40 protein-coding genes, 1 pseudogene and 1 riboswitch are annotated in these 47944 nt (G+C 36.1%); of the genes and pseudogenes, 8 read left to right on the top strand and 33 right to left on the bottom strand.

What is annotated here, in order from left to right; genetic code table 11:
• A partial coding sequence (locus H8R24_RS18085) for a hypothetical protein (protein ID WP_222621509.1) occupies window positions 1–251 on the top strand: 251 nt, incomplete at its 5' end.
• A 1114-nt stretch (window positions 252–1365) separates the two neighbouring features.
• Here the strand turns inward: H8R24_RS18085 and H8R24_RS11720 are convergent.
• The gene (locus H8R24_RS11720) at window positions 1366–2601 is read right to left on the bottom strand and encodes an ABC transporter permease (protein ID WP_187019265.1); all 1236 of its coding nucleotides are present in this window, start codon (window positions 2599–2601) and stop codon (window positions 1366–1368) included.
• A gap of 86 nt (window positions 2602–2687) precedes the next feature.
• Here H8R24_RS11720 and H8R24_RS11715 point away from each other — a divergent pair, with 86 nt between their 5' ends.
• Window positions 2688–3938, top strand: coding sequence for an exo-beta-N-acetylmuramidase NamZ family protein (locus H8R24_RS11715; RefSeq protein ID WP_187019263.1), 1251 nt, complete (start codon window positions 2688–2690; stop codon window positions 3936–3938).
• A 2-nt stretch (window positions 3939–3940) separates the two neighbouring features.
• On the opposite strand, the gene H8R24_RS11710 is transcribed toward H8R24_RS11715, so the two are convergent.
• Window positions 3941–4435 (bottom strand): YkgJ family cysteine cluster protein, encoded by a 495-nt coding sequence (locus H8R24_RS11710; RefSeq protein ID WP_187019261.1) that lies wholly within the window; start codon window positions 4433–4435, stop codon window positions 3941–3943.
• 80 nt (window positions 4436–4515) lie between these two features.
• Here H8R24_RS11710 and H8R24_RS11705 point away from each other — a divergent pair, with 80 nt between their 5' ends.
• Together H8R24_RS11705 and H8R24_RS11700 are read left to right on the top strand one after the other, a co-directional pair.
• A complete protein-coding gene (locus tag H8R24_RS11705) occupies window positions 4516–5223 on the top strand; it encodes a class I SAM-dependent methyltransferase (protein ID WP_187019259.1) in 708 nt (235 codons plus the stop codon).
• An 8-nt stretch (window positions 5224–5231) separates the two neighbouring features.
• Complete coding sequence (locus H8R24_RS11700) at window positions 5232–5774, top strand: YfiT family bacillithiol transferase (RefSeq protein WP_187019257.1); 543 nt, start codon at window positions 5232–5234, stop codon at window positions 5772–5774.
• Between the two features lie 63 nt (window positions 5775–5837).
• Here H8R24_RS11700 and H8R24_RS11695 read toward each other — a convergent pair whose 3' ends face one another.
• The 8 genes from H8R24_RS11695 to H8R24_RS11660 all read right to left on the bottom strand — a co-directional run bounded on the left by H8R24_RS11695 (window position 5838) and on the right by H8R24_RS11660 (window position 12850).
• Window positions 5838–6245: a DUF2059 domain-containing protein gene (locus tag H8R24_RS11695; protein WP_187019256.1), complete on the bottom strand. Its 408-nt coding sequence runs from the start codon at window positions 6243–6245 to the stop codon at window positions 5838–5840.
• A 64-nt stretch (window positions 6246–6309) separates the two neighbouring features.
• A complete protein-coding gene (locus tag H8R24_RS11690) occupies window positions 6310–6942 on the bottom strand; it encodes a 7-carboxy-7-deazaguanine synthase QueE (RefSeq protein WP_187019254.1) in 633 nt (210 codons plus the stop codon).
• Window positions 6943–7072: 130 nt separating this feature from the next.
• Complete coding sequence (locus H8R24_RS11685; protein WP_187019252.1) at window positions 7073–8743, bottom strand: tetratricopeptide repeat protein; 1671 nt, start codon at window positions 8741–8743, stop codon at window positions 7073–7075.
• A gap of 39 nt (window positions 8744–8782) precedes the next feature.
• Window positions 8783–9703 carry a PstS family phosphate ABC transporter substrate-binding protein gene (locus tag H8R24_RS11680; RefSeq protein WP_187019250.1) on the bottom strand — a complete coding sequence of 307 codons (921 nt, stop codon included), beginning with the start codon at window positions 9701–9703 and terminating at the stop codon, window positions 8783–8785.
• Between the two features lie 233 nt (window positions 9704–9936).
• Window positions 9937–10740: an energy transducer TonB gene (locus tag H8R24_RS11675; RefSeq protein WP_187019248.1), complete on the bottom strand. Its 804-nt coding sequence runs from the start codon at window positions 10738–10740 to the stop codon at window positions 9937–9939.
• Between the two features lie 40 nt (window positions 10741–10780).
• Window positions 10781–11353: an ExbD/TolR family protein gene (locus H8R24_RS11670; RefSeq protein WP_187019246.1), complete on the bottom strand. Its 573-nt coding sequence runs from the start codon at window positions 11351–11353 to the stop codon at window positions 10781–10783.
• Window positions 11354–11372: 19 nt separating this feature from the next.
• Window positions 11373–11984, bottom strand: a complete 612-nt coding sequence (locus H8R24_RS11665; RefSeq protein WP_187019244.1) for an ExbD/TolR family protein — start codon at window positions 11982–11984, stop codon at window positions 11373–11375.
• Between the two features lie 47 nt (window positions 11985–12031).
• Window positions 12032–12850: a MotA/TolQ/ExbB proton channel family protein gene (locus H8R24_RS11660; protein WP_187019242.1), complete on the bottom strand. Its 819-nt coding sequence runs from the start codon at window positions 12848–12850 to the stop codon at window positions 12032–12034.
• Window positions 12851–13225: 375 nt separating this feature from the next.
• Here H8R24_RS11660 and H8R24_RS11655 point away from each other — a divergent pair, with 375 nt between their 5' ends.
• Window positions 13226–14770: a helicase HerA-like domain-containing protein gene (locus tag H8R24_RS11655; RefSeq protein ID WP_187019240.1), complete on the top strand. Its 1545-nt coding sequence runs from the start codon at window positions 13226–13228 to the stop codon at window positions 14768–14770.
• 77 nt (window positions 14771–14847) lie between these two features.
• Here the strand turns inward: H8R24_RS11655 and H8R24_RS11650 are convergent, their stop codons facing one another.
• On the bottom strand, window positions 14848–16185 hold the full coding sequence (locus H8R24_RS11650; RefSeq protein ID WP_187019238.1) for an FAD-dependent oxidoreductase: 1338 nt from the start codon (window positions 16183–16185) through the stop codon (window positions 14848–14850).
• Between the two features lie 62 nt (window positions 16186–16247).
• On the bottom strand, window positions 16248–18638 hold the full coding sequence (locus tag H8R24_RS11645) for a penicillin acylase family protein (RefSeq protein WP_187019237.1): 2391 nt from the start codon (window positions 18636–18638) through the stop codon (window positions 16248–16250).
• A 156-nt stretch (window positions 18639–18794) separates the two neighbouring features.
• Here H8R24_RS11645 and H8R24_RS11640 point away from each other — a divergent pair, with 156 nt between their 5' ends.
• On the top strand, window positions 18795–19433 hold the full coding sequence (locus H8R24_RS11640; RefSeq protein ID WP_187019235.1) for a flavin reductase family protein: 639 nt from the start codon (window positions 18795–18797) through the stop codon (window positions 19431–19433).
• A 76-nt stretch (window positions 19434–19509) separates the two neighbouring features.
• Here H8R24_RS11640 and H8R24_RS11635 read toward each other — a convergent pair whose 3' ends face one another.
• The 12 genes from H8R24_RS11635 to H8R24_RS11580 all read right to left on the bottom strand — a co-directional run bounded on the left by H8R24_RS11635 (window position 19510) and on the right by H8R24_RS11580 (window position 31915).
• A complete protein-coding gene (locus H8R24_RS11635) occupies window positions 19510–19920 on the bottom strand; it encodes a YMGG-like glycine zipper-containing protein (RefSeq protein WP_187019234.1) in 411 nt (136 codons plus the stop codon).
• A 105-nt stretch (window positions 19921–20025) separates the two neighbouring features.
• Window positions 20026–21300 carry a kynureninase gene (kynU, locus tag H8R24_RS11630; protein ID WP_187019232.1) on the bottom strand — a complete coding sequence of 425 codons (1275 nt, stop codon included), beginning with the start codon at window positions 21298–21300 and terminating at the stop codon, window positions 20026–20028.
• A 298-nt stretch (window positions 21301–21598) separates the two neighbouring features.
• On the bottom strand, window positions 21599–22648 hold the full coding sequence (gene queA / locus H8R24_RS11625) for a tRNA preQ1(34) S-adenosylmethionine ribosyltransferase-isomerase QueA (RefSeq protein WP_187019230.1): 1050 nt from the start codon (window positions 22646–22648) through the stop codon (window positions 21599–21601).
• Between the two features lie 194 nt (window positions 22649–22842).
• A complete protein-coding gene (aroA, locus tag H8R24_RS11620) occupies window positions 22843–24060 on the bottom strand; it encodes a 3-phosphoshikimate 1-carboxyvinyltransferase (protein ID WP_187019228.1) in 1218 nt (405 codons plus the stop codon).
• Window positions 24061–24173: 113 nt separating this feature from the next.
• On the bottom strand, window positions 24174–24500 hold the full coding sequence (locus H8R24_RS11615; protein ID WP_187019226.1) for a nucleotide pyrophosphohydrolase: 327 nt from the start codon (window positions 24498–24500) through the stop codon (window positions 24174–24176).
• Between the two features lies 1 nt (window position 24501).
• Complete coding sequence (dtd, locus tag H8R24_RS11610; RefSeq protein ID WP_187019224.1) at window positions 24502–24954, bottom strand: D-aminoacyl-tRNA deacylase; 453 nt, start codon at window positions 24952–24954, stop codon at window positions 24502–24504.
• A gap of 183 nt (window positions 24955–25137) precedes the next feature.
• Window positions 25138–26115, bottom strand: coding sequence for a ribosome small subunit-dependent GTPase A (rsgA, locus tag H8R24_RS11605; RefSeq protein ID WP_187019222.1), 978 nt, complete (start codon window positions 26113–26115; stop codon window positions 25138–25140).
• A gap of 135 nt (window positions 26116–26250) precedes the next feature.
• Complete coding sequence (locus tag H8R24_RS11600; RefSeq protein WP_187019220.1) at window positions 26251–27333, bottom strand: bifunctional 3-deoxy-7-phosphoheptulonate synthase/chorismate mutase type II; 1083 nt, start codon at window positions 27331–27333, stop codon at window positions 26251–26253.
• A 68-nt stretch (window positions 27334–27401) separates the two neighbouring features.
• Complete coding sequence (locus tag H8R24_RS11595) at window positions 27402–28259, bottom strand: prephenate dehydrogenase (RefSeq protein ID WP_187019218.1); 858 nt, start codon at window positions 28257–28259, stop codon at window positions 27402–27404.
• Window positions 28260–29408 carry a pyridoxal phosphate-dependent aminotransferase gene (locus H8R24_RS11590; RefSeq protein ID WP_187019216.1) on the bottom strand — a complete coding sequence of 383 codons (1149 nt, stop codon included), beginning with the start codon at window positions 29406–29408 and terminating at the stop codon, window positions 28260–28262.
• 82 nt (window positions 29409–29490) lie between these two features.
• The gene (locus H8R24_RS11585; RefSeq protein ID WP_187019215.1) at window positions 29491–30318 is read right to left on the bottom strand and encodes a prephenate dehydratase; all 828 of its coding nucleotides are present in this window, start codon (window positions 30316–30318) and stop codon (window positions 29491–29493) included.
• 355 nt (window positions 30319–30673) lie between these two features.
• Window positions 30674–31915, bottom strand: a complete 1242-nt coding sequence (locus tag H8R24_RS11580; RefSeq protein WP_187019213.1) for a dicarboxylate/amino acid:cation symporter — start codon at window positions 31913–31915, stop codon at window positions 30674–30676.
• 162 nt (window positions 31916–32077) lie between these two features.
• Here H8R24_RS11580 and gldA point away from each other — a divergent pair, with 162 nt between their 5' ends.
• Both gldA and H8R24_RS11570 read left to right on the top strand, forming a co-directional pair.
• A complete protein-coding gene (gene gldA / locus H8R24_RS11575) occupies window positions 32078–32974 on the top strand; it encodes a gliding motility-associated ABC transporter ATP-binding subunit GldA (protein WP_187019211.1) in 897 nt (298 codons plus the stop codon).
• 182 nt (window positions 32975–33156) lie between these two features.
• The gene (locus H8R24_RS11570) at window positions 33157–33759 is read left to right on the top strand and encodes a hypothetical protein (RefSeq protein WP_187019209.1); all 603 of its coding nucleotides are present in this window, start codon (window positions 33157–33159) and stop codon (window positions 33757–33759) included.
• Window positions 33760–33841: 82 nt separating this feature from the next.
• Here the strand turns inward: H8R24_RS11570 and H8R24_RS11565 are convergent, their stop codons facing one another.
• The 9 genes and pseudogenes from H8R24_RS11565 to H8R24_RS11525 all read right to left on the bottom strand — a co-directional run.
• Window positions 33842–34483, bottom strand: a complete 642-nt coding sequence (locus tag H8R24_RS11565; protein ID WP_187019207.1) for a hypothetical protein — start codon at window positions 34481–34483, stop codon at window positions 33842–33844.
• 93 nt (window positions 34484–34576) lie between these two features.
• Window positions 34577–35965, bottom strand: a complete 1389-nt coding sequence (locus H8R24_RS11560; protein WP_187019206.1) for a pyridoxal phosphate-dependent decarboxylase family protein — start codon at window positions 35963–35965, stop codon at window positions 34577–34579.
• An 84-nt stretch (window positions 35966–36049) separates the two neighbouring features.
• Window positions 36050–39127, bottom strand: coding sequence for a T9SS type B sorting domain-containing protein (locus H8R24_RS11555; RefSeq protein ID WP_187019204.1), 3078 nt, complete (start codon window positions 39125–39127; stop codon window positions 36050–36052).
• 205 nt (window positions 39128–39332) lie between these two features.
• Window positions 39333–40289: a methylenetetrahydrofolate reductase [NAD(P)H] gene (gene metF / locus H8R24_RS11550; protein WP_187019202.1), complete on the bottom strand. Its 957-nt coding sequence runs from the start codon at window positions 40287–40289 to the stop codon at window positions 39333–39335.
• An 80-nt stretch (window positions 40290–40369) separates the two neighbouring features.
• Complete coding sequence (locus H8R24_RS11545; protein ID WP_187019200.1) at window positions 40370–43456, bottom strand: vitamin B12 dependent-methionine synthase activation domain-containing protein; 3087 nt, start codon at window positions 43454–43456, stop codon at window positions 40370–40372.
• Between the two features lie 639 nt (window positions 43457–44095).
• Window positions 44096–45097 carry a homocysteine S-methyltransferase family protein gene (locus H8R24_RS11540; RefSeq protein ID WP_187019198.1) on the bottom strand — a complete coding sequence of 334 codons (1002 nt, stop codon included), beginning with the start codon at window positions 45095–45097 and terminating at the stop codon, window positions 44096–44098.
• 251 nt (window positions 45098–45348) lie between these two features.
• A riboswitch (SAM riboswitch) is annotated at window positions 45349–45463 on the bottom strand.
• A 92-nt stretch (window positions 45464–45555) separates the two neighbouring features.
• Window positions 45556–46608, bottom strand: coding sequence for an NAD(P)/FAD-dependent oxidoreductase (locus H8R24_RS11535; RefSeq protein ID WP_187019196.1), 1053 nt, complete (start codon window positions 46606–46608; stop codon window positions 45556–45558).
• A 189-nt stretch (window positions 46609–46797) separates the two neighbouring features.
• Window positions 46798–47379: a precorrin-2 dehydrogenase/sirohydrochlorin ferrochelatase family protein gene (locus H8R24_RS11530; RefSeq protein WP_187019194.1), complete on the bottom strand. Its 582-nt coding sequence runs from the start codon at window positions 47377–47379 to the stop codon at window positions 46798–46800.
• Window positions 47366–47875: pseudogene (locus H8R24_RS11525) on the bottom strand (uroporphyrinogen-III C-methyltransferase); the annotation flags it as partial. The gene H8R24_RS11530 and the pseudogene H8R24_RS11525, both read right to left, overlap by 14 nt.
• Window positions 47876–47944 lie beyond the last annotated feature (69 nt).

Genomic DNA, 47944 nt, shown 5'->3' with positions numbered 1-47944 from the left:
TTCTTTTGTTCTTAAAATCTCTTTTAAAAACGGCTGTCAATTCAATATGTCTAGGAACGTGTCTTATCTTGTTTTCCACTTACCATGACTCACATTGTGTGTCTCTGGAAGCGGGTGCAAAACTACAACTTCTTTTTCAATGTGACAAGAAAAATTTGAAGTTTTTTTTAAAGAAAATTTTCATCTCTTTTACTTCTTTCTCTTATCAATATGGCAATGAACTTGGCTTGTTTAGCGGAGTGCAAAACTAAAGAACTTCTTTGTTTCTCACAAGCTTTTTTTAAAGTTTTTTTTTCAAGACCTAAATCCCTCTTTTACTCTAATAAAACGCTCATGATGTAAAGAACCTCGGCGTTGTTGCGGGTGCAAAAGTAGTGAGTCTTTACCGTTAAACAATACTTAAAACACCCTTTTTATTGGATTTATTTGCACTTTGTTTTTAATACGCTCTAAATGTAGCCTTTGAAAACAAGCCTTTCTTATCGTTTATTTGAATTGTAAGAATAATTTACTGAAAATTGTAGGGTTTAGGAGGGGTTTGCAGGTTTTTAAACATCTAACTTTTGTTTTAACCCTCTTTAGTGAAGATCGACTCCTATTTTGGAATCAATAATCCTCTCCCCGGCCCTCTCCAAAGCAAAGGGTGACTGTGCGGATGTTTATTGTGGATTTTTATTGAGGAATACTTAGTGGTTGTTCTGACACATAACTTATCTAAGTTGGAATCAACAATCCTCTCCCCGGCCCTCTCCAAAGGAAAGGGTGACTGCACGGATGTTTATTGCGGATTTTTATTAAGGAATGCTTAGTAGGTATTATAGGATATATGTCATATAAGTTGGAATCATAAATCCTCTCCCCGGCCCTCTCCAAAGGAAAGGGTGACTGCGCGGATGCTTATTGCGGATTTTTATTGAGGAATGCTTAGTGGTTCTTCTGACACATAAGTTATCTAAGTTGGAATCAACAGTCCTCTCCTCGGCCCTCTCCAAAGGAAAGGGTGACTGCACGGATGTTTATTGTGGATTTGTATTGAGGAATGCTGGATGCTTACACTAGTATGTACGTATTATTTTTTTTTATAACCAGCTTATATGACTTATATATCACAATAGCTTCCAATATACTATTCAAGCACTACATGACGCAACTTTATAAATAGTCGATATGAACCATTTTATATTATCAACTAGCAGTCCTTATATATAGGAGTAAAAACGAACTATGAAATAGAAACGCAATCGAGAGCAGTTTGCCCTAGCCCTGATAGCAGTGGAAATCCTACCGAGCCTTTTTGGCGAGGTAGATTGTAGCGAATAGCAGGAAATAGCTCCTGAAAAAAACCTGATGGATTAGCGTCCTAGATTAATCGTAACGAATTGCCTTTACGGGTGAGATCTTGGTTATGATATAAGAAGGAATAAGTAACACCAGAAAACAAACTGTAATTGTAAGTAGGTTTAGTAATGCTATATAGGCAAAATTGAGATCGACTGGGGCTTGATCTACATAATAACTCTCTGGATTAAGCTTGATCACTCCAAAATATTTTTGAATCAACAAGATCGCAATACCTATTAAATTTCCCCAAAAGAGTCCGCGAAAAATGAGATACGATGCATTGTACAGAAATATTTTACGAACAACCCAATTATTAGCTCCCAATGCTTTTAAGATACCGATCATTTGGGTACGTTCTAGAATTAGCACTAACAAAGCTACTACCATATTGATTGTAGCCACGATGATCATGACTACTAATATAACGATGATATTAAAGTCGAACAATTGCAACCACTCAAATATATAAGCATACTTCTCTATAATAGTCTTAGTATCTAATGTAGAACCAATTTCTTGATAGACTTGATCTCCTACTTCTTTGATCTTATCGAAATCTTTTACAAAAACCTCAAAAGCACCTACTTGATCTGGATTCCATTTATTAATGCGTTGCATGTGGCGAATATCACCTATTATATATGTAGCATCAAATTCTTGAAAACCTGAATTAAAAATTCCTGTGATATTAAACCTGCGGATATTGGGCAACTTGTTCTGCCCTTCTTTCATGAAAAAAGTATTAAACGCATCACCTACCTTTAAATGAAGTCTGTCGGCTAGAAACTGCGAAATCACGACATCTTCATTTAAGTTTTTAGAAAAATCCGGCAATTTACCCGCAACCAGATACTCCTTTATGTTTTCCCACTTATAATCGCTGCCAACTCCTTTAAAAACAATTCCTTCAAAAGCAGTCTCTGTTCTAATAATCCCAGCTTTACTTGCAATTGCCTGAATATGACTCACCCCTTCGACCGAATTGAATTTGGGATAAAAAGTTTGATTTTTAGATATCGGAACCAAAGTAACATCAGAAGCATTACTATCAAAATTAGAAATAATGATTTGGCCATTAAAAGCCGAGATTTTTTCCCTGATTTTTTGTTGTAAACCAATACCTGTTGCCACGGAAATAATCATCATAACCATCCCAATCGCAATCGCCGATATAGCAATTTTTATAATTGGGGCAGATATACTACTTTTATAATCTTTAGCAGTTATAAGTCTTTTGGCAATAAAGTATTCTAAATTCAATTTGATGAGTTTCTGATTTGGATTCAAAAATACAGCTAAAACACGAATTACGCTAATAGACATTAATTTATTCTAGTTCCATAATTATGATTTTATTTCTAAAAAAATTATCAGTTGCCACCATAGCCCTTATTTTTCCAGTTGCTTGCTCTAGCGCTATCAACAATGGCGCAGCAATAACAAAACCCAACGTCACTAGTACACCACACCTTGATATAATAAAAACAACCCCAAAACCAGCTGCAACTTTACCCCTTAAAACCGGTGCTGATAATTACGAGAGCTACCTCCCTCTTCTAGAAGGAAAAAAAACAGGAGTAGTCACCAATCAATCTGGACTATTGTCGAATAACGTACACTTAGTCGATTTTTTACTTTCGAAAAACATATCACTTCAAAAAATATTTGCACCCGAACATGGCTTTCGGGGAACGGCGGATGCGGGCGAACATATCGTAGACGGAAAAGATTCAAAAACCGGACTTTCGATAATTTCCCTTTATGGCGACAATAAAAAACCAAAAGCATCCCAACTAACTGGTATTGACATCATGGTCTTTGATTTACAAGATGTAGGCGCACGCTTTTACACCTACATTTCGTCACTACATTATATTATGGAAGCCTGCGCCGAAAACAACATTCCGCTATTGATTCTAGACAGACCAAATCCAAATGGAAATATTATTGACGGACCAATATTGGATAAAACTTATACCAGCTTTGTAGGCATGCATCCTATACCGCTACTTCACGGCATGACTATAGGCGAATATGCCAAAATGATAAATGGGGAAAGATGGTTAAAAAACGGAACACAATGCAATCTCACTGTTATTTCATGCACAAATTACAGCCACAGCCTACCTTATGATTTACCAGTAAAGCCATCACCAAACTTACCTAATGCTCAAGCTGTGAATCTGTACGCCAGTTTATGTCTATTTGAAGGCACAAATGTGAGTGTCGGTAGAGGCACTGAACAACAATTCCAAATTTACGGATCTCCTTACTTGCCTAAAGAAGGCTATAGCTTTACGCCAAAACCAAACTTGGGAGCGCAAAACCCTCTATATAATGGAACTGTTTGTTACGGAGAAGATTTAACGGCTTTCGCCAAAGTAACACAATTGGAATTAAAATGGCTTATTCAAGCCTACAAACACACAACAGACAAAGCAAAATTCTTTAACTCCTTTTTTACAAAACTTGCTGGAACAGAAAAACTGCAAGAACAAATTGAAAACAACATTCCCGAATCAACCATACGAGCTAGCTGGAAAGCAGGATTAAACGAATTCAAACAAACAAGAGCCAAATACCTCCTTTACAACTAAGACTATAGTGGTAATTTCTTTTTCATTTCCTCAACAATATTAAAAGCAGCTGGACAAATAGAGAGATTCTTTAATGTCAGATCCGTAATTTGTTGAAACTTCTTCCTATCCGTATGCGGAAACTCACGGCAGGCTTTAGGACGCACATCATAGATCATGCATTCATTTTCATGATCCAAAAAAGTACAAGGAACAGATTGTAAAACATAATCTTTATCCTCATCAATACGCAAATGTTGTTCTATAAATTGTTGTGGTTTTTGCCTTAAATACTTAGAAACGCGTTCAATGTCAGCTAACGTAAATAATGGACCCGTTGTTTTACAACAATTAGCACATTTCAAACAATCGGTTTTTTTAAACTCGGCATCATGAATATCCTGCATGACATAGTCTAAGTTTTTAGGCGTTTTCTTTTTAAGCTTATCAAAATACTTTTTGTTTTCAATATGCTTATCTTTGGCTAGTTTTTCGAGTTCGTTTAAAGAAGGTGTCAAAATAGATTTTTTTTTTACAAAACTACACTTTTTAAACAATGAAGTACGATTAATGAATGTTGAATTTCGAACTACCACATATGAAAGACCTTTTTGGCAAAGCCATCCTAGATTACCAAACGAATAATCAACCCGAAGACCTTCTTACAGAAACCAGTATATCAGAAGAAGACGAAATGAGTGTTTCTTACCTCTTTCGTACACATCAAGAAATGCCTCTTATTGAACAAAAGGCCTTGGCTTTGGCCAAAGGAAAAATTCTAGACATAGGTTGTGGAGCAGGTAGTCACAGTTTGCACTTACAAAATAACCAACAATTAGAAGTAACTTCTATTGATATTTCGCCCGCAGCTATTGAAGCTTGCCAACTAAGAGGATTGAAAGATGCCAGAGTTCAAAATTTCATGACCTTAGATACTGAAAAATTTGACACCATACTACTTTTGATGAATGGAACCGGTATTTGCGGAAAATTGCAAAAACTGCCTGAGTTTTTATCAAAATTAAAATCATTATTAAATCCTGGTGGTCAAATACTGATAGACAGTTCAGACATCATCTACATGTTTGACGAAGATGAAGATGGTGGTAAATGGATTCCAACAGAAAATGAATACTATGGCGAAATTATTTTCAATATATCCTATAAAGGACAAAAAGAGGAGCCACTAGATTGGTTGTACTTAGATTATAATACGTTGCAAAATGCGGCTTTCGCCAATGGTCTAAAACCAGAGCTTATAATTGAAGGAGAACATTACGATTATTTGGCTCGACTCACTTTATAAAAAACAAAATGGAAAACCTAACACTTGAACAACTGCAGTATCCTATTGGGAAATTTAGCGCCCCTGATTCCTATTCGAAAGCATATTTACATGCTAACATAGAACAAATTGAAACTTTTCCTGAACGTCTAAAAAAAGAAGTGCAAAATTTAACAGACGAACAACTGGACAGCCCGTACCGTCAAGATGGCTGGACCATCAGACAAGTAGTACACCACTGCGCCGAAAGTCATATGAATTGCTACATTCGAATAAAATGGGCACTAACCGAAGACAATCCGGTGATCAAATATTATCATGAAGATCGATGGTCAGCATTAGAAGACAGCACCACAATGCCAATAGCTCCAACATTGTCATTATTAGAAGGACTTCACTACCGTCTGGCATACATCATGAAAAGCTTATCACCAACTGACTTAGAAAAATCATTTATCCACCCTGAACACGGAGCAAGTTTTAAGCTAAAAGAAATAATAGCAACCTATGCTTGGCATGGTAATCATCACTTAGCACATATTACCAATTTAAAAAAGAAGAAAAACTGGTAAAATCAATAAAAAAAAAGCCAAACAAATAAATGTTTGCCCTTTTGATTTCAATTATTAAACAGCTTACTGCTGCACATATTTCATCATTATTCCTTGTAAACCGATTCCCCATTCTTGAGAAGCAGCCATCGTTTTTTGTGTAAACGCCCCCATACTACTGTTTATTTTCTTTCCAACCGGGCTTTCATAAAAAGCAATCATATCCTTAACATCTTGTGCCGTGTACGTTTGCGTGTATACATCTGCTAGTTTATCGTATAAAGCAGGTAGTGTAGCGTCAAACTCCTTTAGAAAATCAGCTTGCTTATCAGCTGGTACCATTTTTAAAATTTGATCTTTTGCTACTTTCATAGAAGCATCACTACCACTTAAAGTTATCAATTTCATCACTTCAGCTTTTGAAGCTGCTTGCTGCGCAAAACCCAACTGCAAGAAAGAACAAGCTAAAAGGGTGAAGAATAATTTTTTCATAATTAATTTATTTTATTTAAAGCGATATAAATTTATAACATTTTTTATGATTTCAAAAACATCCTTAGGGAATATTTAAATATTTATGAGTTTGCAATGACACTCTCCATTTTGGATTATTCATCACATAATCTACAATAAGCGGCGTCATCTCCTCTTTTTTACTCCATTCCGGTTGTAAAAAAAGAATTGCATTACCATTAACCAATTCAGCTTGCTCTTCGGCAAAAATAAAGTCATGCTTATTATGAATAATTACTTTTAACTCGTGTGCATTATCATAAACCGTTTCCGTAGGCAACTTATTCTTTTTAGGAGACAAGCAAATCCAATCCCAAGTTCCAGACAGCGGATAAGCTCCTGATGTTTCAATATGCACTTTTCTACCTTTATCCTTTAACTTTTGGGTCAATAAAGTCATATCCCACATCAATGGTTCTCCTCCAGTTACTACAACTGTTTCGGCATATTGACTAGCGTGTTCTACAATCTGATCAACAGCTGTTGGCGGATGCAGCTCTGCATTCCAACTTTCCTTCACATCACACCAATGACAACCCACATCGCAACCCCCTATTCTAACAAAATACGCGGCGGTTCCAGTATGAAATCCTTCGCCTTGAATAGTATAAAATTCTTCCATTAGAGGAAGCATTGCACCTTTATTAACTTCTAATTGTATTTCTTTTGATAACATTTATGTAATTTAAAGTGCAAAGATAACTAATTATAAAAGGAGTCAATTAAAAACTAATAAGGAGTTCAGTAGAAAGCAAAAAAAACCCGATAGTCTAGACGACTATCGGGTTTGTATCAAGTAGGAAATCTTATTTATTAAGAATCCCTAGAGATTGAGTTGCATAACCATTAGCTGGATCAAGAGCTAACGTTTTTTGGAAATACTCTTTCGCTTTTGGTTTGTCAAAGTTAGCATAACCAGCAGCCATAGTATTGTAACATTCAATCAATTTTGCTTTTACAGATGGTTTCGCTAACTCAGCTTCACCTTTCTTAGTTACAATATCAATATATTGTTGGTAGTACATGATCATTGCTTTATCATCTTCTAACAAACTGTTAGTTCTAGCACGAGAAAGGTAAACATCTTGTGTGTCAGGAGAAGCAGTAATTACGTTACCAAATGCGATATCAGCTTTTTTCAACGCTACAGTATCTTTTACAATTCCAGGTTTTGTGTTATCAAAATAGATTGCATTACCTAAATAGTAATTGTCATATAAATACCCATTACTTTTTGGATTTGTAGTAGCAATTTCTAATAAAGCAGCAGCTTGCTTGTACAATTTTTGCTCGTATAAAAATACTCCAACTGGACCTATATCACTAGTAACAGACTCTTCCATTTCTACTGCTTTCTTCACATCAGCAATACCTTTGTCAAAAAGTGTAGCATTAACAGTTACACCATCTGCACCAATTGATTTTTTGATATTAGATAACCCTAAGTAAAAATGATCTAAAGAGATCACTTTATTCGTTCCTCCACCAATAAAGTCTTGCAAAGAAGAAATTGCTACGTCAAAATTTCCATTTTGATATGCCGAGTACCCTAAATAACGAAGGATTCTTGGATTAACTTTATCTAATTCCTTCATTTTGTTAGCTTCAACTTCTAACGCTTTGTAATCTTTCGTTAAGATCAAGAAATCTGCATGACGCATACGAGAAGCCAAAGAGTAATCTGTGTTTTGTAAGTATTTTTCATAATAACCTAAAGCTTCTTTAAAATACTGCTCTTGTCTTCCAGGTACATTTAATCCCCAGTAGTAATATGTTTCAGCTAATTCTCTGTATACTGGTCCGTAAGTAGGATTCGTATCAACAACACCTTGATAAGCAGCAACTGCTTCTGTATATGCTTTAGCTCCTTTTAACAAAACTCCTAACTGCATTTTAGCTCTAATCAAACTATTATCAGCTTGAAAAGCATTACGATATGCAGAATAAGCAGCATTTTGATTCTTATCACCATAGTAAGCATCTCCGTAAGCCAAAAGAACTTGTGGTTCTTGACCATTTTTTTCTTTAGCAAAATCTAAAGTAGTAAGAGCAGCTTTGTAGTCTGGTTTATCAGCATTCATGTAAGCTCTAGCTACATAAATATACTCAGCAAAATCTTTTCTTCTTTTTTCATTAATTGCAGCAGCAAATTTAGTTTTAGCAGCAACTACATTACCTTCATTAAGATCTATTTGACCAAGACCAATGTTATTATAATGTGCATAATCTTTAGCAGACAAACCACTTTGATAAGTCATTTTAGCTGAATCGGCTACATTTTGATACAGATATACATTCCCTAAAAGGAAGAAAGCTTCACCTTCAGAAGGATTTGCCTTAATTATTGATTTTAACGTATTTTTTGCGTTTTGATATTTCTCAGCATCAATCTCTTTCTTTGCTTGATTAAGATCTTGCGCCTGAGTTACAGTAACTGAAGCCAAAAGGGCAACACTTAAAAATTTGAATTTGTTCATTTTAAATTTATTTGATTTATTCATATACATTTTCATTTTTTACTTTTTTTGAGAGTTTGTTGTAATAATAATTTTTCTTCCTGGCATACGCACGGGCAATAAACCTGACTTTAAAACTATCCTTTGTCCTATATCTCCCGCTACGAAGGAAGAGAATCCCATTCCTAGCCCAGAGCCTCCTTGACAATTGATTATATACAAATCACGTGCCAAAGGGTAAGTTCCCTCAGCCAAATTATTTTGAGTAGGCGCGATAAAATCCTTTTTATCTATTCCTTTTACACTCAAAACATTCAACTTTTTTAAATATTCACTAACCGTTGCTGCAGGTCGGTACAACCAATTCAGGCCCACCACACCAATCATTCCTTCGTTTTCAGAAACGTATTTTAACACCTCTTCATTAGTTTTAAAAGAATAAATCCCTTTTACAGGATTTGACTTTAAACCAGCAAGCTCATTCATATAACGCACTGTGCTTGAGTTCAGATTATCAAATACTAAACCTTTAATTCTAGCATTCTCTTTACCCTTCATAAACGAAACTATATCTTGCAACGCAATTAAAGTATCATTATTGCTTTTGTTAGCAATAAAAGCAATTGCATCAGTACCAATTACAGTAGTCTTTGGAATGATTTTTAAAGAAGCAAAAAACTTTTCTTCATTGCCGTTCAGCGGTCTCGATAAAACGATTAACCTTGTACTATCCTTCATGAAAGACTTAACCACTTCATTTTCTGACTTAGCAACTAAGTTAATTTTTGCTTGATAACTACCTTGAAAAACTTCAATTTGATCTTCAATGATAGGCCTTAACGTTTCATCTACAAGAATCGTAGTTTCTCCTTTTAATATAGTTTCTTTATCATTACTAGCACCATCAGATTGCTTACAACCTAAAAAAGCTAATACAAATATTCCAGCCAATACACTTAAAAATCTTACAATCTTTTTCATAAATTAATCTTTATTATCTTTTATAATACGTACAAACCTAATAAAGGCATAAACAATTAGCAGTAAACCAAATGCAATTCTATAATTCATTGGCATTACAATGGGAAAAGTCTTCATAAAGATAATAAATAATCCCAAAACAAAATAAAGTACGAAAAACAAAATCCCTATAACGAGAAGAAATCGCTCTTTTAGCGATTTCTTCTGAATATTTCTATATATTTTATCCAACATTAATCCGCTGTTTGAATAGTAATAGGTAGAGAGTAAAGTACCCTTACCGGTTTTCCATTTTGAACACCAGGATTCCATCTTGGACATTTGTTTAAAACTCTGATAGCTTCTTTTCCTGTTCCGTATCCAATATCTCTTAATACTTTGATATCAGTTAATGAACCATCTTTTTCAACTACAAAAGTAACATACACTTTTCCTTTAAGACCTTCTTCTTCTGGAGCACGATAGTTATTCCCTACAAACTTGTAGAATTTATCCATTCCTCCAGGGAACTCAGGTTTTACCTCAATACCAGCAGTGTTGTAAATTTGATTGTCATCTGGAGCTTCAACTACTTTAGTAGGTCCGTTTCCAACTGGAGCAACAGTAAGAACTGCATCCGGATCTCCTTTAATAGTTTCGGCACCAATTTTTTTGTCTTTAATCTCAACAATTTTTGGTGGTTCTTCCGTTACCTCTTCTGCTTTCGCCACGACAGGCTTAACAAATTTCACTTGATCCACTTTTGGTGGCGGTGGTGGTGGTGGTGGAACATTTAATTTAGGTTCTTCTTTCTTCTTAGGTGGCAACTTAATGGTAGTGATTTTGATATCAGTATCCATACTTGCATCGTCTCCACTAGGTAACATATCAGCAATAAGAGGAGCAGCAACAGCAACACTAAACAATATAGCACCAATGATAAGCGCTTTTGTAGTAGTTTTTGAATTTGACTTTCTTAACTCATAAGCTCCGTAAACTTTATTACGACCTTCGAATACGATATCAACCCATTGGTTTTTTAATATATCTAATTTCATTTTTCTTAATTATTAGGTTATTAAGAAAACAAGATTGCTCTTATTTTCCGTCTAACAATTTTGTTTCTTCAGGTGTAAAATCATTAACGATAGCATAAGAACCACTTACACCAACTCCAACGATTGCCATTTCATCCAGTATGTCCACCACATTTTTATATGTAGATTTTTTACTTGGTTTGATAATTACAATGATTCCATCTTTAGGTTTCCCTTTAGCAGCAGAATATTCTAATACCATCTTATTTCTAGCAATCAGCTCCTTACGGATTCCATCTTTACCATAAGAAAAATCTTTTGGTGCTCCACCAGCTACAGGCGTAGCTAATAAACCCACGTATCTGATTAATTTATTATCAGCTCCTAACAATAGCGTCATAGTACGATTCTCATCTACTTTGATATCTACATTTTTATTAGGATCATCTTCTTTATCTGGCAACCCCAAGCTCATCGATTGAGGTTTAGACAACGTAGTGGTAAGCATAAAGAATGTGATTAATAAGAAAGCTAAATCTACCATCGCAGTTAAATCTACTTTTGAGTTTTGCTTCTTACTTCTTACTTTACCACCTTTTCCGCCTCCACCGCCGTCGGTATTTAATTCAGCCATTTTAGTGTATTTTTTTTAATTAAAAATCTTTACTCCTTAAACCAGTAACTAAACTAAAGCTATTGATCTTTTGGTCTTGACAAATATCCATTACTTTTCTAATAGCAGGATACTCTTCTTTTGCATCTCCTTTAATAGCGATTTGCAATTCTTTATCATTCACCTCAATGTTTGCAATACGTGCATTATAGATCCATTCTTTCAATTGATTATCAAGAGAATCCATAGGAACACCAGGCTGACCAGCTTTGCTTCTATCAGCTGATTTCATTTCGATGATTTGTTTAAGATTTGAAATTGGTACACCAAATCCTTCCATCAAAGAAAACATTTTTTTATCCTCATCAGTAAAAGTTACACCATACTTTTCTCCCATTAGCTCAAGAGTTCTAACGCGAACTTCTCTTCCTTTAAGGTCAAAAAACACTTTTCCTTTACCAACAGTTAACGTAGCTAAATCAGTTTCAGGCATTTTTGTCTGAACAGTAGATGAAGGTGTGTCAACTGGTAACGCTTCAGGAATTTTAGCAGTAGCTGTCAAAATAAAGAAGGTAAGCAAAAGGAATGCAACATCACACATGGCAGTCATATCAGTAGATGTTGACTTTTTTTTCATTTTTATTTTAGCCATTCTTTTTATTTTTTATTCTGATATAAAAAATTATATATCAAAAATTATTATTGTTTCAAACTTCCTCTGAATCTTCTGTAAGTATTTACAATTGTAGTACCTGCTTCGTCGATAGAATAAGTTAAATCATCAATTTTTGCTGTAAAGAAGTTGTAAGCAACAATAGCTAAGATTGAAGTCGAGATACCTGTTGCAGTGTTAATAAGTGCTTCAGAAATACCTGTTGCAAGAGCAGCTTGATCAGGAGTACCAGCAGAAGCTAATGCACCAAACGCTTTAATCATCCCCGAAACCGTTCCTAATAATCCTCCAAGAGTTCCTAAAGAAACTAAAGATGAGATAATAGTCATGTTTTTCTCCAACATTGGCATTTCAAGTGAAGTTACTTCTTCAATTTCTTTGTGAATTGTTTCAGAAGCTTCTTCGCTGTTGAATCCTTCTTTTTTCACATCTTGATATTTGATCAAAGCTGATTTAATTGCATTTGCAACTGAACCTTGTTGTTTGTCACAAGAAGCAATAGCTTCATCAATTTGACCTTCTTTAATACTTCCTTGTACTTTTTTCATAAAAGTATCTAAATTACCTTTTCCAGCTGCTTTAGAAATTACGAAATATCTTTCGATAGAGAAAACAATTACCATTAATAACATACCTAACAATACTGGTACGATGAATCCTCCTTTGTAAACTTGTCCTAATGTATTAATAGGGTGTCCAGTTTCTGGGTTACCACCTTGAAAATTTGATTCTGCACCCATTATGAATTTCCAGATCAATACTCCAACAAATACACATAATACAATAATGATACCCGAAACCATTCCTCCACCGTTTGAACTGCTTTCTTTTTTAACGTTTGCCATTTTTTTTTAATTTTAATAGTTTTAAATAATTTATTTTTAGTTATAATAAACTTGTAGTCCCGCAAATTTATATGTTTAGTTGAAATAAAAAAACTTTTTTTAATTTAATTCCAATTAATTTTAATGAAAATAAAATATCGCTTCTGGATTATTTGATTTTTTATCAATCTGTCTCTACGAAATCGGTATTTTAAAAAAAATACCACACTCTTTTATGAGAAAACCAAAGAAAAACCCAACAAACTGACCAAAGCAATAAAAAATAGTTTTTTTTACTATTAGCAATAAAAAAGCAATAATATTACAGTAAACACTTAAATTATTAACTTTGAAAAAATAATAATATCTTGCAAATAATTAATTTCACACAACTCTATGAGCAATACAGATAACTTTACAAAGCACATAAATGAAGGATACACCTCAAAAGGCGAAAGCATCATACTTGGTGGCGCCATACTTGACGGTGAAGCATTGGCTAATACTTTTGTAAAAATCCCTTTAAAAACATTAAACAGACACGGCTTAATTGCTGGTGCAACTGGAACCGGAAAGACTAAAACCATTCAAGTACTATCTGAACAACTTTCTTCTTTTGGTGTTCCTGTTCTAATGATGGACATCAAAGGCGATTTTAGCGGTATTGCAAAAGAGGGTGAGGAAAAAACTTTCATCACGGAACGTCATGCCAAGATAGGAATTCCTTACAGCATTTCCAAATTTCCAGTTGAATTACTTACTTTATCCGCACAAGGCGGCGTACGACTGCGCGCAACTGTGTCTGAATTTGGACCTGTTTTGTTTTCAAGAATACTAGACTTGAATGATACGCAAGCAGGAGTTGTATCTGTCATATTTAAATATTGTGATGACAATAAAATGCCTTTATTAGACCTGAAGGACATTAAGAAGGTCATTAATTACATTACCGAGGAAGGGAAAGACGAGATCACTGCGAGCTATGGTAAAATATCAACCTCGACTACAGGGATCATTCTCAGAAAAATAATTGAACTAGAACAACAAGGTGCCGAATTGTTTTTTGGAGAAAAATCATTTGAAATTGATGATTTAATGCGCATTGACCAAAACGGAAAAGGCTATGTAAACATCTTGCGTTTAACAGACATACAAGACAAACCTAAATTGTTCTCGACATTCATGCTAAGTATGCTAGCCGAAATCTACCAACAAATGCCTGAAAAAGGAGATTCAGACCGACCAGAATTAGTAATATTCATCGATGAAGCACACTTGGTATTTGACGAAGCCAGCAAAGCTTTATTAGATCAAATTGAAACTATTGTAAAATTAATTCGTTCAAAAGGAATTGGAATCTATTTTATAACTCAGAACCCTATGGATGTTCCAAGCGGAATTCTGGCGCAACTGGGCTTAAAAATCCAACATGCCTTAAGAGCTTTTACAGCAAAAGACCGTCAATCGATCAAACAAACCGCTGACAACTACCCAAGTTCAGACTACTACAACACGAGTGAAGTTTTGACTAGTCTAGGAATAGGTGAAGCATTTGTAACCGCCTTGAACGAAAAAGGAATTCCTACACCACTAGTAGCTACGATGCTAAGAGCACCAATGAGTCGAATGGATGTACTTACCGAAAGTGAAATTAAAGAAATTAACGAAAGTTCTAAATTAGTTAAAAAATACAGCGAACTAATTGACCGTGAAAGCGCCTATGAAATGCTGAACGAAAAAATTGAAATCGCCGAAAAAGAAGCTTTAAAACAAGAAGAAAAGGAAGCACAAAAAGAAGCTGAGGAAAAAACGGAAAAAACAAAAGCCAAATCAGGTCCAAGCACTACCGAAGTTGTAGGTAAATCTGTTTTAAAAGTTTTAACCAGCGCTACTTTCATTAGAGGTTTTTTTGGAGTTCTTTCGAAAATAATGAAGAAGTAAACAACAACACTTAACACCTAAAAAAGGCCAACTTGATTTGAAAACAAGTTGGCCTTTTTTTTATGCGATTCAAACTACTACTGCAGCATCTCTAAAATTCTATCTTCGACTCCTTTTGAGTCCCAAATCTCGGCTATATTATCTATTTTCAATACTTTTTGCATGATTTCATTCTGCAAATCGCCAATTGCCAATGCTTCGGCATACGGACGGTTACTAAAAGTTACTCTGCTGTACAAAGGAATCCATTTATCAGGATGCTTATCTGAGAATAGTTTTTCAATTTTCTTTTGCAAAAGGAAATTATCATCGGCAGTTTTAGAACTCATTTCCATAAAATTGCGATAGGAAAGCTCCGCAATTGCATCGGCATTGGGTTTGCGGGAATCTTGGTATTCAGAAAAAATAGTCTCCCAGTCGTCACCATACTTTTCGATCATTTCATACAAAATCGAAATATCCTCAAAACCTGCATTCATACCTTGCCCATAGAACGGAACAATAGCGTGACAGGCATCACCAATCAAAGCCACCTTATCTTCATACGTCCACGGAAAACATTTCATTGTTACTAACGTACTCGTAGGATTGACAAAGAAATCTTCGGCCAACTTCGGAATTACCTCAATTGAATCTGGAAAGTTTTTTTCGAAAAACAATTCAACATCTTTTTGATCCTTTAGCAAATCAAAAGAATTCTCTCCTTCGAAAGGCATAAACAGCGTACAAGTAAAACTACCATCTAGGTTAGGCAAGGCAATTAACATGTACTCGCCACGAGGCCAAATATGAAATGAGTTTTTGTCTAATTTATGTGTCCCATCAGCGTTTGCAGGAATATTTAATTCTTTATACCCTATATTTAAAAACTCTTGCGAATAATTAAACATACTTTGACGTTGCATGCGGTGTCGAATTCTTGAGAAAGCGCCATCGGCACCAAAAACCATATCGTATTTTTTCTCTTCCCAGACCCCTCTTTCCGTTTCTCCTACATGAAGAGTTGCTTCTTTCAAAGTGACATCCCATATTTTTTGTTCGAAGAAAAATTCGGCTCCTGCTTCTTCGGCAAGATCAATCATCTTTCTGTTTAAAATCCCTCTTGAGATCGAATAGATTGCCTCTCCTTCTTGACCGTAATTTTGAAAATTAAGCTTATCAACCAAATGTATCGCTCGTTTATCCATAGGAATTGCGATAGCACGCACAGCATCACCCACACCTACTCCATCCAAGGCTTTCCAGCCCCGATTTGACATTGCTAAGTTAATCGATCTACCCGAAAATTGAATCTGTCTTATATCTGGGCTTCTATCATAGACATGAACAATATGCCCGGCTTTGCGTAAGTAGATAGCCAATAACGAACCTACTAAACCAGATCCTACTATTGCTATTCTTTTTGGAGTTTGCATTGTGTTGTATAAAAAGTTAGGCTAAAATACTAATTTATTATTTTAACCGGGTTTAAAAATCCTTAGTTTTTACTAGGTCTCAAAATTAATTTTGTTGAAGTACGTACAATTTCCTCCTTATTCAATTTCATTTTTCTAAATTTCCCTTGATTGTACAATTCAGCCTGATCGCTGTAATGCGCACTAAACGGGTTTCCCGATTGACCTGTAGGCAAAATACTCCAACTATTTTCTACATCCGAAAAATCAACAATCCTACGTGTCGACGGACCACCTTTGACCACGTATTTTCCTTCGTTTGTATAATCAAACATTTGATTATTTATCACCTCATTCGACCCTGCCACTTCAAAAGGACCAACATTAAATATTTTTCTAATAGCAGCAATTTTACCCAATGGATGCTGATACTCTACTACGTGCACTTTGTTCCAGGTCCAATCAGGCACAGTAGTTCCTAACTGATTTTCCAAACTAGCAATGGCCTCTTTAAATGATTTCGAGATAATTTCCTTTCGACTTTCAACTTTGTTCTTAGTATTGATATTATCCCACCAAGGCGATGTTGCGTTTAACACTTGTTTTGCAATCATTTGCTTCATGATGTGCGTACCTAGAAAAGAAGTAAAACCAACTTCACCCAATTCATCTTCAAAAGTATTTTTTAGATAACAATACACCCATTTATTATAGATAGTAGGCGCCACATCATTTAAGTTATTGGCTCCATTCCAAGTTTTAAGCACCGCAATAGCGGCTTTTTCATTTTCGTTAAAAGTCGAAGTATCTAGATTTGAGATCAAATTGACGGCAACCACTGGAGCTACAGCCGAAGTATTATCCGTAATCATATCACTTACTGCCTGCTTATCCCAATTGGACTTTGGGTCTAGTAATTGCGTAATTCTTTTGGCTCTATCTAATGGTAAATAATAGCCTGGATATAAAAACCCATCAATAGCTTCGGGCTGATTGTTTGCCGAATAAACATAATTCCAGTCTGGATTGACAGCCGATGGATTTTTAGAAAAATCCAAATACGACGTTATATCATCTTTACCAGTGCTACCATCAAGTACAAAATGCGTATCAACACCCGGATTGTGCTTGTACAATTTACCCGTTGCCCACCACGCTACATTCCCCTTGGCATCTCCATACATTACATTAAGTCCAGGTGCAGCGATTAAAGCAACACCTTTTTGAAAATCGGCTTTAGACTTAGAATGTGATAAAATATATACCGCATCCAGAATTTGAATGGGTTGTTGCGTATAAATCCAAGACATCGCTACCGGTTTCTTTGGATTCAGGCCGTCTAAAATGGAATTCATCACCGGTCCGTGGCGCGTTTCTTTGACCGTTAAAACCACATCCGTACTATCTTTTACTTTAATGGTTTTAGTTCTCACTTTATAAGTAGCGTACCCATCAGGAGTTTTATATTCATTTGCATTTGCAGGATTATTTTGCTCTTCGTACAAGTCAATATCATCATTTTCAAACATGGTCAACCCATAAGCATAATCCCTGTTGTGCCCTAATAAAGGATAAGGAGTTCCCGCAAGATAACAGCCATACAACTCAAACTCTGGAGTGACGATATGCGCTTCATACCAAGTTCCTGGTTGTGAAAAACCAATATGTGGATCATTGGCAAAAATAACCTTACCACTTTTTGTTTTCTTACCACCAATTACCCAACTGTTACTCCCTATAAAAGGAGGAATAGGAGATTGATCTAATAAAGCCGTCACCGACTTGGCAATCGCAGCATACTCCACCGGCTTTTCCTTGGCCACTTTTATTTTTACCTGGTTAAAAGAGTCATCTAACCCAAAATCTTTTAAATATTCCATGCCATATTTATTCTTGATATCGGTTAGTAATGGATCTGATTTTTGAGCCATCGCAAAACTAAAGGACATGTATCCAAAAATATTATAGACATCTTTAATAGTAAATTTTTCTTTTTTGACCCCTACAAGTTGGAACTCAATAGGCGTTTTTCCTTCGTCCAAATACTGGTTAATTCCATCCAGATACGCCATAGTCAATTGATAGCTTTGGCTGTTTTTATCTAAATTAGCAATGGCTTTTTCAGAAGCTTCTTCAATACCTAGTCCTGCAAAGAACTTATCATTCTTTAATGCTACTTTTCCGAAAATCTCAGACAATCGTCCTGGAGCGATGCGTCGCATTAACTCCATTTGCCATAATCGATCTTGTGCGTGCACATAACCTAATGCGACCATAGCATCTTTAGAAGAATTTGCGTAAATATGCGGAACCCCATAATCATCAAAATATACGGTAGTTTCTTTTTGGAGATTTTTTAGTTCAATACTTCCGTCGTAGGTTGGTTTCAAATAGTACACATAGGCTATCAAAGCTACAGCCACTACTAATAAAAAGCCAACGATACCTATTAATACTTTTCTGATTTTTTTCATGTTGTTGTAAATTACACTCACAAATATAAATGTTTTCCATTGTAAAAGAGAACAAATTACCACCAATAAGCAGCAGTTAAAAACAAAAATACAAATATTTTGTTTACTTTATTTTAAAAAACAATAAACAAAACTATATTTGTATAAAAAAACAACATGATACAACTATCACTATCCGATTTTTCTAAAATGGAAAAAGTAGAACGATTGAACATGATCAACTCTTGCACGGGATATAAGTCGGCTAATTTAATTGCAACAAAGTCTATTGATGGCAAACCCAATGTAGCCATTTTTAGCAGTATTACCCATCTAGGCAGTGATCCTGCCTTGATAGGCTTTATTGTAAGACCCATAACTGTACCAAGAGACACTTATAAAAACATTAAAGAAACAGGATACTTTACTGTCAACCACATTAGGTCTTCTATGATTGCAGATGCACATCACACATCGGCAAATTACGAGTCAGGCGTATCTGAATTTGACAAAACCCAACTCCAAGAGGAATACAAACCCAACATCCTAACGCCATTTGTAAAAGGCAGCCCCGTTCAATTGTACTGCAAGTATGTCAATGAATATTATATAAAAGAAAACAATACTATACATGTCATCGCGTCAATAGAAAACTTATTCTATGATCCAGATCTAAAACACGAAGATGGGTGGTTACAACTGGATAAAGCCCAAGTCGTAACCTTAAACGGACTAGACGGATATTGCCTACCTCAATTAATAGACCGCTATCACTATGCCCGAAAAGACACCGCTACACAATCATTCCTTAAATAAATCCAACGTTACTTAATCCCACAAAAAAAGGTTGAATTCTACTGAACTCAACCTTTTTTATGCGAATGCGTTTTACTTAATTCTTTTTATCGTCAATTATAGCTCCTGTACCAGCGCCAATACCTGCACCAGCCAAGCCACCAATAATTGCTCCAGTTCCTTTTTTCTTACTAATTATAGCTCCGGTTGCTGCTCCAACACCAGCGCCTATCACGGCACCTTTTGCAGTACTACTCCACCCTCTTTTTTTGGTCGTTGTAGTCGTTGTTGATGCAGTTGTTGTTGCCGGCTGATTGACCACAATCACTTCTTTTTGCGCAGCTATTTTATCCATTTCAGTTTGCATAGAATCAATGTCTTTTTGTTTTTCCATTGCAACTTTCATAGAATCAATTGTAGCTTCTTTAGTCGCTTGACTATCCATTTTTGTTTGATCTTTGCACGAAACAAAAAGAATCGTCGCAACTAATAGGTATATTGTTTTCATAATTTTTAATTTTAATAATTAATACATTACAAAGAAACAACAGCACTAGGCGAAACCCATTACACTATTACGCTATAAGATTACAGAATTACAACAAGAAGTTGTTTACTTTATAATACCTGCCTTTAAAATCTGCCCAAAATTATACATGTCTTCAAATGAACAATACAATGGCACAGGTGCTAGACGAATGACATTGGGCTCACGCCAATCCGTAATTACACCATTTTTCATTAGATAATCAAAAAGGGCACGACCTTCGCCATGCAAGAATACAGATAATTGACAACCTCTTTCTAGCGGATTTGAAGGAGTGATTATTTCGAAACTACTATCAACTTCTTTATCAATTTCTTTTAAAATAAATTCTAGATACGATGTAATTCTATCTCGTTTGTCAATCAAAGCATCCATTCCTATTTCATCAAACATTTCTACAGATGCTAAATAAGGTGCCAAAGAAAGCACTGGTAAATTACTAATTTGCCAACCATCAGCTCCATGAACGGGGTCAAAAGTAGGTTCCATCTTGAAACGACGTTCTTTATTATGTCCCCACCATCCCGCAAATCTTGGTAGCTCTGGATTGTTATGATGTTTCTCATGTACAAAACAACCCGAAGCATTTCCTGGTCCAGAATTCATATATTTATAACTACACCAAGCAGCAAAATCAACATTCCAATCGTGTAACTCTAACTTTATATTTCCGGCAGCATGCGCCAAGTCCCAACCAACTAAAGCACCGGCTTTATGACCTGCCGCTGTAATGGTTTTCATGTCAAAAACTTGACCAGTATAATAATTCACTCCACCAATTAAGACTAAAGCAAGGGCATCTCCGACTTCTTCAATTTTAGCCAATACATCCTCGGTACGAATGTTATGCTCCCCATCGCGTCGTTTAATTTCAACAATTGCATCTTCTGGATTGTACCCATGAAAATGCACTTGCGATTGAAACATATACTGATCTGAAGGAAATGCTTTCTCTTCACAAATAATCTTGTATCGCGTCTTTGTGGGGCGGTAAAAAGAAACCATCAATAAATGCAGATTGACCGTTAAGGTATTCATCACCGTTACTTCGGAAGGCAAAGCACCAACAATTTTACTGAGTGGCTCAGCAAAACGTTCTTGATAATCCCACCAAGGTTTGTCGGCATAGAAATGGCCTTCAACAGCTAGGTTAGCCCAATCGTTCATTACTTCATCCACATAACTTTTGGCTCTTTTGGGTTGCAAGCCCAAAGAGTTTCCTGTAAAATAAATTACATTTTTATCGTTTACTTTTGGAAAAATGAATTCATCACGGTATTTATTTAATGCATCTTGCGCGTCTAATTGCTGTGCAAATTCTTTAGTATTTTCGAAAGTCATTTTGGATCATTTTATATGTTTTGTAAAAATAGAAAAAAGCATCGACTAGCAACGAACCGACTTGACAATATTTAACAAAATAGCAATTAGAACATACCGATTGCGTTAGGGATGGAAATGAAAAGCTTTATGATCTAAACCATTAGTAATGCAGCAAGGAGGAAGCGACCAGCGGAAGCTCCCGGACTGCTAGGATTACTTTGGTTGAGAGTATAAACTTGAAATGGACAGCCCGTAATACGCCAAAAAAAATCTCGCCATTGCTGACGAGATTTTTTGTGTATTTTCTTTTGGTGTATTAGATGATTAACATCGCGTCTCCGTAAGAATAGAATTTATAATTTTCTTCGATTGCAATTGCGTACGCTTTTTTCATTAAATCGTGTCCACAGAAAGCAGAAACCATCATTAACAAAGTAGATTTTGGCGTATGGAAATTGGTAATCATACAAGTAGGAATAGTAAAATCATGAGGAGGGAAAACGAATTTATTTGTCCAACCATCAAAAGGATTTAACGTTCCATGTGAAGAAACCGAGCTTTCAACGGCACGCATTGAAGTAGTACCTACAGTACAAATACGTTTTTTCTTGGCTTTGGCATCATTCACAATATCACAAGCGTCTTGTGTTATTTTCAACTCTTCAGAATCCATTTTATGTTTTGACAAATCTTCAACCTCAACTGGATTAAAAGTCCCCAAACCTACGTGAAGTGTAACTTCGGCAAATTTGATTCCTTTAATTTCTAGTTTTTTCAATAAATGCTTAGAGAAGTGCAATCCTGCAGTAGGCGCTGCAACAGCTCCTTCTTCTTTGGCATAGATGGTTTGGTAACGATCTGCATCTTCTGGAGTTACGTCTCTAGAAATGTATTTTGGTATTGGAGTTTCTCCAAGCTCAGTTAATTTTTTTCTAAATTCTTCGTATGAACCATCGTAAAGGAAACGCAATGTTCTACCACGAGAAGTTGTATTGTCAATTACCTCAGCTACTAATGAATCATCATCACCAAAGTATAATTTATTTCCGATACGGATTTTACGAGCTGGATCAACCAAAACATCCCAAAGGCGTTGCTCAGCATTTAATTCTCTCAATAAGAAAACTTCGATTCTTGCTCCCGTTTTTTCTTTATTCCCGTATAAACGAGCCGGAAAAACTTTAGTATTATTTAAGATTAAAACATCACCATCATCAAAGTAATCGATAACGTCCTTAAACATTTTATGTTCGATAGTTTGATTTTTACGATCGATAACCATTAGACGAGCTTCGTCTCTATTCTCTGCTGGAAATTCTGCAAGAAGTTCTTTAGGCAAATCAAATTGAAAATGTGATAATTTCATGCTTAAATTTTTAGATTTTAGATTTAAGAGTTAGGATTTTTTTGTATTATCCTTATAACTCATAAATCGCCTGCAAATATACGACTGTGACATAGGCGTTGTCAAGTGTTTTGCTATTTATTTTATACAAGGACCATAACCAACTAAAAACGAATAAGGTGAAGCACCATAAACATTGATAATTACTACACTATTTAGCTAATAATAAAGTCTAGTTTTTTCATATCTTCCCAGAAATCAGGGTAAGATTTAGACACAACCTCGGCATTTTCGATAATTATTGGCACTTTTAACGCCAAAGGAGCAAATGCCATTGCCATTCTATGATCATTATAGGTAGCAATTGTTGTATTATGATTGATCGACGCAGAAGCCACTAAAGTCAAACTATCATTAGTTACCGATATAGTGGCTCCTAATTTTGTTAACTCCATTCGCAGTGCTTCCAATCTATCTGTTTCTTTAATTTTCAAGGTATGTAATCCTGTTAGATGACAACCAATTCCTAGTCCTAAACAAGTAACCACAATGGTTTGAGCAATATCTGGTGTGTTGTTTAAATCTAAGTTTAAAGTTTCTGGTTTAAAATTAACATCCTTAGTAAGGGTTAGCGCATTATTTTTAAATTGAGAAACAACACCCATTTGTTTGTAGATTTCGACCAAAGCCGAATCACCTTGCAAGCTATTTTCTTTGTAACTATTAATAGTAATCACAGCGGTATCTGCCAAAGCGACCAAACTAAAAAAGTAAGATGCCGAACTCCAATCAGACTCTACCACCATTTCTCTAGGAGCAACTACTGCTTTTGGAAAAACTTTGATTAGATTTCCTTCAAAACTGGTTTGAACCCCTAAATCATTTAGCAAAGCCAAAGTCATCTTGATATAAGGTACGGACGTAATCTCACCAACTAAATTGATTTCAATTCCGTTTTCCAATTTTGGCGCTACTAACATTAAAGCCGAAATGTATTGACTACTTACGTTCGCTGGAATATTTACCTTTGAAGCGGTAATTTTTTGTCCTTTAATTCGAATAGGTGGATACCCTACTTCTTTCTCATACGTAATTTGTGCTCCTAATTGTTCTAACGCTTCCACCAAAACTTTGATAGGACGTTCCGTCATACGTTGCGAACCCGTTAAAACCACTTCACGCCCTTCATTAACAGCAAAAAATGCAGTAAGAAAACGCATGGCTGTTCCAGCATGATGAATGTCTACAATTTCTTCCGTTCCTTTTAACGCTTTTTCCATCACTTCACTATCATCCGAGTTGGATGTATTAGCCAAAGTTATAGCAGGAAATAAGGCTTTCAATAACAATAACCGATTTGTTTCACTTTTTGATCCAGTAACGGCAATTTGTGCTTCTAAATTTGAATGGGTAGTTTGTAACAGTAAATTCATCTTATGGGTTGTGAGTTATGAATTATAAGTCAAGTAGGTTCCCCTTTTCAACTCAAAAACTTTCGGGCGCAATTTACTACTCCTTAATTATAATTCATAATTAATAAATCACATTATTTAAGTTTATCGTTGTTTTTGTGACGGTCTTTATCACGAACCGATTTTAAATCCATTTTCTTATCGAAAGCGGCTTGTAAATCAATTCCTGTTTGATTAGCAAGACACATCACTACAAAAACCACATCGGCTAGTTCCTCGCCCAAGTCTTTATTTTTATCGCTTTCTTTTTCTGACTGTTCTCCATAACGACGGGCAATAATACGTGCAACCTCTCCTACCTCTTCGGTAAGTTGTGCCATGTTTGTCAATTCATTAAAATAACGAACACCGTGTTCTTTGATCCAGTTGTCTACGTCTAGTTGGGAATTTTTTAAGTTCATTTTACTCTCTATTTTTACTATCAATAATTATGGTAACGGGGCCGTCATTTAAAAGACTCACTTTCATGTCGGCGCCAAAGATTCCTGTTTGGATTTTTTTTCCTAGTTCCGACTCTAACTTTTGGATAAAATATTCATAGAGTGGGATAGCAACTTCTGGTCTTGCTGCTTTGATGTACGACGGGCGATTCCCTTTTTTGGTGGCTGCATGAAGGGTAAATTGACTTACAACAATTATATCACCTTGTATGTCTTGAACCGAGAGATTCATGACTTGATTTTCATCTTCAAATATTCGAATCTTAGCAATCTTACCTACTAACCAATCACTATCTTCTTGATTATCGGCATCTTCAATTCCTACTAAAACCAATAGCCCTTTATCGATATTAGCTACTACTTTACTATCTACTGTAACAGAGGCCGAGGAAACTCTTTGAAGGACAACTTTCAAATTAATGGTGAATTATGAATGATTAATTGTAAATGATCTTGAATAATGAGATCTTACTTTTTTGTTTTTTTTTAGTCGAAAGTATTATTGATGTAATTACACAACTCACAAAGCAGATCTAAATGAACTTAATTTTATAAAATTATCTGACATAATTTATAATTTACCATTCACAATTAAAAATTACTTCCTCGTTTCATCACTTTCCATGCGATCTTCGTTGTAAATATCGGTACGGTAATGCTCCTCATCCCCTTCTAATATTTTTAGGTAACTATTGTATCTCGACCAAGCAATCTCATCTTTTTCCAAAGCATCTTTTACCGCACATTTTGGCTCGTCTTTGTGCAAACAGTTGTTGAATTTACATTGATCTTTTAACTTGAAAAATTCAGGGAAGTAACCACTAATCTCCGCTTTTTCCATATCGACCATTCCAAAACCTTTGATTCCGGGTGTATCTATAATGCTTGCTCCAAAAGACAAATCATACATTTCAGCAAATGTGGTAGTGTGTTGTCCTTGTTTACTGGCATCCGAAATGGTTTTGGTTTTCAAATGCAAAGACGGTTCCATAGCATTTACTAAGGTAGATTTTCCAACACCTGAATGTCCCGAGAACATACTTACTTTTCCAATCATCATTTCTTGCAAGGCTTCAATTCCCAACATTTCAGTAGACGAAACACGAAGGCATTTATAACCAATCTCTTGGTAAACGTGTTGCATATATAATTGCTCATCTAAGGTAGCTTCGTCAAAAGTATCTATTTTATTGAATACTAAAACTGTTTCAATTCCGTAGGCTTCGGCAGTAATTAAAAAACGATCTATAAAGTTAAAAGTCGTTGGAGGATTATTTACGGTTATCAATAAAAAAACACGATCAATATTAGACGCAATAATATGCATCTGATGGGATAAGTTTACTGATTTACGAACAATATAATTCTTTCTCTCATGAATATTATAAATCGTACCCGTAACAGTATCTGATGTTTCTTCTAGTTCATAATCCACCACATCACCCACCGCAATTGGGTTGGTGCTTTTAATTCCTTTAATTCGAAATTTCCCCTTCATACGGCATTCTATAAAATCACCTTGTTCAGATTTTACGGTGTACCAACTTCCTGTAGATTTATAAACGATTCCTGTCATACTGCAAAGGTAAAATTTTGTTTCAAGTTAAAACTTGAAAATTTGAAGTTTTTATTATTATATCTCAATAAAAAATCTCCACAACTTTAATGATAAAGCTGTGGAGATTACTATTATAAAAAAAACCAATTTCAATTATGCATTCAATACTTTATCTTGGTGACCAATACTTTCCTGGTGAATAGCTTTGAACATTCTAAGAACAAACTCTTCAGAAAGTCCTTTTTTCTCTCCTTCAAGAATCATTTTTCCAAGAATTTCATTCCAACGTGTATTTTGTAAAACAGCAACGTTAGCGTCTTTTTTCACTTGACCAATTTCGTCAGCTACTTTCATTCTTTTTCCTAACAATTCTAACAAGTTAGCATCAAGAACATCAATATTCGCTCTTAATTTCGTCATTTTATTAGCGTACTCATCTGTATCACCACTTACTTTTCTTACTTTCAAATCTTTGAAAATCTGTTTCAAAGCGTCTGGAGTTACTTGTTGAGCTGCATCACTCCAAGCATTATCTGGATCAATATGCGTTTCAATGATCATCCCGTCATAATTCAAATCTAACGCTTCTTGCGTTACTTCAAGAATCATTTCACGGTTTCCTGTAATATGAGACGGGTCGATGATTAATGGTAAATCAGGGAATTTATTTTGCAATTCAATAGCAATTTGCCATTCTGGAATGTTTCTGTATTTTGTTTTTTCGTAAGTAGAGAACCCTCTGTGAATTACACCTAAGTTTTTAATACCTGCAGCATACAAACGCTCTACACCACCTAACCATAAAGCCATATCTGGATTTACTGGGTTTTTGATCAATACAATTTTATCGGTTCCTTTCAAGGTATCAGCAATTTCTTGAACCGCAAACGGATTTGCTGTTGTACGAGCTCCAACCCATAAAACATCAATATCATGTTCCAAAGCCAATTTACAGTGTGCCGCTGTAGCCACCTCAGTTCCCATTAACAAACCTGTTTCTGCTTTAGCTTTTTGCAACCATTTTAATCCAATTTCACCAACACCTTCAAATCCTCCTGGACGCGTTCTTGGTTTCCATATACCTGCTCTAAAAACACTAACATCTGAATCTTTCAATTCATGAGCAATTTTTAATACTTGATCTTCTGTTTCAGCACTACAAGGTCCTGCAATCACAAATGGATGAGTTAAATTAAATTCATTCAACCAATTTCTCATTTCTTTCTTGTTTTCCATCTTTTCTAATTGTTTATTTTATTATTTTTTTTTATGTGTTGTTCTTCGTTTTAATTCTTTTAAAAACGTTATTTCTTAACGTTCATTCCGTTCAAAATTTCTTTTATTTTATTGACACTTTCCATTTCGTCAAAAATGGCATTGTACTCATCTTGTATTAAAAAATCCTTAAACTGAGTCAAATTAGCAATATATCCTTCAAGAGCTTCTACTACTTCTAACTTGTTTTGTTTAAAAATTGGTGTCCACATTGCTGGTGAACTTTTGGCTAGACGCACTGTGCTTTCAAAACCAGAACCCGCCATATCAAAAATATCTTGTTCGTCTTTTTCTTTATTAATTACCGTTTTTCCTAGCATAAACGAACTAATATGCGACAAATGCGATACGTAAGCAATATGCTTATCATGCGACTTAGGATCCATATAGCGAATTCTCATTCCCATACTTTTGAACAAATCCAATGCTTTTTCTTGTAATTTAAAAGCAGTACGCTCAACCTCGCATATAATATTTGTTTTCCCATTGTACAAATTTGTTATTGCTGCAGATGGCCCTGAAAACTCTGTTCCTGCAATAGGATGCGTTGCAATAAAATTACGTCGTTTAGGATGTCCTGCTACTGCTTCGCATATTGGCGCTTTAGTAGACCCTACTTCAAAAACGATTGACTGATCCCCAATAGCATCCAATACTTTTGGCAAAAGCACCAAAGCCACATCTACAGGAACGGAAACAATTACAAAATCAGCATTTGACACTTCTTCTAACTGCGCCGCTTTGTCAATCACTCCTAAGTCTAATGCTTGTTTTACATGACTTTCATTACTATCAATACCATAAACAGTTGCTGATGGGTGCAAATTTTTAATATCTAATGCCATCGAGCCCCCTATTAATCCTATTCCTATTATGTAAATTTTCATTTAATTAAATCTATCAATTGCTTCTTGTACTTTTTCTTCTTTTACACATAATGCAAATCGAATATAGCCTTCTCCATTGCTTCCAAAAATGGTTCCTGGAGTTATAAAAATATGTTTTTCGTATAAAATCTTATCGATAAACGCTTCCGCTGAGGTTACTCCTTCAGGTAACTTTGCCCAAACAAATAGGCCAACTCCTTCTTTATACACTTTACAGTTTAACTTTTCAGCTAGTTGCTCCGTCAGGATTCTTCTTTTCGAATAAATAGCATTCATTTCTTCAAACCAACTTGCTTCACTATTTAATGCCGCGATTGCTCCTTTTTGAATCCCGAAGAACATTCCGCTGTCCATATTGCTTTTCACTTTTAAAATAGCATCAATGCAAGCTGCATTTCCTAACACCATTCCTACTCTCCAGCCTGCCATATTAAAAGTTTTACTCAAAGAATTTAGTTCTAATGCTACTTCCTTTGCTCCATCCACTTGCAACAAACTCATTGGTTTATCATTCAAAACAAAACTATACGGATTGTCATTGATCAATAATATTTGGTGTTTTTTGGCGAAAGCCACTAACTTTTCAAATAAAGCAATACTACCTCTAGCGCCTGTAGGCATGTGCGGATAACCAATCCACATAATTTTTACTTTTGATAAATCTAATTTTTCCAAAGCATCAAAGTCCGGTTCCCAATTTGTATTTTCTTTCAAATCATAATAAACAGGAACAGCACCCACTAAATTAGTCACCGATGTATACGTAGGATATCCAGGATTAGGGATTAAAACGTGATCACCTTCATTTAAGAAAGCAAGCGAAATATGCATAATCCCTTCTTTCGACCCCATCAAAGGCAAAACTTCGGTTGTTGCGTTAAGACTTACATTATAGTTGTTTTTATAAAAATCAACCATTCCGTTTCTCAATTCAGGCAAACCTTGATAGCTTTGATACTGGTGTGCATTCTCATCTTGCATGGCATGAACTACTGCGTCCACAACTGCTTGGGATGGCTTTAAATCAGGGCTTCCTATTCCCATATTGATAATAGGATTCCCCTCGGCAGCCAGTTGCCTTACTTCTCTCAACTTAGAGGAGAAATAATATTCTTCAATGACATCTAATCGTTTTGCTGTTGTAATCATTTTATTATTATTTCAGATGCGACAAATTGTATCGCTATAATTCTTTATTGTTTTGCTTTTTCAGACGCGATAAATCGCGTCTCTACGGTTTTGTATTTTTATATTCTCCTAAAACTTTAAAATATTCGGCCATTATTTCTAATAACGATTTTGCTTTTTGATAATCCTCGTATTTATCGAAAGTGACATCAACAAAAAACGAATATTTCCAAGGCATTTCAATTTTGGGCAACGATTGAATTTTGGTCAAATTCATTTTGCAATCACTCATTACATTTAACACGGCCGCTAGGCTTCCTCTTTTATGATCCAATTCGAATTTTATAGAGGCTCTATTGATATCGTCTTTTGGCACAAATGCATTTTCTTTTTTGATAATAACAAAACGAGTCATGTTATTTTTTATCGTTTGAATTCCTGGCGCCAGAATTTCTAAATCATACATAACCGAAGCCGCATTACTTGCAATTGCAGCAATACCTTTTAACTGTTTTTGTTGAATTCTACGAGCGGTTTCGGCCGTATCTTTGTCTTCAACCAGCTTAATGTTTGGGTATTTTTTTAAAAAATCCATACATTGCAACAAGGCCATCGGATGCGAATGCACCTCAACAATATCGGCTAAATCCTGTCCTTTTAACGCCATTAAATTTTGAGAAATATTCAAATAATGCTCTCCTATAATGTGTAAATTATTCTTGTCAATCAAGGCATAATTTGGAATAATAGGTCCTGCGATTGAATTCTCTATAGCCATTACTGCCTGATCTGACTTTCCAGACAATAGACTATCTACTAATTCTTCAAAAGAAAGACACTCGTCCACCACCACATTTTGCTCGTAATATTCTTGTGCCACCTGATGGTGAAAAGAACCTAATATTCCCTGAATTGCAATTTTCGCTTCCATTTATTCCAAAAAAAAAATCCTGATTTTCATCAGGATTGTATATTATTTTTATTTGTTTCTTTTACTTCAAATAACCATAGCACAATCCTTACTTCCTATAAAAGAAGAAATAAGTGTTGCTAAAATAAAAACGGTTATTAGTTGACATTTTGATGTTTTTTTTCAATGTTATCAATGCAAATGTATAAACATTATCCATACGAACCCCTAAAAAATTAGGTTTTTATCTAACAAAAAAAGAATTCTTTGTTAAAGCTACTTTTGATTATCATATACTTAAAAAAAGAGGTTTAAAATCACCCCATTTTAAACAATTGCAAATCAACTTTACAGCTAATTAGAAAACAATGAAGCTTTATCGCGCTAATTTCACCGAAAGCCAATCTTTTCCTTCGGAAATTCGCGTGATTAACATCGCCGATACCACATCGCCATTAGCATTTAACAATGTAGCCATTGGATCTACTAATGTACCCACAATCATAGCTGCAGGTAATGCTTGTTCCATTGGGAAACCATAAATAGTAATAGCAAGAATCTCGCCTATGTACCCACCATTAGGAATTCCACCTTCTACGACTGACACTACAATTGTTATCCCTAGAGCGAGTAGCAAAGCATGCGGTTCTGTAAAATCCTTGCCAAACATAGCAAAAATCACTGCGATCTTTATAATTGAGGACATACTCGACCCGTCTTTATGCAAAGGCGCACCTAGCGGAATTGCTATATTACGAATATGAGACGGTACATTCATTTTCTCTGCAGCTTCTAGATTAGCCGGAATTGTTGCAATACTACTACAAGTTCCTAAAGCGGTTAATGCTGGCGCAATATTATTACCCCAAAAAACCTTCAGTCCTAATTTACCACCCGAAAGAAATGCGTACAAACTAAAAAACACAACAAAATAAAAAGCACATACTGCATAATACAATCCTAAAGGCTTGGCATAAGCCCCAAATAATTGTGGCCCAAAGATCCCAACCTGATAGGCAAAATAGGCGCCTAAACCTACCGGAGCGGTTTTCATGATAATATGCAACAACTGTTTCATAACCTCATTTCCTGAATTTAAGAAAACTCTAAAACCTTCGCCTTTTTCTCCTGAACGCAAACTGGCAAAGCCAATTAAAAAAGAAAATATAATTAACGCCAACATACTTTTTCTAGAAAGCAACTCATAAAAATCATTGGCGGTAAGCAATTGAGTAATTTGAGAGCCTCCGCTAGTGGTTTGCATACTTTCTAATGGAATTTTAGAAATGATAATATCTTGATGAATAGGAAAAAGCAAAACACCCACCATCATAATTATAGCCGAAATAATAACCGTGCTTAAAAAAACTCCAATAACAATTACAAATAATTTCCCTAATTTGTCTGACTTCTCTAAACTCGCGATAGACGATGCGATTGTAAAGAAAATCAACGGAATAATTGCAGTAAAAAGCAAATTCAAGAAGATATCACCCAACGGTTTAATCAACTCCACCTCTTTCCCAAAAACCAATCCCAATACACTTCCTGCGGTGATGCCGCATAATAACCATATAATACCGCTATAGGTTTTAAACAAACTCTTTGTTTCTTCCATTTTTAGTTTTGCTTTTTATAATTTTTTATAAATATATCAATCTATTTAACAAATACCAATCAGAACAATAATTTAAGACAAAATAACAATCTGCTTTTGATATTGTTTAATAAAATCCATAAATCAATCTTTTCTTTTTACTTTTGCCACAAATAAAACATCATGTCAATAGCAGTAAATAATATTTCTAAAAGTTATGGTGCTCAAAAAGCATTGGATAACATTTCATTTTCTATTAACAAAGGAGAAATAGTAGGTTTTCTAGGTCCCAATGGTGCTGGAAAATCAACTTTGATGAAAATATTAACCACTTACCTTCATGCAGATGGAGGTACAGCTCAAGTAAACGGACATGATGTAAGCACCAATCAAAAAGCGGTTCAATTATCTATTGGGTATTTACCAGAACACAATCCGTTGTATCTTGATTTATACGTGAGAGAATATCTGGCTTTTAATGCTGATGTTTATAAAGTTGCTACATCTAGAATTGAAGAAGTAATTAAACTTACTGGACTAACGACCGAAAGTCATAAAAAAATAGGGCAATTGTCCAAAGGATATCGTCAACGTGTAGGCCTTGCCAATGCGTTACTACACAATCCAGATGTATTGATTCTTGATGAGCCAACCACTGGTTTAGACCCCAATCAATTAATCGAAATTCGTAATGTGATTAAAAACGTAGGTAAAGACAAAACGGTTTTTCTATCTACGCATATTATGCAAGAGGTTGAAGCCATTTGCGACCGAGTAATTATCATCAATAATGGTAAAATTGTAGCTGATAAAAAATTAGACAACTTAATTTCTGAAGACAAACAGCAAGTAATCGAAGTAGAATTTGATTATAAAATTGAAGAACAAGTCATTGCTAAAATCGAAAACTTAGCTTCCTATAAAAATACGCACGACATGATTTGGGAATTGACTTTTAAAACCGACAAAGACATGCGTCCTGCTGTATTTGATTTTGCTACAGCAAATGGTTTAAAAACATTACAACTCAACCAAAAAAATAAAAATCTAGAAGCTATTTTTAGAGAAATCACAAAATAAATTCGGATCCGTTTTACACAAAAGCATCGCTTCTACACAAGAGGCGATGCTTTTTTTTTATATCCAAATCTTTACTAAAAATGCAAGACAATTAAACATCTGCAATATAAAACTGCAACTGTGGGGTAACAAAAACTAGGCTTTGTTGATATAGTATTGAAAACCTTAAAAAAAGAAACAAAATGAAAACCTTAAAACTATTACAATTCTTATTCTTAGCTACTGTTTTATTTTCGTGCTCTGCAACTGATCCAGCTCCGGCCCAAAATGCATTTGCAATAGGCGCAACCACTTTCTACACCCCACACGCGTACTTATTTTACGGCAACAGCCCATCCTATCGAGATGGCTTCATGATTGCATTAACTAATGCGCCCGTGGTTCAAGACAACACCAATGGAGCCGCACCAGCTATAACCATGACACAAGGCGCCGTTTTATTTGTACGCAACAGTACCAACAATTTCCCAACAGAGCAGCAGGTAATTATATCAAACGCGACCTACATACTTGATAAAAACAATGCAGCAATATTTACAAACGTTACGGCATCTACTAACACTTTTGTTAATAACGGCCTTACGTATGGACAGCCAGATTCCGCTTCCGCAAATAACCACAGCATCGAAAACACAGGGAACGGAACCATAACTATCAATTTCATCACTATAGACTACCTGGCCCGTACTGGAACAATTGATTGTAATTACGAATTAATAGATGACGACGGAATCACCGTTACCGGAAACTATGCGGGAACCTTTGAGATTCGCAACGGCTCATAAAAAATCAACAACCATTATTTACAAAAAAAGCATCGTTTCTAATCCAGAAACGATGCTTTTTTATAACAGTTAAAATCTGTTTTTATGATTTAGGCAAAGGTGCACCTACAGCAATATCACAACGATGTCCATCCTTTCCATGAGGCGGATTCATACCTTCGGGAGTTTCACCGTCGGCAGAACTAGTGGACAACAATTTAGGCAAGGCTTGCGGCACAGTAACCTGTTGCGTAATTTCACCTGTGTTTGCAGTGGTTGTTGCTACAGCGGCTTTCGAGCTCAAAGGCGCACCTACAGCAATATCACAACGGTGGTTTTTTTCGCCATGTGGCGGATTCATTCCTTTGGCTGTTACTGTTTTTACTGTGGTAGGTTGTGTAGTAGTTACCATTTGCGGACTAGACTGTACATTTACAGCCTGCGTAGGAGCAGCTCCGTTTGCAGGCGAATTCAAAGGTGCACCTACAGCAATGTCACATCTATGATTGGGTTGTCCATGTGCCGGATTAATCCCTGCAGCCACAGAGGGGTTTGACCCCACATTATTTTCCTTAAATAAATTATGATTCCCAGCAGGCGCAGCCGGTGTTTGAGCTTGAATTCCTGTAGCTGCTTGCTGCGTAAAAGGCACGATCACTCTTGGGTCGGGTTGTGCAGTTTCTTCGTTTTTACAAGAAGTAAACAAGAAAGATGATGCTATTAAAGTAAAATAAATATATTTCATGAGATCGTTTTTATAATAATCCCAAATATAAGCCTTTAATAGGAACTACCCAAAAGCATTAAAAAGAGAAAAACATTTGCTATCTTAAACCTGTTACATTGTCTTTATTATTTCTTGCATCTCTTGAATTACTAGATCAATATCACTTTCGGCAGTTCTGTAATTTACAAATGAAGCACGGATTCCTTTTCGTCCCATGTACATAGTTGGTGTCATGAATACTTTTCCTGAATCATTCAATTTAGCTAAAAACAAATACACTTTTTCTTGGTTTTGGTCTCCCGCCAAAGCAAAACAAACGTTATTCAAGCGTGTTGGTGCTAGTAATTCAAAATGCACATTTTGAACAATAAAAGCATCAAACAACAACGCCATGGCCACACTATTCTCGATAATATCTTGATATCCTTGCTTGCCATACGCAACTAAACTGAACCAAGCTGGCAATGCTTTTAAACGACGAGAATTTTCGGGTAAAAAATTCAGGTAGCTAAAATTCTCTAACGGATCACCTAAATAAGGTGCATTAGAATTTTGAAACGTTTCGCATTGCAGGTTTTTATGTTGTTCATCTACCAAGTAAAAAGCACTTTCATAAGGTACATTCAGCCATTTATGACAATCAATCGTAATTGAATCTGACGCTTCCCAGCCATCAACTAAATATTTATATTTAGGAGAGCATACCGCGAAACCTCCAAAAGCAGCATCCACATGCCACCAAAAATTATATTTGGTTTTCAGCTTTGAAATAGCTTTGAAATCATCAAAATCGGCTGTATTTACCGTTCCCGCACTTGATATCAATATAAAAGGATTTCCATTTAAGCTTTGGATATTTTTTTCTAAGTCGGCAATATCAATTGCTTCCCTATTCCCTTCAATCGTTTTTATTTTGGTAAAATTCTGACTCCCTATTCCCAACATCGACAAACATTTTACCGACGAAGAATGTGGCGTTGCAGCAAGTACTCTAACCGGTTCTGTGAGTCCATCTTTAGCAAAATCCTTTCCGAGTTGTTTTCCAAACCACTGTCTAGCAACTGCCAAGCATGTGAAATTTGACATCGTAGCTCCTGTTACAAAGCCGCCTAAAAAAGTTTTTGGTAAGTCTAATAATTGCAAAAGTAAATTAATACTTTCAAGTTCGATTAAAGCCGAAACGCCGCCTTGCGTGTTTTGATCATAGATCGTCGTTAACCAATCTCCCACAATAGAAGCTGGCGTGGCGCCACCAGTCACAAATCCCCAATACCTAGGCCCCGTTTGGGACACCATTAAAGGTGCTAATCTTTCGTTGAATTCGTCTAAAGCAGCTAATGTTCCCAACCCCAAATCATTAAGCCCTCTATCAGTGGAAATTGTATTTTTATTCGAAGTTGCTATCGCATCAACAGCACTTAAAAAGTCCAAACTTTGCAGTTTTACATTTTCAAGAATGTTTTTGATTTCATTTAAATCTTGCTGAAGAATTGGATTCATTATATTCGAAATTAAAAAATTTTACAAACCCGAATGTAATGAATTATCTCTAGCTACTGAGGCAAAATTAGCAATAACTTATCCTTACCTTTTCATAGAAAAATGACCTTTAAACACTTTACCACTAGCTCTTGTTACCACAAACCAATAATCTGTAGCGGGGAGTTGATGTCCGTTGAAGGTACCATCCCAAGAAGAGGTAGCATTTAATTGCTTGATAAATTTTCCGTATCGATCAAATATTTTAATGTCAATAGTTGGCTCTGTTTCCGAAAACTTAATAGCCCAAGTATCATTGTACCCATCGGCATTTGGAGTGAAGTATTTTGGGTAATTCAAAATAAAAACTTCTTGATTTACAATTCCGCACTCATTATTATCTTTAACATAAACGATATAATCACCGCTTAATAATCCGGTAAAGGTATTGCTGTCTTGATAATTGATTCCGTCAATTGAATATTTATAATCTCCCTGACTAGGATCTGCAACCGTAACTACAATTACATTATCAGTATCCGTCCAATCTTGAATTTCAACTTTTGCTATTGTAGCTACATTCGATGCAAATACTTTAAAGTTTTTAGTTGACGAACAAGTAGTACTACCGTGACCCTGACTTATTGTAACCGAATACGATCCTACAGTTTGAATTACTATAGACGAAGAAGTTTCGCCTGTTGACCACAAATAGCTATCAAAACCAGAACCTGCATCCACAGTAACACTACTGCTTTCGCATAAAACCACATTATCCTTAATGGCGATAACTGGATTACTTACTACTGACAAACTCAGCTTCGCAACTTGATAACATTTATCATTAGAATCAATCCTCACAAAAACATCCGTATTTCCTAAGGGCACATTGTAAGTTGAATACAAAGTTATTTGTGCTGATAGATCTTGATTTTCAGCTCCTGACAACGAGCTATAATAACTTAAAACACAGCTAGCACAAGGTGTTATTTGCGAATTATAAGTGCTTAAATCGACAAGCTCTTTACCATCACTTAACGCATCACAAAGAATATCGTTAACATCATTTAGCGGAACAGCTGGAGCTACAATCGAAACTGCAACAGCCACTCTATTGACACTTTCACAACCATTTACTGTTTGGGACGCATAATACGTCAGTCCATTTAAAAGTGCTGTAGTTACAGGCAAGACAATTCCATTTGCGGAAGCATCATACCAAATTACATTGGTTCCTGTAACAATTAAGTTGGCAATAGTTGGTTTTTGAGTAGTGCAAAAATCTTGCAAAGCAACTGCTGTGGGAGCAGGAGTGTTTTGAACAGCAATCACAACTGGAATGCGCAAACTCTCGCAACTAGTCACCGATTGCGAAGCATAATACGTTCCCGTTTGCACTACTGTACTTCCGGCTAACAGATTGCCATTTGCAGCAGCATCATACCATTTAATAGCAGTTCCCGTTATTGCAAGATCATTTAAAGAAGCGTTTTGTTGCACACAAAATTGCTGCGGACTCGTTGCCACCGGAAGAGGCTCTGTATTAATAAATCCTATTATTTTGACTGAATTTGCGACAAGCGAAACACAACCCAAAGCATTTTTAATTAAAACAGCGTAAGTTCCTGCACTCAAGCCATTTATTGAATTGGAAGCAACCCAAGTAGTTCCATTATCATAACTATATAATGGGGCACTATCAGAAACAGTAATTGTTCCTGTCGCCATAAAACAATCTGGTTGTGTGACAACCACTGACGGCGTTGGCGGATATCCCGGCGGAACAAAAATTTCTACAGCAACAGCAGGCGTTTCGCAAGCGTAGCTATTTCTAGATTTTAAATTATAGGTATCCGCGACTAATCCAGTTTTAGCATTCACCGTAGACCATGTTGCGCCATTATCAAAACTATATTCTGCATCCACATTAGTAAACGTAATTGTCCCCAACGGATCTACACAAATAACGGGTTGAATAGCCATAAATGTTACCGTTCCAGCATTTGGAACAACCGTGTCAATGTGCACTAGTTGAGCAGCCGAAACACAACCAGTTGCGCTTTTGGCAGTAACCGAATAATCGCCACCAGCTAGGCCGGAAAAAACGGCATTAGACTGATACGTACTTCCATTGATACTATAGGTACAATTCGCTGGACTATCAACCGTAATCTTTCCTGACGGCAGCGCGCAACTCGGCTGCACAGTTGTCACTGAGGGACGCAAAGGACTCGCCGCAACAGTAATCGCTAAATTATTTGAGCTTACTCGACAAGAGGCAGATGCAATATTTGTACGTTGCGCGGTAGTCATTCGATATAAATAACTGCCCGCACTATTAGAAACCGCATTATAAATTAAGGAAGTTGCACCTGTGACATCTGTCCATGTTGTGCCGTTATCTTGGCTAACTTGCCATTGATAAGCGGGATCTGAGTAAACCGATGTTCCCAGATTACCCGTTAAAGTATATGTAGCAGCATCATTATCACAAATAGATAGACTTGTACTGCTGTTGTTTTGTACCATAGCCGAAACTATTGGTCCACAAGCTCTAAACGTAATATCATCTAGTGCTAAGTCATTACCTGGTGCGGCGCCTACGGCATTATTCAGCATGGTAATTACCACTTCTGACTCAGTTCCAGTTGTAAAATAAAAACCAGCTTGCTTCCAAGTACCAGACGAAGTTACCGCAAGCGAGCCTGTATTATAAGTTCCAAGAACGGTGCCTGATGTAGTACTTACAGTAAAAGTCACATTGGGATTAGGCGAAGTAAACGTCATCACATTCATCAACCAAGCCGAGAATTCATAGGTAGTACCCGGACATAAATTAGTTACTGTTTTAGTATAAAAAATTCCGGCTGTAGCCAAGGTTGAAGCATTAACCACCATCATATATCCGTTGGTGTTTCCGGTGTGGTCTGTAATAATGTGCCAAGCGTTATCTCTTAAACCAGTGGTTGTGTTAACGATAGTGTAATACCCTTCATCTAACTTCCCAGAAGCTGAATACGTATAAGCTGTAATGGCCGATCCTAGTGCACCGCCGCGCCCCGTTCCCGAGCCAAAATCAATATTGACTACTGCATCTCCTAAACTACCCGTACACAATTGCGCGCGCAAATGAGAGGTCAAAAAAAGTGTAATTACAACTACAAAAAGGAGTCTCTGTTTCAAAACGTATTAATTTTAGAGTAATAATACATTTTTGACTACTATTTTTGTAAAAAACTCAGCGAATCCCCGATACTATTCAGCGAATCGCCTTTTTCGCTGTTCGAAAAACAAGATTAATGAAAAAGCCTCTTTTGCTTTGAAACAAAAGAGGCCTATTATATAGAAACGAATTAATAAACAGCTCCGTCATATTGTTGCTAAACCCTTAAAAAAGTGCACTTGCAATTTGTCTAATATTCTCTGATTTCCCCATTGAATAATAATGCAATACCGGAACTCCCGCAGCTTTCAACTCTAATGATTGTTGAATTGCCCATTCGATACCTACTTGTTTCACATCAGCATTTGTTTTACATTTATCAACAGCATCAATCAAATCTTCTGGTAAATCAATACGGAAAATTTGTGGCAATATCTGTAAATGCCTTTGCACTGCTAGTGGTTTGATTCCTGGAATAATAGGAACTGTGATTCCCATTTCTCTTGCTTTGGCTACAAATTCAAAATATTTACTGTTATCAAAAAACATTTGAGTAACCACATAATCTGCTCCGCCATCTACTTTTTCTTTCAATCTTTTTAAATCAGAAATCAAAGAAGGAGATTCTAAATGCTTTTCAGGATAACCTGCCACACCTACACAAAAATCAGCTTTATTATCAATATGCATTACATCATGCAAGTACTTCCCTTCATTCAACAACTTTATTTGTTGCACCAAATCAACCGCATAATTATTTCCACCTGGTTTTGGCACAAAAGATTGTTCGTCTTTCATCGCATCACCACGCAAAGCCATCACATTATTGATTCCTAAATAATGACAATCGACTAATAAATACTCTGTTTCCTCTTTGGTAAAACCACCACACAATACATGCGGAACCGTATCTACGTTGTATTTGTGTTTAATTGAAGCACAAATCCCCAAAGTACCAGGACGCATTCTAGTTAGTTTTTTATCTAATAAACCATTGCCTTTATCCACATAAATAAACTCCTCGCGTGAAGTAGTTACATCAATAAATGGTGGTTTGAACTCCATCAATGGATCAATATTATCATACAATTCCTGAATCCCTTTTCCTTTTTGAGGCGGTATAATTTCAAATGAGAATAATGTTTTCCCGTTTGCTGCTTCTATATGTTCTGTTACTTTCATTTTATTTTTGTTTCAGGTTTAAAGTTTAAAGTTTAAAGTTCTCTTGAGCAACTTGAAACTTTAAACTTTAAACAACTTTTCTAGTCTGCTATATTAGGACTCAGCCATTTTGTTGCCATGTCAGTAGAAATGCTTCTACGTTTAGCATAATCAATCACTTGATCTTCTTTTATTTTTCCGAGTCCAAAATATTTACTTTGTGGATTCCCAAAATAATATCCTGAAACTGATGATGCTGGCCACATCGCCATGCTCTCTGTCAAGGTTACTCCTATTTCCTTTTCGACATTTAGTAATTTCCAAATTGTTGGTTTTTCTAAATGGTCAGGACAAGCAGGATATCCTGGCGCAGGGCGAATTCCTTTGTACTCTTCAGCAATCATAGCCTCGGTACTCATGTTCTCATCTGATGCGTATCCCCAAACTTCTTTACGAACTTTCTCATGTAAATATTCAGCGAAAGCTTCTGCAAAACGATCCGCTAGTGCTTTAACCATAATCGAATTATAATCGTCTAAATCTTTTTCAAATTCAGCCGCCCATTCATCCACACCAAAACCAGTGGTGACACAAAAAGCACCCATATAATCCACCTTTCCATTGTCTTTTGGAGCAATAAAATCAGACAAGGCAATATTTGGCGCTCCTTTAGTTTTTTGGGATTGTTGACGCAAAGTCAAGAACGTTTGTAATGGTTTTCCGTTTTCGTCCGTTAATTCAATATCATCATCGTTGATTTGATTCGCAGCAAAGATTCCGTAGATTCCTTTGGCAGTCAGTTTCTTTTCTTTCAAAATAACGGCTAACATTTCCTGTGCATCCGCAAAAACCGAAGTCGCTTGCTCCCCCACTACTTCATCCGTTAAAATTGCTGGATATTTCCCGAACAATTCCCAGGTTCTAAAAAACGGTGTCCAGTCAATATAGGGAACCAAAACATCCAACTCTACTTCTATAACTTGCTCCCCTATTACATTTGGTTTCACAGGAGTAAAATTATCCCAGTCTAGCTGTAATTTATTTTTACGAGCCTGCTCAATGGTCAAGAAATTTTTGTCGCGCGAACGGTTCAAAAACGTTTCTCTAAACGCATCATATTCTGCTCTAATATCACTTGCATATAATTTTTTATCCTTGTTCAACAAACTTCCAGCCACTGTTACGGCTCTCGAAGCATCATTAACATGAATTACAGTTTCTCTATATTGAGGTGCAATTTTAACGGCAGTATGCGCCCGCGATGTTGTTGCACCACCTATCATTACTGGAATTTTCATTCCTTTCTTATCTAATTCCTTAGCGAGATAAACCATTTCATCTAGTGAAGGCGTAATCAAACCACTTAACCCAATAATATCTACATTGTGTTCTATAGCAGCTGCAATAATTTTTTCGGGAGGCACCATAACACCAAGATCTACAATCTCATAATTGTTACAGGCCAATACCACCGAAACAATATTTTTACCAATATCGTGTACATCTCCTTTTACGGTTGCCATCAAGATTTTTCCCGCCCCCCTAGCCCCCGGAGGGGGAGCAGTTAGAGCGGAATTTATTTTGCTTAAAACTTTATCCATATCAAACAAGACTTCGTCGTTTGAAAAACGAATCACTTGATATCCTTCTGCATTCAACCAAGCTGTCCTTTGAGCATCACTTGATTGATTTTCTGGCAACTGATGAATTAATCCATCAACTTCAACAATTACATTTTCTTTTAAGCATACAAAATCAGCTATATAATCTCCAATAATATGTTGTCTTCTAAATTTATAATTTTCTAATTGTTTACCACTCAACTCCTGCCATAACCTCTTTTCAGCATCTGTTGGTTGATTGCGCATTTTTTTAGCATGCTCTTTTAACAAACTATAATTTGCTCTATTTGCAGTTTCCCAATGTTTCGAATCTTTCACTCCCCCTTTGGGGGCTGGGGGGCGTTTACCAGCTTCAATAAAAGGCAACAGATACGCTACCGCTTTTTTCATTACACGTGCCGATTTTACCACTTGCGGCAAAAACATTTTCCCTGAACCAAATAAATCTCCAACTACATTCATTCCAGTCATCAAGTTAATTTCGATAACTTCGATAGGTTTTGTAGCCGCGAGTCTGGCTTCTTCAATATCTAAAAGAATAAATTCATCAACTCCTTTTACTAATGAGTGCGTTAATCGTTCCTGAATTGTTCCCGAGCGCCATTCTTGGATTGCCTTTTCATTACTCTTTACATCTCCTTTTACATTTTCAGCAAAATCCAATAGTCTTTCAGTAGCATCGTCTCTTCTATTCAGAATTACATCTTCAACGCGTTCCAACAAATCTTTTGGGATATCATCATAAATGGTCAACATCTCTGGATTTACGATTCCCATCGTCATTCCGTTTTGAATGGCATGATACAAGAAAACCGAGTGCATCGCTTCCCTAACCGTATCATTTCCTCTAAACGAAAACGACACATTGCTTACTCCGCCACTAATATGTGCATGAGGTAAATTTTCACGAACCCATTTTGTTCCTCTAAAGAAATCCAACGCATTCAAGCGATGTTCTTCCATCCCAGTTGCAACTGGAAATATATTCAAATCGAAAATAATATCCTGAGGAGGAAAACCAACTTTATTTACCAAAATATCATACGAACGCTGGCAAATTTCAACTCTACGGTCATAATTATCAGCCTGTCCTGTTTCGTCAAAAGCCATGATAATTGCAGCTGCTCCATAACGCTTAATCAATTTAGCATGATGGATAAACTGCTCTTCTCCTTCTTTTAACGAAATCGAATTTACCACACTTTTCCCTTGTACTACTTTCAATCCTGCTTCGATAATATCCCATTTCGAACTGTCAATCATAATAGGCACACGCGAAATATCAGGCTCAGCAGCAATTAAATTCAGGAATTTTGTCATAGCATATTCGCCATCCAGCATCCCCTCATCCATATTGATATCGATGATTTGTGCGCCACCTTCCACTTGCTCCTTTGCGATACTCAGTGCCTCTTCGTATTTTTCTTCCTTGATTAATCTCAAGAATTTTCTAGAACCCGTCACGTTGGTACGTTCCCCAATATTCACAAATACGCTATCTGGCGTAATGATTAAAGGCTCTAATCCCGCTAATACCAAGTTTCTTCTAGTTTCTACTGCTGCCATTTTTATTTTTTATTTGTCCTCCAAGTTTTCCAAAACCTTGTAGGTATCTCTTTTTAATTTGTATTATTTTGGGCGTGTCCCTCCGTAAAAACTACGGGTCGGGCTATACACTGCAAGTCCTCGCACTTCCTACGTCAGGCTGTGGGCTTTCCGCTGCTATCCCTCACGCAACTCTCCAATTGTTACTCCTTTAAAATAACATTGATTTTTCTATTCTCTATGCGGGCACGGATTGCAAATCCGCGCTATCTGCTACTGAAAAATAAAATGGCTTTAGCCAAATTCATTTTTTTGGCTAAAGCCATTTTCACATTCATTCCTTATTCTCCAGCTAAAGCTGGAGTCAATTAAAAAAAAAAATTGATAAACGAAGGAAGAATCTCGTACCACGCTTAATCACTTATCAAAATCGACAATTGCCCGCTCTCAATATTTTAACTCATTCTGCAATCCTGCAAGGTTTTCAAAACCTTGTAGGTTTGTTTACTAATTCAACTTCATTTGCTAGCGCGAGCGTGCTACTCTTGCCTATATCAAATTATTTTACTGTTTTTCTTTGTCTTTGCTTGCTGGCACGAACGGGACGCCCGCGCTAGCTTTATAAATCTTATGTTAGACGCGATAAATCGCGTCTCTACGTTACATTGTTGCTGTTGATACTCTTGGTTTATAATCTTTGGCGATATCAGCAATTAATCTAATGTGTTCTGGGGTTGTACCACAACATCCACCTATGATATTTACTAAATTATCGTCGAGATATGTTTTTATTTGTGATTGCATTTCTGCTGGGGTTTCGTCGTATTCTCCAAAGGCATTGGGTAATCCTGCATTAGGATGCGCCGATACATTGAATGAAGTGTTTTGTGACAATGTTTGTAAGTACGGTTTCAACAAATCGGCTCCTAGAGCACAATTGAATCCTACACTCAACAACGGAATGTGCGAAACTGAAACTAAGAACGCTTCTACCGTTTGCCCAGAAAGTGTTCTTCCTGAAGCATCTGTAATTGTTCCCGAAACCATGATAGGAATATCAATATTACGTTCGTCTTTTACTTCTTCGATGGCAAAAAGTGCTGCTTTGGCATTTAGTGTATCAAAAATAGTTTCAACTAGTAATAAATCACTTCCTCCGTCAATTAATGCTTCTACTTGTTGCTTGTAAGCAATGCGCAAATCATCAAAAGTTACTGCTCTATATCCCGGATCATTTACATCTGGTGACATACTTGCTGTACGGTTTGTTGGTCCTATTGAACCAGCTACAAAACGAGGTTTGTCTGGGTTTTTAGCCGTCCATTCATCGGCTACTTCGCGGGCTAGTTTAGCCGACTCATAATTCAATTCGTATACATATTCTTCTAGGAAATAATCGGCCATTCCGATGGTGGTTCCTGAGAAAGTATTAGTTTCGACGATATCGGCTCCAGCCTCAAAATAAGCGGCGTGTACCGCTTTTATCGCTTGTGGCTGTGTGAGTGATAGTAAATCGTTATTTCCTTTTAGAGAATGTGGAAAATCTTTGAAACGCTCCCCTCTAAAATCTTCTTCGGAGAAATTGTAACGTTGCAACATCGTTCCCATGGCTCCATCGAGAATGAGTATGTTTTTTTTAATGGCTTCGTGAATGCTTGACATAACTTTTTATTTCTTGTAAATCACAATATGAATTGAGATCTATACTTTTGATTATTAATTCCAAAAGTTCACTATTGTTTGTCTTTAGCCCCGATTGCAGTGGAAATCCTTTTTATTTTTTCTTTAAAAATAAAAAGATTGTAACGCAAAGCGGGAGGGATCATGGCAAAAAAACACCAATCATCTGCTCTAAAAAAAAATATCGATATGTTGTCAAGAAAAGGTTTGAGAAATACTATGGAAGTATTCTTGTGTTATCTATCTTAGATACTGAATTCAGTATAAAGTAGAATGTAGCACCTTCTTTAAAGATAAAGGGTTGCTAAGGTTTCATCGGGTCTTTCCCTCCGCCTTTCGTGATAACTTTCAATAAATATAGGAACACTGCAAAGAAAAGACAAAGCGCTAATACTCGCAAGTATTAGCGCTTAATTTTTTAACTACTATAGGTGAATTTGTTAAACTATTGCTTTAACAACAGCTTTTGGCGCTTCTTTACGAGTTCCATCAAATCCGTCAACTCCTGAAACTGTAGTATATTTCAACACATAACGTTTCCCTGGATTGATGATTTGGTAGGCCGCTTGACACATTAATGTCGCTTCGTGGAAACCGCAAAGGATCAATTTTAATTTACCTGGATAGGTATTCACATCTCCAATGGCAAAAATTCCCGGAATATTCGTTTGGTAATCTAAAGCGTTGTTTACTTTGATAGCGTTTTTTTCTATTTCTAATCCCCAGTTTCCTATAGGACCTAATTTTGGTGTAAGACCAAAAAGCGGAATAAAATAATCCGTGTCAATTGTGCGATTAGCTCCGTTTTCCTCGATTACAATCGATTCAATATGCTCGGCTCCGTTTAATCCCACTACCTCAGCTGGTGTGATCATGCGAATTTTTCCAGCATCTTTTAGTTCTTGCACTTTCTCTACAGAATCTAAAGCACCACGGAATTCGTTACGACGGTGAATCAATGTCACCTCTGAAGCTACATCCGTCAAGAAAATACTCCAGTCAAGGGCTGAATCTCCTCCTCCGGCAATCACTACTCTCTTATCTCTAAACTCTTCTGGGTCTTTAATAAAGTATTTAATTCCTTTATTTTCATAGAAAGCAATACCGTCGATTAATGGTTTTCTAGGTTCGAAACTTCCTAACCCTCCAGCAATAGCAATTACCTTGGCGTGGAACTTTGTTCCCTCATTTGAAGTCACAATAAAACTTCCGTCTTCTTGTTTTTCAATCGTTTCAGCACGTTCTCCAAGTGTAAATCCTGGTTCGAATTGCTTGATTTGTTCCATTAAATTATCTACTAAATCTCCTGCTAATACTTCAGGAAAACCTGGAATATCATAGATCGGTTTTTTAGGATATAACTCTGATAACTGCCCACCTGCTTGCGGTAAAGCATCTAATATATGGCATTTTAATTTTAATAATCCTGCTTCAAAAACGGCAAATAAACCAGTTGGTCCGGCTCCTATTATAAGGATATCTGTTTCAATCATGTTCAATACTTTTATTCCTCCCCCTGCCTCCTCTAATCCCGATAGCTATCAGGAAGAGGAGACTGGGTAGAGTTTCTTTTGTTATACTTATTCTTACTTACTATTCTTTCCACAAAGAAACGACTGAATGTTTCAAAAATAAATGATAAATATCATTCAAAACTACCCCTATTCTCTTTGTTCTTTATTCTATTCTTTATTTTTCAACGAAGCTGTGATCTCATTCATCTTTTGGACTTTCTCCTCGAAATCTCCTTTTAAAGTTTTGCGATATTCGTTAAGATTTTCGACCATTTTATTAATATCCTCAGGAATCACTTCTTCGAAGAACTCTCGTAACCTTTTGGCTGTTGTGGGTGACTTTCCATTGGTCGAAATGGCAATTTTCACATTTCCTTTGGTTACGATACCACCCAAATAATAATCACATAAATCCGGTGTATCAGCAATATTACAAATTAGATATCGCTCTCTTGCTAAATCGTACACTCTTTTATTGACTTTCAAATCATCGGTACAAGCAATTACCATGTGTCGTTTGCGTAGCATCCAGCGATTGAATTTCTTCTCCGTCAAAATAACCGACTTATGACTATTTGCCAAAGTTACCAATTCTGGTAGAAAATGTGGCGCTACCACCTCAACATTTGCATTGGGACTTGACTTCAATAAAAAACTTAATTTTTCTAATCCTACATTTCCTCCACCTACGATCAATACTTGCATATTGTGCAGTTTTAAAAACACGGGATACAACTCATTCCTTTCCATAAACCAATAGTTTGTTGTGACTGGATTTTAACTCTTTGTAAAATCCTTTCCTTTTTTTACTATCGCCTACTACCGCTCCAATTACAATAATGGCTGGCGAACTTAACTGCTGATCAGCAACTACTTTTTGAATGTTGTTGATCGTTCCAATTCCGATTTTTTCTTCGGGAGTAGTTCCGTTTTGTATGATCGCAACGGCAGTTTCTCCTTTGGATTCCGATTGAAAAATAGCAACAATTTCTTCTAATTTACTCATTCCCATCAGTACGACAACCGTAGCTGATGATTGTGCTGCAAGGCTAACATCTGTTGATAATTGACGGCTCGAAGTGGTTCCGGTTATTACCCAAAAACTCTCTGAGACTCCTCTTTTTGTCAACGGAATACCTTGATAAGCTGGAACTGCAATAGCCGATGAAATTCCAGGAACAACAAATGTAGGAATTCCAAAGCTTTCTACATAGTCTATTTCTTCACTTCCTCGTCCGAAACTAAACCACTATGGACTGAAAGTCCATAGATTTGGTTAGCAGACTTAAAGTCTGCACGGTTGCTAGTCTTCAAT

Source organism: Flavobacterium muglaense, from assembly GCF_014305155.1.
Classification (GTDB): Bacteria; Bacteroidota; Bacteroidia; order Flavobacteriales; family Flavobacteriaceae; genus Flavobacterium; species Flavobacterium muglaense.
This window is presented reverse-complemented; position numbering and strand designations above follow the sequence as displayed.

Coding starts and splice junctions, on each gene's coding strand:
- H8R24_RS11715 (WP_187019263.1), top strand. CDS start 2,688: ATGATTTTATTTCTAAAAAAATTATCAGTTGCCACCATAGCCCTTATT.
- H8R24_RS11705 (WP_187019259.1), top strand. CDS start 4,516: ATGAAAGACCTTTTTGGCAAAGCCATCCTAGATTACCAAACGAATAAT.
- H8R24_RS11700 (WP_187019257.1), top strand. CDS start 5,232: ATGGAAAACCTAACACTTGAACAACTGCAGTATCCTATTGGGAAATTT.
- H8R24_RS11695 (WP_187019256.1), bottom strand. CDS start 6,245: ATGAAAAAATTATTCTTCACCCTTTTAGCTTGTTCTTTCTTGCAGTTG.
- H8R24_RS11690 (WP_187019254.1), bottom strand. CDS start 6,942: ATGTTATCAAAAGAAATACAATTAGAAGTTAATAAAGGTGCAATGCTT.
- H8R24_RS11685 (WP_187019252.1), bottom strand. CDS start 8,743: ATGAACAAATTCAAATTTTTAAGTGTTGCCCTTTTGGCTTCAGTTACT.
- H8R24_RS11680 (WP_187019250.1), bottom strand. CDS start 9,703: ATGAAAAAGATTGTAAGATTTTTAAGTGTATTGGCTGGAATATTTGTA.
- H8R24_RS11675 (WP_187019248.1), bottom strand. CDS start 10,740: ATGAAATTAGATATATTAAAAAACCAATGGGTTGATATCGTATTCGAA.
- H8R24_RS11670 (WP_187019246.1), bottom strand. CDS start 11,353: ATGGCTGAATTAAATACCGACGGCGGTGGAGGCGGAAAAGGTGGTAAA.
- H8R24_RS11665 (WP_187019244.1), bottom strand. CDS start 11,984: ATGGCTAAAATAAAAATGAAAAAAAAGTCAACATCTACTGATATGACT.
- H8R24_RS11660 (WP_187019242.1), bottom strand. CDS start 12,850: ATGGCAAACGTTAAAAAAGAAAGCAGTTCAAACGGTGGAGGAATGGTT.
- H8R24_RS11655 (WP_187019240.1), top strand. CDS start 13,226: ATGAGCAATACAGATAACTTTACAAAGCACATAAATGAAGGATACACC.
- H8R24_RS11650 (WP_187019238.1), bottom strand. CDS start 16,185: ATGCAAACTCCAAAAAGAATAGCAATAGTAGGATCTGGTTTAGTAGGT.
- H8R24_RS11645 (WP_187019237.1), bottom strand. CDS start 18,638: ATGAAAAAAATCAGAAAAGTATTAATAGGTATCGTTGGCTTTTTATTA.
- H8R24_RS11640 (WP_187019235.1), top strand. CDS start 18,795: ATGATACAACTATCACTATCCGATTTTTCTAAAATGGAAAAAGTAGAA.
- H8R24_RS11635 (WP_187019234.1), bottom strand. CDS start 19,920: ATGAAAACAATATACCTATTAGTTGCGACGATTCTTTTTGTTTCGTGC.
- kynU (WP_187019232.1), bottom strand. CDS start 21,300: ATGACTTTCGAAAATACTAAAGAATTTGCACAGCAATTAGACGCGCAA.
- queA (WP_187019230.1), bottom strand. CDS start 22,648: ATGAAATTATCACATTTTCAATTTGATTTGCCTAAAGAACTTCTTGCA.
- aroA (WP_187019228.1), bottom strand. CDS start 24,060: ATGAATTTACTGTTACAAACTACCCATTCAAATTTAGAAGCACAAATT.
- H8R24_RS11615 (WP_187019226.1), bottom strand. CDS start 24,500: ATGAACTTAAAAAATTCCCAACTAGACGTAGACAACTGGATCAAAGAA.
- rsgA (WP_187019222.1), bottom strand. CDS start 26,115: ATGACAGGAATCGTTTATAAATCTACAGGAAGTTGGTACACCGTAAAA.
- H8R24_RS11600 (WP_187019220.1), bottom strand. CDS start 27,333: ATGGAAAACAAGAAAGAAATGAGAAATTGGTTGAATGAATTTAATTTA.
- H8R24_RS11595 (WP_187019218.1), bottom strand. CDS start 28,259: ATGAAAATTTACATAATAGGAATAGGATTAATAGGGGGCTCGATGGCA.
- H8R24_RS11590 (WP_187019216.1), bottom strand. CDS start 29,408: ATGATTACAACAGCAAAACGATTAGATGTCATTGAAGAATATTATTTC.
- H8R24_RS11585 (WP_187019215.1), bottom strand. CDS start 30,318: ATGGAAGCGAAAATTGCAATTCAGGGAATATTAGGTTCTTTTCACCAT.
- H8R24_RS11580 (WP_187019213.1), bottom strand. CDS start 31,915: ATGGAAGAAACAAAGAGTTTGTTTAAAACCTATAGCGGTATTATATGG.
- gldA (WP_187019211.1), top strand. CDS start 32,078: ATGTCAATAGCAGTAAATAATATTTCTAAAAGTTATGGTGCTCAAAAA.
- H8R24_RS11570 (WP_187019209.1), top strand. CDS start 33,157: ATGAAAACCTTAAAACTATTACAATTCTTATTCTTAGCTACTGTTTTA.
- H8R24_RS11565 (WP_187019207.1), bottom strand. CDS start 34,483: ATGAAATATATTTATTTTACTTTAATAGCATCATCTTTCTTGTTTACT.
- H8R24_RS11560 (WP_187019206.1), bottom strand. CDS start 35,965: ATGAATCCAATTCTTCAGCAAGATTTAAATGAAATCAAAAACATTCTT.
- metF (WP_187019202.1), bottom strand. CDS start 40,289: ATGAAAGTAACAGAACATATAGAAGCAGCAAACGGGAAAACATTATTC.
- H8R24_RS11545 (WP_187019200.1), bottom strand. CDS start 43,456: ATGGCAGCAGTAGAAACTAGAAGAAACTTGGTATTAGCGGGATTAGAG.
- H8R24_RS11540 (WP_187019198.1), bottom strand. CDS start 45,097: ATGTCAAGCATTCACGAAGCCATTAAAAAAAACATACTCATTCTCGAT.
- H8R24_RS11535 (WP_187019196.1), bottom strand. CDS start 46,608: ATGATTGAAACAGATATCCTTATAATAGGAGCCGGACCAACTGGTTTA.
- H8R24_RS11530 (WP_187019194.1), bottom strand. CDS start 47,379: ATGGAAAGGAATGAGTTGTATCCCGTGTTTTTAAAACTGCACAATATG.